This is a genomic window from Nonomuraea sp. C10 (assembly GCF_008017515.1).
Taxonomy (GTDB): Bacteria; Actinomycetota; Actinomycetes; order Streptosporangiales; family Streptosporangiaceae; genus Nonomuraea; species Nonomuraea ferruginea.
In genome coordinates this window covers 460,764-517,055 of record NZ_VPFF01000003.1, presented here as the reverse complement: position 1 = coordinate 517,055, position 56,292 = coordinate 460,764, and the positions used below count along the sequence as shown (strand labels likewise).

At 70.0% G+C, this 56,292-nt stretch carries 53 protein-coding genes (2 of these 53 running past the window's edge); 26 read left to right on the top strand and 27 right to left on the bottom strand.

The genetic code is table 11. From position 1 onward, the window contains the following. Positions 1-1,410: the 5' portion of a lipopolysaccharide assembly protein LapB gene (locus FR742_RS33930; RefSeq protein WP_148035387.1), read on the bottom strand. It extends 195 nt beyond the left edge of the window; 1,410 of the gene's 1,605 nt are visible here — the first part of the coding sequence; it begins with the start codon at positions 1,408-1,410; its stop codon lies beyond the left edge, outside the window. 581 nt (positions 1,411-1,991) lie between these two features. Between FR742_RS33930 and fxsT the strand changes: the two genes are divergently transcribed. Next, the gene (gene fxsT / locus FR742_RS33925; RefSeq protein WP_315970657.1) at positions 1,992-4,469 is read left to right on the top strand and encodes an FxSxx-COOH system tetratricopeptide repeat protein; all 2,478 of its coding nucleotides are present in this window, start codon (positions 1,992-1,994) and stop codon (positions 4,467-4,469) included. On the opposite strand, the gene FR742_RS33920 is transcribed toward fxsT, so the two are convergent. Both FR742_RS33920 and FR742_RS33915 read right to left on the bottom strand, forming a co-directional pair. Then, positions 4,466-5,623: an FxsB family cyclophane-forming radical SAM/SPASM peptide maturase gene (locus FR742_RS33920; RefSeq protein WP_315970656.1), complete on the bottom strand. Its 1,158-nt coding sequence runs from the start codon at positions 5,621-5,623 to the stop codon at positions 4,466-4,468. The genes fxsT and FR742_RS33920 overlap by 4 nt on opposite strands. A gap of 160 nt (positions 5,624-5,783) precedes the next feature. After that, positions 5,784-6,305: a GNAT family N-acetyltransferase gene (locus tag FR742_RS33915; protein WP_187281495.1), complete on the bottom strand. Its 522-nt coding sequence runs from the start codon at positions 6,303-6,305 to the stop codon at positions 5,784-5,786. A 437-nt stretch (positions 6,306-6,742) separates the two neighbouring features. Between FR742_RS33915 and FR742_RS33910 the strand changes: the two genes are divergently transcribed. Further along, positions 6,743-8,557 carry an ABC transporter ATP-binding protein gene (locus FR742_RS33910; RefSeq protein WP_315970655.1) on the top strand — a complete coding sequence of 605 codons (1,815 nt, stop codon included), beginning with the start codon at positions 6,743-6,745 and terminating at the stop codon, positions 8,555-8,557. Positions 8,558-8,571: 14 nt separating this feature from the next. After that, on the top strand, positions 8,572-9,333 hold the full coding sequence (locus FR742_RS33905) for a glycoside hydrolase family 16 protein (RefSeq protein WP_187281494.1): 762 nt from the start codon (positions 8,572-8,574) through the stop codon (positions 9,331-9,333). Between the two features lie 47 nt (positions 9,334-9,380). On the opposite strand, the gene FR742_RS33900 is transcribed toward FR742_RS33905, so the two are convergent. Beyond that, positions 9,381-11,330: a glycosyl hydrolase family 18 protein gene (locus FR742_RS33900; protein WP_148035383.1), complete on the bottom strand. Its 1,950-nt coding sequence runs from the start codon at positions 11,328-11,330 to the stop codon at positions 9,381-9,383. Positions 11,331-11,503: 173 nt separating this feature from the next. On the opposite strand from FR742_RS33900, the gene FR742_RS45420 reads away from it, so the two are divergent. Further along, the gene (locus tag FR742_RS45420; protein WP_222709227.1) at positions 11,504-13,207 is read left to right on the top strand and encodes a serine/threonine-protein kinase; all 1,704 of its coding nucleotides are present in this window, start codon (positions 11,504-11,506) and stop codon (positions 13,205-13,207) included. On the opposite strand, the gene FR742_RS33890 is transcribed toward FR742_RS45420, so the two are convergent. After that, a complete protein-coding gene (locus FR742_RS33890) occupies positions 13,204-13,557 on the bottom strand; it encodes a hypothetical protein (RefSeq protein WP_148035382.1) in 354 nt (117 codons plus the stop codon). The genes FR742_RS45420 and FR742_RS33890 overlap by 4 nt on opposite strands. 141 nt (positions 13,558-13,698) lie before the next feature. Between FR742_RS33890 and FR742_RS33885 the strand changes: the two genes are divergently transcribed. The 4 genes from FR742_RS33885 to FR742_RS33870 all read left to right on the top strand — a co-directional run bounded on the left by FR742_RS33885 (position 13,699) and on the right by FR742_RS33870 (position 17,311). Further along, entirely contained in the window at positions 13,699-15,132 is a 1,434-nt protein-coding gene (locus FR742_RS33885) for a nitronate monooxygenase (RefSeq protein ID WP_148035381.1), read from the top strand. A 10-nt stretch (positions 15,133-15,142) separates the two neighbouring features. Continuing rightward, positions 15,143-15,586: an Rrf2 family transcriptional regulator gene (locus FR742_RS33880; protein WP_148035380.1), complete on the top strand. Its 444-nt coding sequence runs from the start codon at positions 15,143-15,145 to the stop codon at positions 15,584-15,586. 62 nt (positions 15,587-15,648) lie between these two features. Next, complete coding sequence (locus FR742_RS33875) at positions 15,649-16,833, top strand: globin domain-containing protein (protein WP_148035379.1); 1,185 nt, start codon at positions 15,649-15,651, stop codon at positions 16,831-16,833. Between the two features lie 52 nt (positions 16,834-16,885). Then, entirely contained in the window at positions 16,886-17,311 is a 426-nt protein-coding gene (locus tag FR742_RS33870) for a hemerythrin domain-containing protein (protein WP_148035378.1), read from the top strand. A gap of 1 nt (position 17,312) precedes the next feature. Here the strand turns inward: FR742_RS33870 and FR742_RS33865 are convergent, their stop codons facing one another. The 6 genes from FR742_RS33865 to FR742_RS33840 form a co-directional block, all read right to left on the bottom strand. Continuing rightward, positions 17,313-18,032 (bottom strand): YqjF family protein, encoded by a 720-nt coding sequence (locus FR742_RS33865; protein WP_148035377.1) that lies wholly within the window; start codon positions 18,030-18,032, stop codon positions 17,313-17,315. 15 nt (positions 18,033-18,047) lie between these two features. Next, on the bottom strand, positions 18,048-18,434 hold the full coding sequence (locus tag FR742_RS33860) for a DUF2795 domain-containing protein (protein WP_148035376.1): 387 nt from the start codon (positions 18,432-18,434) through the stop codon (positions 18,048-18,050). A 26-nt stretch (positions 18,435-18,460) separates the two neighbouring features. Then, positions 18,461-18,895, bottom strand: a complete 435-nt coding sequence (locus FR742_RS33855) for a hypothetical protein (RefSeq protein WP_148035375.1) — start codon at positions 18,893-18,895, stop codon at positions 18,461-18,463. A 9-nt stretch (positions 18,896-18,904) separates the two neighbouring features. Beyond that, positions 18,905-19,426 (bottom strand): DUF5709 domain-containing protein, encoded by a 522-nt coding sequence (locus FR742_RS33850; protein ID WP_148035374.1) that lies wholly within the window; start codon positions 19,424-19,426, stop codon positions 18,905-18,907. Positions 19,427-19,501: 75 nt separating this feature from the next. After that, positions 19,502-21,280, bottom strand: a complete 1,779-nt coding sequence (locus FR742_RS33845) for an NAD(P)/FAD-dependent oxidoreductase (protein ID WP_148035373.1) — start codon at positions 21,278-21,280, stop codon at positions 19,502-19,504. A gap of 63 nt (positions 21,281-21,343) precedes the next feature. After that, positions 21,344-21,802 carry an Lrp/AsnC family transcriptional regulator gene (locus FR742_RS33840; RefSeq protein WP_148035372.1) on the bottom strand — a complete coding sequence of 153 codons (459 nt, stop codon included), beginning with the start codon at positions 21,800-21,802 and terminating at the stop codon, positions 21,344-21,346. A gap of 152 nt (positions 21,803-21,954) precedes the next feature. Here FR742_RS33840 and FR742_RS33835 point away from each other — a divergent pair, with 152 nt between their 5' ends. From FR742_RS33835 to FR742_RS33825, 3 genes are all read left to right on the top strand, one after another. Next, complete coding sequence (locus FR742_RS33835; RefSeq protein ID WP_148035371.1) at positions 21,955-25,353, top strand: indolepyruvate ferredoxin oxidoreductase family protein; 3,399 nt, start codon at positions 21,955-21,957, stop codon at positions 25,351-25,353. Continuing rightward, positions 25,350-26,489: an acyl-CoA dehydrogenase family protein gene (locus FR742_RS33830; protein ID WP_148035370.1), complete on the top strand. Its 1,140-nt coding sequence runs from the start codon at positions 25,350-25,352 to the stop codon at positions 26,487-26,489. Before FR742_RS33835 ends, FR742_RS33830 begins: the two co-directional genes overlap by 4 nt. A gap of 123 nt (positions 26,490-26,612) precedes the next feature. After that, the gene (locus FR742_RS33825) at positions 26,613-27,065 is read left to right on the top strand and encodes a DUF6196 family protein (protein WP_148035369.1); all 453 of its coding nucleotides are present in this window, start codon (positions 26,613-26,615) and stop codon (positions 27,063-27,065) included. Positions 27,066-27,126: 61 nt separating this feature from the next. Here FR742_RS33825 and FR742_RS33820 read toward each other — a convergent pair whose 3' ends face one another. Next, on the bottom strand, positions 27,127-27,615 hold the full coding sequence (locus FR742_RS33820) for a helix-turn-helix domain-containing protein (protein WP_148035368.1): 489 nt from the start codon (positions 27,613-27,615) through the stop codon (positions 27,127-27,129). Between the two features lie 34 nt (positions 27,616-27,649). On the opposite strand from FR742_RS33820, the gene FR742_RS33815 reads away from it, so the two are divergent. Together FR742_RS33815 and FR742_RS33810 are read left to right on the top strand one after the other, a co-directional pair. Further along, the gene (locus FR742_RS33815; RefSeq protein ID WP_148035367.1) at positions 27,650-28,402 is read left to right on the top strand and encodes an SDR family oxidoreductase; all 753 of its coding nucleotides are present in this window, start codon (positions 27,650-27,652) and stop codon (positions 28,400-28,402) included. Positions 28,403-28,438: 36 nt separating this feature from the next. After that, complete coding sequence (locus tag FR742_RS33810; RefSeq protein WP_148035366.1) at positions 28,439-28,864, top strand: tautomerase family protein; 426 nt, start codon at positions 28,439-28,441, stop codon at positions 28,862-28,864. Positions 28,865-29,095: 231 nt separating this feature from the next. Here FR742_RS33810 and FR742_RS33805 read toward each other — a convergent pair whose 3' ends face one another. Then, positions 29,096-29,710: a YdcF family protein gene (locus tag FR742_RS33805; RefSeq protein ID WP_148035365.1), complete on the bottom strand. Its 615-nt coding sequence runs from the start codon at positions 29,708-29,710 to the stop codon at positions 29,096-29,098. A gap of 1,585 nt (positions 29,711-31,295) precedes the next feature. On the opposite strand from FR742_RS33805, the gene FR742_RS33800 reads away from it, so the two are divergent. The 3 genes from FR742_RS33800 to FR742_RS33785 all read left to right on the top strand — a co-directional run bounded on the left by FR742_RS33800 (position 31,296) and on the right by FR742_RS33785 (position 37,569). After that, complete coding sequence (locus tag FR742_RS33800) at positions 31,296-35,099, top strand: NB-ARC domain-containing protein (protein ID WP_148035364.1); 3,804 nt, start codon at positions 31,296-31,298, stop codon at positions 35,097-35,099. 568 nt (positions 35,100-35,667) lie between these two features. Beyond that, positions 35,668-36,081 (top strand): hypothetical protein, encoded by a 414-nt coding sequence (locus FR742_RS33790; RefSeq protein WP_148035362.1) that lies wholly within the window; start codon positions 35,668-35,670, stop codon positions 36,079-36,081. Between the two features lie 1,005 nt (positions 36,082-37,086). Then, entirely contained in the window at positions 37,087-37,569 is a 483-nt protein-coding gene (locus tag FR742_RS33785; RefSeq protein ID WP_148035361.1) for a cupin domain-containing protein, read from the top strand. A gap of 49 nt (positions 37,570-37,618) precedes the next feature. Here the strand turns inward: FR742_RS33785 and FR742_RS33780 are convergent, their stop codons facing one another. Beyond that, on the bottom strand, positions 37,619-38,479 hold the full coding sequence (locus FR742_RS33780; protein WP_148035360.1) for a hypothetical protein: 861 nt from the start codon (positions 38,477-38,479) through the stop codon (positions 37,619-37,621). A gap of 200 nt (positions 38,480-38,679) precedes the next feature. Between FR742_RS33780 and FR742_RS33775 the strand changes: the two genes are divergently transcribed. Beyond that, a complete protein-coding gene (locus FR742_RS33775; protein ID WP_148035359.1) occupies positions 38,680-39,117 on the top strand; it encodes a hypothetical protein in 438 nt (145 codons plus the stop codon). A gap of 1 nt (position 39,118) precedes the next feature. On the opposite strand, the gene FR742_RS33770 is transcribed toward FR742_RS33775, so the two are convergent. Next, a complete protein-coding gene (locus tag FR742_RS33770) occupies positions 39,119-39,586 on the bottom strand; it encodes a MarR family winged helix-turn-helix transcriptional regulator (RefSeq protein WP_148035358.1) in 468 nt (155 codons plus the stop codon). A 130-nt stretch (positions 39,587-39,716) separates the two neighbouring features. Here FR742_RS33770 and FR742_RS33765 point away from each other — a divergent pair, with 130 nt between their 5' ends. Then, complete coding sequence (locus tag FR742_RS33765; protein ID WP_148035357.1) at positions 39,717-41,837, top strand: MMPL family transporter; 2,121 nt, start codon at positions 39,717-39,719, stop codon at positions 41,835-41,837. Here the strand turns inward: FR742_RS33765 and FR742_RS33760 are convergent. The 3 genes from FR742_RS33760 to FR742_RS33750 form a co-directional block, all read right to left on the bottom strand. Beyond that, positions 41,834-43,024, bottom strand: coding sequence for a lipopolysaccharide assembly protein LapB (locus FR742_RS33760; RefSeq protein WP_148035356.1), 1,191 nt, complete (start codon positions 43,022-43,024; stop codon positions 41,834-41,836). The genes FR742_RS33765 and FR742_RS33760 overlap by 4 nt on opposite strands. Continuing rightward, positions 43,018-44,385: an ATP-binding protein gene (locus FR742_RS33755; protein WP_148035355.1), complete on the bottom strand. Its 1,368-nt coding sequence runs from the start codon at positions 44,383-44,385 to the stop codon at positions 43,018-43,020. Before FR742_RS33755 ends, FR742_RS33760 begins: the two co-directional genes overlap by 7 nt. Positions 44,386-44,455: 70 nt before the next feature. Continuing rightward, positions 44,456-44,758, bottom strand: a complete 303-nt coding sequence (locus tag FR742_RS33750) for a 4a-hydroxytetrahydrobiopterin dehydratase (protein WP_148035354.1) — start codon at positions 44,756-44,758, stop codon at positions 44,456-44,458. Between the two features lie 82 nt (positions 44,759-44,840). Between FR742_RS33750 and FR742_RS33745 the strand changes: the two genes are divergently transcribed. Next, entirely contained in the window at positions 44,841-45,755 is a 915-nt protein-coding gene (locus FR742_RS33745) for a transglycosylase SLT domain-containing protein (RefSeq protein WP_148035353.1), read from the top strand. Here FR742_RS33745 and FR742_RS33740 read toward each other — a convergent pair. After that, on the bottom strand, positions 45,744-46,100 hold the full coding sequence (locus FR742_RS33740) for an ArsC/Spx/MgsR family protein (protein WP_222709225.1): 357 nt from the start codon (positions 46,098-46,100) through the stop codon (positions 45,744-45,746). The genes FR742_RS33745 and FR742_RS33740 overlap by 12 nt on opposite strands. Continuing rightward, complete coding sequence (gene folE / locus FR742_RS33735) at positions 46,097-46,648, bottom strand: GTP cyclohydrolase I FolE (protein WP_148035352.1); 552 nt, start codon at positions 46,646-46,648, stop codon at positions 46,097-46,099. The genes FR742_RS33740 and folE overlap by 4 nt, the downstream gene beginning before the upstream one ends. A gap of 109 nt (positions 46,649-46,757) precedes the next feature. On the opposite strand from folE, the gene FR742_RS33730 reads away from it, so the two are divergent. Together FR742_RS33730 and FR742_RS33725 are read left to right on the top strand one after the other, a co-directional pair. After that, positions 46,758-47,444 carry a metalloregulator ArsR/SmtB family transcription factor gene (locus FR742_RS33730; RefSeq protein WP_148037124.1) on the top strand — a complete coding sequence of 229 codons (687 nt, stop codon included), beginning with the start codon at positions 46,758-46,760 and terminating at the stop codon, positions 47,442-47,444. A gap of 3 nt (positions 47,445-47,447) precedes the next feature. Next, positions 47,448-48,632 (top strand): NAD(P)/FAD-dependent oxidoreductase, encoded by a 1,185-nt coding sequence (locus FR742_RS33725; protein WP_148035351.1) that lies wholly within the window; start codon positions 47,448-47,450, stop codon positions 48,630-48,632. Between the two features lie 48 nt (positions 48,633-48,680). Here FR742_RS33725 and FR742_RS33720 read toward each other — a convergent pair whose 3' ends face one another. Genes FR742_RS33720 through FR742_RS33710 form a run of 3 tightly spaced genes read right to left on the bottom strand, consistent with a single transcriptional unit; the run spans position 48,681 to position 50,892 of the window. Further along, entirely contained in the window at positions 48,681-49,649 is a 969-nt protein-coding gene (locus tag FR742_RS33720) for an NAD(P)-dependent alcohol dehydrogenase (RefSeq protein ID WP_148035350.1), read from the bottom strand. After that, positions 49,646-50,560, bottom strand: a complete 915-nt coding sequence (locus FR742_RS33715) for an HAAS signaling domain-containing protein (protein WP_148035349.1) — start codon at positions 50,558-50,560, stop codon at positions 49,646-49,648. Before FR742_RS33715 ends, FR742_RS33720 begins: the two co-directional genes overlap by 4 nt. Then, positions 50,557-50,892, bottom strand: coding sequence for a PadR family transcriptional regulator (locus FR742_RS33710; RefSeq protein ID WP_148035348.1), 336 nt, complete (start codon positions 50,890-50,892; stop codon positions 50,557-50,559). Before FR742_RS33710 ends, FR742_RS33715 begins: the two co-directional genes overlap by 4 nt. A gap of 76 nt (positions 50,893-50,968) precedes the next feature. Between FR742_RS33710 and FR742_RS33705 the strand changes: the two genes are divergently transcribed. Both FR742_RS33705 and FR742_RS44845 read left to right on the top strand, forming a co-directional pair. Then, positions 50,969-51,427, top strand: coding sequence for a pyridoxamine 5'-phosphate oxidase family protein (locus FR742_RS33705; RefSeq protein ID WP_148035347.1), 459 nt, complete (start codon positions 50,969-50,971; stop codon positions 51,425-51,427). Positions 51,428-51,528: 101 nt separating this feature from the next. Next, positions 51,529-51,855, top strand: coding sequence for a hypothetical protein (locus FR742_RS44845; RefSeq protein WP_187281493.1), 327 nt, complete (start codon positions 51,529-51,531; stop codon positions 51,853-51,855). A gap of 95 nt (positions 51,856-51,950) precedes the next feature. Here FR742_RS44845 and FR742_RS33695 read toward each other — a convergent pair whose 3' ends face one another. From FR742_RS33695 to FR742_RS33680, 4 genes are read right to left on the bottom strand one after another with little or no spacing between them, the layout of a single operon-like run. Beyond that, positions 51,951-52,934, bottom strand: a complete 984-nt coding sequence (locus tag FR742_RS33695) for an endonuclease/exonuclease/phosphatase family protein (RefSeq protein ID WP_261808941.1) — start codon at positions 52,932-52,934, stop codon at positions 51,951-51,953. Between the two features lie 41 nt (positions 52,935-52,975). Then, positions 52,976-53,743, bottom strand: coding sequence for a MauE/DoxX family redox-associated membrane protein (locus tag FR742_RS33690; protein WP_148035346.1), 768 nt, complete (start codon positions 53,741-53,743; stop codon positions 52,976-52,978). A gap of 11 nt (positions 53,744-53,754) precedes the next feature. After that, positions 53,755-54,351, bottom strand: coding sequence for a cell wall protein (locus tag FR742_RS33685; protein WP_148035345.1), 597 nt, complete (start codon positions 54,349-54,351; stop codon positions 53,755-53,757). Positions 54,352-54,361: 10 nt separating this feature from the next. After that, positions 54,362-54,811, bottom strand: coding sequence for a hypothetical protein (locus FR742_RS33680; protein WP_148035344.1), 450 nt, complete (start codon positions 54,809-54,811; stop codon positions 54,362-54,364). 246 nt (positions 54,812-55,057) lie between these two features. Between FR742_RS33680 and FR742_RS44840 the strand changes: the two genes are divergently transcribed. The 3 genes in view from FR742_RS44840 to FR742_RS33665 are tightly spaced (at most 56 nt apart) and all read left to right on the top strand, a layout consistent with a single transcriptional unit that may run on beyond the window. Next, positions 55,058-55,318 (top strand): hypothetical protein, encoded by a 261-nt coding sequence (locus FR742_RS44840; protein WP_187281492.1) that lies wholly within the window; start codon positions 55,058-55,060, stop codon positions 55,316-55,318. A 56-nt stretch (positions 55,319-55,374) separates the two neighbouring features. Next, positions 55,375-55,608: a hypothetical protein gene (locus tag FR742_RS33670; RefSeq protein ID WP_148035343.1), complete on the top strand. Its 234-nt coding sequence runs from the start codon at positions 55,375-55,377 to the stop codon at positions 55,606-55,608. Then, on the top strand, positions 55,596-56,292 hold the 5' portion of the coding sequence (locus FR742_RS33665) for a histidine kinase (RefSeq protein ID WP_148035342.1). The gene runs 1,439 nt beyond the window's last position; only the first 697 of its 2,136 coding nucleotides appear in the window; it begins with the start codon at positions 55,596-55,598; the stop codon falls past the right edge of the window. Before FR742_RS33670 ends, FR742_RS33665 begins: the two co-directional genes overlap by 13 nt.

The window sequence follows — 56,292 nt, the reverse complement described above, 5'->3', positions numbered from 1 at the left end:
GATGGCGCAGGCTCGCTTGCCCTGTCGCAGTGCGATGCGGCCGAGGGCCGCGAGCGACCAGCTGACGGCGCTGTTGTCGCGCAACACCTCATAGAGCCCTGCCGCGGTTTCGTAGTGGCGCTCCGCCTCCGGCAGGAGGTCCTGCGTGGCCGCGAGATTCCCCAGTAGGGACTCCATCTCCGCGCGAGTGCGCGTAGCTCCCGGCGGACACGTGCGTGCGACGTCCTGCAACAGCTTGCCCGCCCGGTCGAACTCGCCGGCGAACCCGGCTTCGACGGCGGCGGACAGCCGGTCGCGGGGGTTCCTGGAGACAGCGGGCCAGAGCGAGAGGTCGAGTCGCCGCATCGGGGCGAGGAGCCGGGCGTGGACGCGTGCGCCCTCCCTGACCAGGTAGCGGTCTTCGAGCGCGTGGACCACCGGCGCGTGCAGGGCCGGCCCGCTGATCTCACCTGTCGCCGGGTCGGCGCCCCGCATCCAGGTGTCGAGCGTACGAGGGAGGATCCCGAGATCGGCCGCGACCTCGGCCAGTGTGCTCGCGCAGAACTCCAGCAAGGCCGCGTCGACGTCACCCGCGGTGGGAACCGGGGCGGGGTCGCCCCAGAAGTGCGAGCCGACGACCTGGAGAAGGGCGGGATCCACGGTGGGCAACCTGTTGCGGATCAGGTCGCCTTCGTCCCGGATCGTTCTGAGCTCGTCCAGAACGCTGACGATGTGGTGCTGGTCAGGCCGGTGCCCCCGGGTGACCACCAACTGCCCCACCAGGTCGGCGGCGGTCTCGGGAGAGAAGGGCCGCAGCTCGAACTCCGCCGGTTCGGCGATTCCCGAAGCCTTCACCAGGCGCGACAACTCGTCCAGATGCTCCGTACGGACGGACAGGAGCAGATGGAGGCGGGGCAGTTCTTCGACGGTCTCGAAGAGTTCCTCCATGAAGCGTCGCGCATGCTGCTCGTGCCGGGTGGGAGGCCGCAGGAAGGTTTCCGCCTGATCGATGGTGACCAGGGTGGGGACGCCGTGGCCGTCCCTGATCTCCCGCCGCCGTAAGTAGTCGAGGAGCGACAGCCCTGTCAGCCGTGCGGGCATCTCGCCCGGCTCCCAGGAGGACAGCAAGCCGACCAGGTAAGGATTGTGCTGGGGGAGGGCGGCTGTGGGCCAGACGCGGGTAGACGGGGTCCGGCCCACGGGGAGCGGTCGCTTGTCGTGTTTTCGCAGCTCCGGGATGACGCCCGCTCGTAACAACGACGTCTTGCCGGCACCGGACGCCGAATGCAGGATCGTCAGACGATTGTCTTTCCACAAGCTCGCGAGATCGCGAATCTCGGCATTCCGCCCAAGGAAAAGACTGTTCTCGCCGGTGTCATAGGGCCGGGCCCCGATGAAGGGGTTGTCTTGTGGTGCGGAAATCGCTGTCATGGCAGACCTTGCATGCCGAGGACTCGTGAGGCGCGACTATTCGTCGGACGGCGTGCCTCTCCATACCTTCAAAAGCAGGGTAGCCTAGCGAAGCCATCGGCGCTCCGCCCACCACGATTAAAGGACGGCACAACCGGCTTTTACGGCCGGATCAATAGACGGTGGGGACGACGTTGTCGAATCCGGCATACACCTCCTCCTTGGACGCGTCAGAGGAGAGGAGCTCGCGTATCTCTTCGTTGAGCGTAGCCAGGTCCACCACATCGTCCTGTCGTCCTGCGGCAGGGCATCGCATCGGCACGCTCCTCCAGGGGGTCAGTGGCGCGGGGGTGCTCATCATGGACCTATCACACATTCGACATCCTGCCTACTCCACGCGAAATCGGATCTCCATAATTGTGGCCGATGTATCCGTCCGGACCTGGTCGATCCCTGTTGCAGCGGCTATCGTCTTTGTTTCACACTCCATGTCCGCGGCAGGTTCCGCCGTGGGCGAGGCAAGCGGATGGAAGGCGGAGGGAATGCCCGACGTACCGCGGCCCACTGCGCGGCGAGCGATCGATTCTCCGGCAGTATGGAAAGTGCCACCCAGGAACAAGAATTTCACCGGCCGCGACGGCCTGCTGACCCGGTTGCGCAACGGCATCGTCGATCAGGACACCGCCGCGGTCGTGCCCCACGCGCTGCACGGGCTCGGCGGTGTGGGGAAAACCCAGATGGCCATCGAATACGCCCATCGCTTCCGGGAGAACTACGACCTCGTCTGGTGGATTCCCGCCGACCAACCCGGGCTCGTCCGGGCGACCCTGGCGCAACTCGCCCCGAGACTCGGCGTCCCCGGCCCCACCACCACCGGCATCGAGGACTCGTCCAACGCGGTGCTCGAAGCCCTGCGCCGCGGCGACCCGTACTCCCGATGGCTGCTCATCTTCGACAACGCGGACGAGCCGGCAGACCTCCAGGAGGTGATGCCGCAAGGCCCGGGGCACGTGCTCATCACCTCCCGCAACCACACCTGGGAGAGCGTCGTGGACACGGTCGCCGTGGACGTGTTCCCGCGCGCGGAGAGCATGGAGTTCTTCAAGAAGCGCATGCGCCGGGCCATCAGCGACGAGGACGCCGACCGGCTGTCGGAGGCGCTGGGCGACCTTCCGCTGGCCCTGGAGCAGGCCGCCGCCCTCCAGACCGAGACCGGCATGCTGGCCCGCGAATACCTGCGCCTCCTCGAAGAGCGCACCAGCCGCCTGCTGAGCGAGGGCAGGCCCACCGAGTACCCGCATTCGATGACGGCGGCATGGGAGCTCTCGGTCGCCAAGCTCAAGGAATATCTGCCCGAAGCGATGGAGCTGCTGCGGACCTGCGCGTTCTTCGGACCCGAGCCCATTCCTCGTGCCGTCTTCTACCCGGTCAAGGGCCCGATCCGGCAAGGGACGACGACGCTGCTGGCCGATCCCATCCGGTTGGGCAAGGCGATCGGGCGCCTCGGCAAGTACGCGCTCGTACGGATCGAGGCGGAGGCCAACGAGCATCGGACCCTGCAGGTGCACAGACTCATCCAGGCCCTGCTCCGGGAGGAACTCGATCCCGCTGTCCAGGAGGAGATCCGCGAAGAGGTGCACTCCCTGCTGATCGGGGCCGCGCCGCAGGACCCGGCGGACACGGCGAACTGGCCGCGGTACGAAGCGCTTCTTCCCCACATCCGGCCGGCGAAGGTGGAGGAGAGCACCCGATCCGACGTCCGCGACTTCGCGCTCAACGTGCTGACGTACTTGAGCGCCTCCGGAAACCATCAAGCGCTCGATCAACATCTGGAGATCTTCCTGGAGCGGTGGACCGCCGACTCGGGAGAGCGGGACCTGCACGTGCTGCGCGCGCAGCGCATCAGAGGAAATCTGCTGCGCGAGCTCGGCCAGTTCCAGGCTGCCTTCGATGTGGACAAAGGGACGCTCGCGACCATGCGCGACGAGCTCGGCGAGGCACATCCCGACGTCCTGATCCTGCTCAACGGCATCGGCGCGGACCTGCGCGCCCAGGGCGAGTTCGGGGAGGCGCGGGAGCACGACGAGGACTCCGTGCGCCTCCACCGTCAGGTGCTGGGCGAGCAGGACCTGCTCACTTTCCGTGCGATCAACAACCTGGCTCTCGACCTCGCCCTCATGAGCGAATACCAAAGGTCGCGTGACCTGCTGAAGGAAGCGCTCACCAGAGCACAGGCCGAGGGCCAGGCCCTGAACAGGGTGACGTTGCTCAACCTGTGGACGGGCCTCGGCCGGGCGGTGCGCCAGTGCGGCGACTACCAGGAAGCCTGCGACGTCGGCACCGAGGCGCTGGGCTACGGGCGGGAGTACTTCGACGCCGATCACCCCCGGATCCTGCTGGCGCAGAAAGAACTGGCCATCGCGCTCATGCGGGCCGGCGACCGGGAGGAGGCCCTCGAACTCGCCGAGGACACGCACGCCAGATACATGCGCGTGTACGGTCTCGACTCGCCCTGGACGCTGGCCGCCGCCACCTGCCTGGCCAACGCGCTGCGTGCCAACGGGCAGCCGGAGAAGGCCTTCGATCTGGCCCGCGACACGGCACGGCGGTATCCCGGCGTCTACGGGCCCGATCACCCGTACAACCACGGGTGCGCCAGCAACGTCGCACTCCTGTACCGCGTGCTGGGGCAGCCCAAGGAAGCGCGCGAGCTGAACGAGAAGGCGCTCAAGGGCGTGGAGAGCAAGCTGTCCCGCGGTCACCACTATGCCCTGTCCATCGCCGTGAACCTGGCCAGTGACTATGCCGCTCTCGACGATCTGGACCAGGCGTGCGCCCTGGGCCTGGACACGTACCGGAGACTCACCGAGTTGCTCGGCGAGAATCACCCCACCACGCTCGCCGCGGCGGCGAACCTCTCGGTGGATCTGATCAGAGCGGGTGAGACCGAGGAAGGGCAGCGCCTGTCCAGCGCCACCATGGAGCGGTACCACCGAACGCTGGGAGAGGAACATCCGGACACCATCGTGGCCGGTGAAGGCCGCCATCTCGACTGGGACTTCGACCCGCCGCCGGTCTAGGGAAGGCTGCCGGCGGTGCTGACGACTCTGCCGCGGATGTGCGTGACCAGCCGATACAGGTCCCCGCAGTAGACGGACCTGTTGCGGAACCCGGTGCCCGTACGGTAGCGGTGCGGGTAAAGTCCGCCGCCGCAGGTCCGGACGATCTCGCAGGAGAGGCACTCGTTTGACAGCGCCTGTTCGCCGATCTGGCGGGCCGCGATCGCGGGGAGGAGAAGCGCCGTGTCGAACGAGTCGCGCAGGACGTGCAGCAGCGTTCCCGCCGCGCCGTCGTAGGCCGACTTGAGCGTGTCCACCTGTTCGATGGCCCCGTTCGTCTCCACGACCACCACCGCCACGGGGGACAGGCCGATGGTCTCACTGCGCGAATGCCGGCCGCACAACAGCCGGATGATCTCGCTGAACAGCCTGATCCGGGTCCTCCGCGGAGAGGTGGCGCACCAGCGGTCGAAGATGGTGATGAGCCAGTCACCGTAGGGGGTGCGGGAGTCTGACCAGTTCGGCGGTGGTTCGTCCCAGTTGCCGTGTGGGAGGAGGAAGTCCACCACCGGCGGTTGGAACTCCAGCAACGACTCGTAGGTGCTGAGAGGGTCGTTCTCCAGGTCCACCGTACATAGCAGGCCGCTGAAAAGATGCCGGTACTCGTCGGCGGTGAGGAGCCGCAACCCGCGCCGGACCTCCGCGTAGGTGCCTCTGCCGTTCCCCCGTCGCCGGTGCCGATCGTGTGCCTGCTCGTCGCCGTCGACGCTGACTCCTACGCGGACGTCCAGCTTGCGGAACAGGTCGAGGAACGCCTCGTTGAGGAGCACGCCGTTCGTCTGCACATGGACGATCAGATCGACCTCGGGCGGCAGGGCGGACCGCAGGGCGGTCACCGCGTAGTCGATGTGGTCCACGCCGGCCAGCAACGGCTCGCCGCCGTGGAGGATGACCTCGACGCGGGCGAGCCCGTGAGCGGCGGCGTGGTGCGCGATCCGTACGGCTGTCCGGTCGATGACGGCCTTGGACATGCGGCGCGGCATGCTCCGCCAGCTCTGATCGGCCATCTCGTACATGTAGCAGTAGTCGCATGCGAGATTGCAGCGGCTGTGGAGCTTGAGAATGAACTGGCGGAAAGGAGTGGGCCGCCATCCGGATTCCAGGAGTCCCGCCACATCGAGGCCTGACGGCCACGCGGATAGCGGTGACTCGATGTCCGGACCATGGGCTTCTCGCAAGCCGACCAGCTCCCCGGAAAGGCGAATTCAAGGTGTGCCCCGATTCGTCCCGCTGCGGCATGCCCGAGTTTAAGCACCGGCAAACGTGCACAAAAGGTCAGCTTTCGGTACGACTTTGGGCGTCAGCGTCGAAGAAAGCCTCCCGGCTGATGGACCACCGTTCGTGCAACCGCCAGGCTCCACCGACATGGATCTGGGTCGAGACGCCGGCGCGCAGGGTGAATCCGGCGGCCTTGAGCAGCCGGGCAGAGGCGATGTTGGACGGTTGCACGTCGGCTTCGACGCGGGGGAGCCGGAGGTCGGTGAACGCGAAGCGGAGCGCGAGCTCCAGCCCTTCTCGCATGTAGCCCTTCCCCATGGCGGGGGCGAAGGTGCCGAAGCCGATCATGGCTCCGTGCTCGCCGATCCCGTTGAGGTTGACGAAGCCGACCAGGGTGTCCGCGCGGGTGAGGCGCACCACGTGGCCGATGGATGTGACCCCGTCGAAGCGGCGCAGGTAGCGGTCGAAGGCGTCGGGAGTGGTCGGAGTGGTTATCCACAGTCGGTGGACGCTGGTGCTGATGTGCGCCAGGGAAACGAACTCGTTCCGGTCCTCATGCGCTACTCTGCGTAGTTTCACGCGGAGATGTCGCTCAACGGGCACGTGTCCAGCCTAGGGGGAAGCGTTCTCGGTCGGAGCGAGGGTGATCCTTGACCGGCGGCATGTTTGTCCACAGGCATGGCGTGCCTTGAAGGGCCTGAGAAGTGGTGTCCCGGAAATCGAGGTCGGGAATTTCCGGTCTTTCAAGATCGTATGTAGGCGAACTGGACGACTTTTGTGAAGGATTTGCCGGGAATAGAGCACGACTATTCCTGATGCCGGAGAGAAGTCAAAGTCTCTTTCGACAGATGTGTTTGGGGGGATTCCTGGGTATATCGGTGCTACCGTCCGAAAAAGACGGTTCGAATCCGATCGGGGGAGGCAGAAATGGCTCTGACGAGTGGATGCGGAAGGCGAGGCTGCTGCAGAAGGCGTAGGTGCTGCGGCGGCTGTCGCTGCAACCGATGCTGCCGTAGGTGGTGGTGTTGGTAGTGGGAAGTCGGGAGGGCCGGCGGGTTACCCGTCGGCTCTCCCTCCAATTCTCCGATCGGGGCGAGCGGGGGATGCTGGCGCCGACGGTGACGTTGCGCCGGACATTTCGTGAATTCTGGCCCGATACCCGTGGGCTGCGGTGGTTCTTCGCAGCCGGGGTGCTCTTCGCGGTGCTGGCCTCCCTCTGTGAGGTGGCCGCGATCCGGTTGTTCGGCTACATCACCGACGAGGTGCTCGCCACCCGCGAGATGACGTCGTTCTGGACGCCGGCGTTCGCCTGGCTGGGGCTGGCGGCCGTGGCGGCCGTGGCGTCGATCGGGGGCGCGTACGCGACGGCGGTGGGAGCCGAGAGGTTCCTGCTGCGGCTGCGTGACCGGGTGTTCGCGCACCTGCAGAAGCTGTCGCCGGACTTCGCCGAGAACCGCCGCCTGGGCGACCTGATGGCGCGGCTGACCGACGACATCGCGGCCATCCAGGAGCTGATGGGCTCGGGGCTGGTCAAGCTGCTGACGACGGTGACGAGTGCCATCTTCTTCGCGGGGGCGGCGTTCCTCATCCGCTGGGACCTGGCGCTGATCACGATCGCGCTGTTCCCGGCCTTCCTGATCGCCTCGAAGGTGTTCGCGTCCCGGTTCCGGACGGCCTCGGCCAGCGAGCGGGCCAGCAACGGCGACATGAACAGCGTCATCGAGGAGGGCCTGGCGAACCAGGCGCTGGTGCACGCGTACAACCGTGAGGAGACCGAGTCGCGGCGGCTGCACCGCGCGGGACGCCGCTGGCTGTACGCGAACCTGCGGCAGGCGTGGCTCTCGGGCGTGTACGGGCCGCTGATGCAGGTGCTGGAGACCGTCTGCCTGATCGTCATACTCGGCGTGGGCGCCTGGGAGATCACCACGGGCCGGCTCACGCTCGGCGGGCTGCTGGCCTTCGCCGCGTACCTGGCCATGCTCTACCCGGCGGTGCAGAACCTGGGGGAGATCGCGCTCACCGTGTCGGAGGCGGCCGCCGGTTCCGACCGGGTCATCGAGGTGCTCAAGGTGCGGCCCGCGGTGACCGACCGGGAGGACGCGAAGCCGCTGCCGGGCCGCAGCCGAGGCAGGATCGCGTTCGACGGCGTCACCTTCACCTATCCGGGTCGCAGGCGGCCCACGCTGGTGGACCTCTCGTTCGCCGTCGAGCCCGGCGAGCTGGTCGTGTTCACCGGGCCGAGCGGCGCGGGCAAGTCGACGCTGGCCAAGCTGCTGCTGCGGTTCTACGACCCGGAGTCGGGGCGCGTGCTGCTGGACGGTTCGGACATCCGGGATCTGACCACGGAGTCGCTGCGCGACAACATCACGATCCTGCACCAGGAGACGCTGCTGTTCTCGGGGTCGGTACGCGACAACATCGCCTACGGGCGGCCGGACGCCTCGACCGACGAGGTGATCAAGGCCGCCGTGCTGGCCGGGGTGCACGACTTCGTGCGAAGCCTGCCGCACGGCTACGACAGCGCGGTGGGCCAGCGCGGCAGGCTGCTGTCGGGCGGGCAGCGGCAGCGGCTGGCGATCGCCAGGGCGATCCTGCGCGACGCCCCGGTGCTGGTGCTGGACGAGCCCATGACCGGGCTGGACGAGGCCACGGTCGCCCGCGTGATGGAGCCGCTGCGCCGGCTGATGACGGGCCGCACCACCATCATGATCACCCACGACCTGCGGCACGTCCCTGAGGACGCCCGGGTGATCGACCTGGAGCCCGTGGCGCCGCGCAGCCCGATCAAGTTCAGGCGGTGGGCCTCCGGCACTGATATGTCGGTCCGCTGACGTACCGTGTGCTGGTGCGTGAGGACGGGTACGAGCTGGAGTTCGAAGACACCTTCGACGACGACGAGCTGGACGCGCGCAGGTGGGTGGCGCGCTACCTGCCGCAGTGGACCACCGGCGACCGCTCGCCGGCCCGTTACCGCACCGGCGGCGGGCGGCTGCGGCTGCTGATCGAGGAGGACCAGCCGCCGTGGAGCCCCGAGCTGGAGGGCGGCCTGCGCGTTTCGTCGCTGCAGACCGGCGTGTTCGCGGGCCCGGTCGGCAGCTCGGTCGGCCAGCACGGGCGCGGCGCCGCCGTGGTCCGCGAGGCCCAGGCGAACGTCCGCCTCTACACCCCTCATTACGGGCTGATCGAGATGCGGGCCAAGGTCACCGACGACCCGCGCGCCATGTGCGCGCTCTGGATGATCGGATACGAGGACGCTCCGGAGCGCTCGGCCGAGATCTGCGTCTGCGAGATCTTCGGCCGCGACGTCGGCCCGGACTCGACGGGCGTCGGCATGGGCGTGCACCCGTTCGGCGACCCCGCCATCACCGACGACTTCACCCGCGAGACGCTGCCCATCGACGCCCGCGACTTCCACACCTACGCGGCGGAGTGGACGCCTGACCGCGTGTCCTTCTTCGTGGACGGCGAGCACATCAGGACGGTCCGCCAGTCACCGGCCTATCCGATGCAGCTCATGCTCAACGTCTACGAGTTCCCCGGGCCCGAAAGCGGCCCGTACCCGAAGGAGTTCACCGTCGATCACGTGCGCGGTTACCGGCGGACGTGAAAGGGCCGGCCCCGGATCGCGGGGCCGGCCCTTCACCTGTCAGCGGGTCAGCGCAGGCCGTTCCGCATCGCGGTGATCAGTTCCCCGTTGGTCGTGTCACCGCTGAGCTCCCAGAAGAACGCGCCGCCGAGGCCCTGGTTCTTCGAGTAGCCCATCTTGCCGCCGATCGTGGCCGGCGTGTCGTAGCTCCACCACTGGTTGCCGCAGTGCGCGTACGCGGTGCCCGCGACGGTGCCGGTGGCGGGGCAGCGGGTCTTGAGCACCTTGTAGTCCTCGATGCCCGCCTCGTAGGTGCCCGGAGCCGCGCCGGAGGCGGTGCCGCCGGGGGCGGACTGGGAGACGCCGGTCCAGCCGCGGCCGTAGAAGCCGATGCCGAGCAGCAGCTTGCTCGACGGGATGCCCTTGCTCTTCAGCTTCTGGATCGCGGCGTCGGAGTAGAACCCGGCCGTCGGGATCCCGTTGTAGGAGGTGAGCGGCGAGTGCGGGGCGGTCGGGCCCTGCGCCGCGAAGGCGCCGAAGTAGTCGTAGGTCATGACGTTGTACCAGTCGACGTACTGGGCTGCGCCCGCGTAGTCGGCGGCGTCGATCTTGCCGCCGTTGGTGCCGTCGGCGGTGATGGCGGCGGTCACCAGGTTGCCGGAGCCGAACCGGGCGCGCAGCGCCTGCATCAGGTTCCGGAACGCGGCCGGGCCGCTGGTGTCGCAGGTGAGGCCGCAGGCGTTCGGGTACTCCCAGTCGATGTCGATGCCGTCGAAGACGTCCGCCCAGCGCGGGTCCTCGACCAGGCGGTAGCAGGACTCGGCGAACGCGGCGGGGTTCCGGGCCGCCTGGCCGAAGCCGCCGGACAGGGTCCAGCCGCCGACCGAGAGCAGCACCTTGATGTGCGGGTGCTTCTGCTTGAGCTTGCGCAGCTGGTTGAAGTTGCCGCGCAGGGCTCCGGTGTCCCAGGTGTCGGCGACGCCGTCCACGCTCTCGGCCGCGCTGTAGAAGCGGTCGTAGTCGGCGTAGGTGTCGGTCAGCGCGCAGCCGCCGTTCCGCGCGTCGGCGAAGGCGTAGTTGATGTGCGTGAGCTTGGCCGCCGAGCCGCTGGTGTCGATGTTCTTGACGTGGTAGTTCCGCTGGTAGACGCCCCAGTTGACGAAGTAGCCGAGGACCTTGTCCCCGCCTCCGCCGCCTCCGGTGGAGGTCCTGGCGGTGACGGCGGCGCTGGCGGCTGAGCGGTTGCCGGCGGCGTCGCGGGCGCGGACGGTGTAGGTGTAGCCGGTGTCGGCGTTCAGGCCGGTGTCGGTGTGGGTGGTGCCGGTGACGGTGGTGACGAGGGTGGAGCCTCGGTAGACCTCGTAGCCGGTGACGCCGACGTTGTCGGTGGAGGCGTTCCAGGCGAGGGAGATGCTGGCGCTGGTCACGCCGGTGGAGCGCAGGTTGCCCGGCACCGAGGGGGCCTGCGTGTCGTTGCCGCCTCCGGTGGAGGTCCTGGCGGTGACGGCGGCGCTGGCGGCTGAGCGGTTGCCGGCGGCGTCGCGGGCGCGGACGGTGTAGGTGTAGCCGGTGTCGGCGTTCAGGCCGGTGTCGGTGTGGGTGGTGCCGGTGACGGTGGTGACGAGGGTGGAGCCTCGGTAGACCTCGTAGCCGGTGACGCCGACGTTGTCGGTGGAGGCGTTCCAGGCGAGGGAGATGCTGGCGCTGGTCACGCCGGTGGAGCGCAGGTTGCCCGGCACCGACGGGGCCTGCGTGTCACCGCCTCCGCCGCCGGTCGGCAGCCACAGCGCCGGCACGTTCGGCGGCTCCCAGCCGGGCTGCGACGTGTGACTCTGACGGCACTCGTACTCGACGCCCTGATAGGTGATCCGGGTGCCCGTGGTGTACGAGGTCCACGGCGCCCACTCGGCGAGCGCGGACATGCCCGAGGAGGAGGCGGAGGCCGTCGCCGGGACGGCGACCAGCACGGTGAGCGGCATGAGTAACGCGGCAAGGATGGCCAGGACTCTGTGTTTCATGATGCTCCGACATCCGGTTGGAGGGGTGAACAGGGGGGTGGGATGGGAGTCGCGCGTCCAGGAAACTATTAGTAAAGTTTCCTTTATATTCGTTCCGAAGATAACCTCTGCCGGAGGCCGTCGTCAAGCAGCCTGCAAGCCGGACGATCGCCTCGTCCGGCACAATCGACGGCATGCCTTCGATCAGCGGCATCCGTCCCCTCCGCGCCAACGACCCCACCCAGATCGCCGGCTACGCGCTGCGGGGACGCCTCGGCGAGGGCGGGCAAGGGGTGGTGTTCCTCGGCGAGTCGGACTCCGGGCAGCAGGTGGCGGTCAAGCTCCTGCACGCCGACTTCGGCAACGACACCGACGCCCGGCGCTACTTCCACCGCGAGCTGGCCGCGCTCCAGCGGGTCGCGCCGTTCTGCACCGCGCGGGTGCTCGCCGCCGACCCCGAGTCCGACCCGCCGTACGTGATCAGCGAGTACGTGGAAGGCCCGTCCCTGCACGAGGCCGTGCGCGACCGCGGCGTGCTGACCGGCACCGACCTGGACCGGCTGGCCGTGGCCACCGCGACGGCCCTGGGCGCCATCCACGCGGCGGGCATCGTGCACCGCGACTTCAAGCCCGGCAACGTGCTGCTGGCCGCCGACGGCCCACGGGTGATCGACTTCGGCATCGCCCGGCCGTTCGAGGGCACCGCCGCTCCGGCCAGCGGGATCGTCGGCACTCCCGCGTACATGTCGCCCGAGCAGCTGGCGGGGCATCCGGCGGGGGCGCCGCTCGACATGTTCGCCTGGGCGTGCACGATCGCGTTCGCGGCCAACGGGCGCCCGCCGTTCGGGCAGGAGCCGATGCCCGCCGTGATCAACCGGATTCTCAACGGCGAGCCCGACCTGGGCCGGCTGTCGGGACGGCTGCGCGAGTACGTGGCCGCCTGCCTGGTCAAGGACCCGGCCCGGCGGCCGACGGCCCAGCAGACGCTGCTCGGCCTGATGGACAAGCGCCAGGAAGCCTTCCCGACGGCCAGGCCGGGCTCCCTCCCGCCGCCGAGCGGCCCGCCGGTGCCGCTACCCCCGCCCGGTTCCACACCCCCGCCCGGTTCCACACCCCCGCCCGGCTCCACGCCCCCGCCCGGGTACGTGAACACCCCGTGGGGGTCCGGGCCGACCGGATCGCCCACCACCGAGCCCGGCCGCAGGCGCGCCGGGATGGCCATCGGCGCGTCGCTCGTCGCCGCAGCCGTGACGGTGGCCACCGTGGCCGTGACGCTCGTGCTCAACCTGGACCGCCCGGCGACCCCCACCCCCACCCCGAGCCCCGGCGGGTCGGCGGCCTCCGGCAGCCCCTCACCGGTCGAGAACCAGATCGCCCGCTCGCCCCGCCTGGGCATCGAGGTGTGGCAGGGCGGCGCGGCGAGCACGATGGCGTTCACCGACGAGGACAAGGAGTTCAGCGACAAAGAGATCAGCACCGTCTCCATGAAGGCGGAGCCGTTCGAGCTGCGCCTGCCGAAGCTCCCGAAGGACACCGCCGCCCAGATCTGCGCCTGGACCGACGACTCGGTCTTCCGCATCGAGCGGGACACCAAGGTCGAGGACCACACCTGCTACAGCCCCGGCACCGGCATCGCCGACTACGAGCACGGGTCGGGCACGCTCTACCTGAACGAGGAGGCCCACAACTACCTGATCGGCGACCGGCTCGCCGAGCACTCGGACACCACGGACAAGGTCCTGTTCTCGACCATCCAGAAGGGGGACGCCACGACCCCGGCCGGCGAGTGGAAGGGTGACCTCCACTTGTCGATCTTCATCGACCGTGACGGCGACAAGCGGTTCGACCTGACCGGCCCGGCCGAGTACGAGTACCTGGTCCTCGACTTCCCGGACTAGGCGCGGGAGCGTTCGCGGCGGGCGCCCGTGGCGCCGATGCCGTGGCGGCCGTAGAAGTCGTCGACCGCCGCCAGCACGCCGTCGATCGTCGCGGGCGCGTACCCGCCGTCCCTGAGATGGCGGTGGTAGCCGTGCGCGGCGCGGATGGCGGCGGACATGTCGCCGAGCGGGTCGTGGCCCAGCACGCCGCGGGCCGAGGCGTCCGCGGTCCAGGTCAGGAAGGCGCGCACCCGGGTGAGGTAGCGGGACTTGCTGGATTCGGCGAGCCGGGCACCGGCCAGGGCGGTGGCGTAGGCCGTGTACATCCCGTCGTAGGGCGGCGGGAGCCCGGCCTTGATGCGTGCGGTCACGAGCGGTCACTCCTCCAACGGTGCGAGGGCCTGCCAGCATGACATCGGCCGGTGGCGGTCCCTCGGTAGGGGCGGGGGTCACCGGCGGGAAGGACTTTGGCCCCTACAGCACCACCCGGCCCGCGTGCTGCACTGGCCACCATGGGCAGGAGTGTGCACGACGCCCCGCCCGTCCTGATCCAGGGCGGCATGGGCGTGGGAGTGTCAGGATGGCGGCTGGCGCGGGCGGTGTCCCGCGCCGGGCAGCTGGGCGTGGTGTCGGGGACGGCCCTGGACCTCACCCTGGCCCGGCGGCTGCAGCGGGGCGATCCCGGCGGAGACCTGCGCCGGGCGCTGGCCGCCTTCCCGGTGCCCGAGGTGGCCGCGCGGGTGCTGCGGCGCTACTTCGTGCCCGGCGGCATCCCCGAGGGCACGCCGTACCGGCCCGTGCCCCGGCTGGGCCTGCGGCAGAGCCGCGCGCTGGACGAGCTGACCGTGGTGGCCAACTTCGCCGAGGTGTACCTGGCCAAGGAGGGGCACGACGGACTGGTCGGCGTCAACTACCTGGAGAAGATCCAGATGGCCACGCCCGCCGCCCTCTACGGCGCGATGCTGGCCGGGGTCGACTACGTGCTGGTCGGCGCCGGCATCCCGGCGGAGATCCCGCACCTGCTGGACGAGCTGGCCGCGCACCGCCGGGGCGAGGTGGCCGTCACCGTGGCGGACGGCGACCGGCGGCCGGTGGCGGTCGAGCCGAACCGGCTGTTCGGGCGGACGCTCCCGCCGCTGCCGCGGCCCCGGCTGCTCGCGATCGTGTCCTCGCACGTGCTGGCCGCCTACCTGGCCCGTACGCCGCGCACCAGGCCCGACGGGTTCGTGCTGGAGTCGCCGGTGGCGGGCGGCCACAGCGCGCCGCCGCGCGGCCGGATGACGCTCGACGAGGCGGGCGAGCCGGTGTACGGGCCGCGCGACGAGGTGGACGTCGCCAAGGTGGCCGCGATCGGGCTGCCGTTCTGGCTCGCCGGGGGCTACGGCACCGCCGACGGCTTGGCCGGTGCGCTGGCCGCGGGCGCGAACGGCATCCAGGTGGGCTCGGCCTTCGCGCTCTGCCGGGAGTCGGGCCTGGACCCGGCGCTGCGGGACCGCCTGCTGCGGGGCGCCGCCGACGGCACGCTCCGGGTGCGCAACGACCCGCTGGCCTCGCCGACCGGCTTCCCCTTCAAGGTCGCCGACGTGCCAGGCACGCTCGCCGACCCGGTGGTCTACGCCGATCGCCCGCGCCTGTGCGATCTCGGTTACCTGCGCACCCCGTACGAGAAGGCGGACGGCGCGATCGGCTACCGGTGCGCGGCCGAGCCGGTCGACGTCTACGTGCGCAAGGGCCGCCCGGCGGAGGAGGCCGAGGAGCGGCGCTGCCTGTGCAACGGGCTGCTCGCGGCCATCGGGCTCGGCCAGCACCGTCCCGACGGCTACGCCGAGCCGCCCCTGCTCACGCTGGGCCAGGACACCGGCTTCCTGGCCGAACTGCCGCGGGACCACTCGGCGGCCGACGTGATCGACCGGATACTGACGGGAGCGCGGGTGGGGACGGCCTAACCTGTGGGCCATGCGCCTGACCGCTTTCACCGACATCTCGCTGCGGATCGTGATGCGCCTGGCCGTGGAGCGGGGCGACGAGCTGATGACGACGCGGGCCATCTCCGACGTGCTCGCCGTCCCGTACACGCATGCCGCCAAGGCGGTGGCGCGGCTGAGCGAGATGGGGCTGGTGGAGGCCAGGCGCGGGCGCGGCGGCGGGCTGCAGCTCACGGCGCTGGGGCGCGGCGCGTCGGTGGGGTCCGTCGTGCGCGGCCTGGAGGGCGACGGCGAGGTGGTGGGCTGCGAGGACGCGCTGATGCCGTGCCCGCTGCGCGCCGCCTGCCGGCTGCGGGCCGCGCTCCGCGAGGCGCAGGAGGCCTTCTACGCCTCGCTCGACGAGATCACGATCGCCTCGCTGGTGGCGGCGCCCGCCGGGCCGGTGCTGCTGTCGCTGACCGCCCCGCCCGAATGAGGGACCGGGGGACCGCCCACTTAATATGCATCTCAGATTCCAATTATCTGGGAGGTTCCCCCATGCTTTCCGCGGAGAGCGCGGCCGTCGTCCGCGCCACGCTGCCCGTCGTCGGCGAGGCGCTGGACACGATCACCACCAGGTTCTACGAGACGATGTTCGCCGACCGTCCCGAACTGCTCGACGGCCTGTTCAACCGGGGCAACCAGCGCAGCGGCGAACAGCGCAGGGCGCTCGCCGGGTCCATCGCCGGCTTCGCCGCCGCGCTCCTGGAGCACCCGGACGAGCGCCCCGACGCCCTGCTGGCCCGCATCGCGCACAAGCACGCCGCCGTCGGCATCACCGAGGACCAGTACGTGATCGTCCACAAGTACCTCTTCGGCGCCATCGCCGAGGTGCTCGGCGACGCCGTCACGCCCTGGGTCGCCGCCGCCTGGGACGAGGTCTACTGGCTGATGGCCGGCGCGCTGATCGCCATGGAGGCCCGCATCTACGCCGAGGCCGGCGCGCGCGACGGCCGCACCTGGCGCCCCTGGCGGGTCGCCGACCGGCGGGAGGAGACGGCCGACGTCATGTCGCTCGTGCTGGCTCCCGTGGGCGACGAGCCCGTCCAGCCGGCCCTGCCGGGGCAGTACGTCAGCGTCCGGGTGCGCATGCCCGACGGGGTCCGGCAGCTCCGGCAGTACACGATCTCCGGCTTCGGCGAGGGCGGGCAGCGCCGCATCACCGTCAAGCGGGTGCGCGGCGAGGGCGCACCCGACGGCGAGGTGTCGAACCTGCTGCACGCCACCGCCAGGCCCGGCGACGAGCTGACCCTGTCGGCGCCGTTCGGCGACGTCGCGCTCGGCGACGGCGACCGGCCGCTGGTGCTCGCCTCCGCCGGGATCGGCTGCACCCCCATCACCGCGATGCTCCAGCACCTGGCGCTCACCGCCGACCGGCGCCGCGTCCTGCTGCTGCACGCCGACCGCTCGGCCGCGCACCACGCGCTCCGCCGCGACATGGAGGAGCTGGCGGACGCGCTGCCCGGCGCCGACCGGGTCTTCTGGTACGAGCACGGCCCCGGCGGCCGGGCCGGCCGGATCGACCTGACCGGGGTGGACGTCCCGGAGAACGCGGTCGCCTACCTGTGCGGACCGCTCGAGTTCATGCGGGACGCGCGGGAGCGGCTGATCGGCGCCGGGGTGGCGCCGCGTGACCTCCACTACGAGGTCTTCGGCCCCGACCTGTGGCTTCCGGCCGCCTGACCAGGGACCAAGGTCCCTGCCCGGCCCGGCGCCCGGCGGTGAGACTGGTGGCATGTGCAACTACTGCGGATGCCGCGACTTCCCGCTGATCGGACGGCTCTCGGCGGAGCACGTGGAGATCGGGGAGGTCGCCCGCACGCTGCGCATGGCCGTCGACCGGGCCGCCTACGCCGAGGCGCGCGACCTGCTCGACGACCTGCTCGCCCTGCTCCTGCCGCACACCGCGGAGGAGGAGCGGGGCCTGTTCGCCGAGCTGCGCGAGGAGGGCACCCTGACCGGGGAGGTCGACCGGCTGTGCGGGGAGCACGCGGAGATCCACGGCGTGCTCGCCGCCGTCGACCGGGCGGACCCCGACTGGGACCGGGTGCTCGGCGCGGTGAAGCGGCTGCACGAGCACATCGACAAGGAGGAGCACGGCCTGTTCCCCGCCTCCGTGATCGTCCTGCCGATCCCGGCCTGGGACCGGATCACGGCCTGACTCAGAGCGGCTTCCACATGCCGATGCGGACCGGCACGCCGGGGGAGGCGTGCACGAGGGGCTCGTCATCGGTGTCGGGCAGGCCCGCCGCGCGCCGCAGCGTCTCGTCCAGGTCCAGCAGTCCCGCGCGGTGGAGCGGCCAGGGCGGGTGCTCCACCTCGGCGGTGACGGGCCGGCCCGCGACCTGCGAGAACAGCCTGAACCTGGCCGTCAGGAAGTGCGCCGTCTCGTCCCGCTCGCGCTCCGACAGCACCAGGCCGACCTTGGACTCGGCGTGGCAGCGGGCGCCCCGCGGCCCCGGCCAGATCCTGCGGCACCGGTAACGCCATCGACCGGCGTCGACCCGTACCGACATGTCAGACCAGTGGTACGGCAGCCAGTAGCCGGCCCGGCCCCCCAGCACGGCGGGCAGCCGCCCGGCGTCGAGCGACAGGAACCAGATCCCGCCGCGCCCGTGCTCGTCACGCACGTAGGTGCGCAGGTTGGTCTCCGGGAACCGCGACACCCACGGCAGCCTGGGCAGGCCCGGCGCCCGCACGTCCTCCATCAGGAACGGCGTCATCCCCACCCAGGCGCTGCCGTCGAACGTCTCGACCGTGAGATGGCCGGGCACCAGCGGCCGGACCGTCTCGGCCGGGTAGCGCCAGTGCAGGAAGGTCATGCGGGACCAGCGGTGGTACAGCACCGGACGCGCGACGCGGGGCGAGGGCGGAGCCTTCATGGTCGGTGCCTGCCGTCAGTCGAACCGGCCCCGCCCGGCGATGCCGAGCTGCTCGGCCACCTCGTTCATGTTCTCGTAGCTGCGGTCCGGCAGCGACCGCAGCGCGGACAGCACCGCGTCCGGCGCGAACTGCTCCTGGGCCCGCTCCACCAGCTCCTTCTTGTCCGCCGGGAAGGCGTGCACGCCGCTGACCCAGCGGGCCAGGTTGCTGCGGCTGTCCACCTCCTCGGCGGTCATGCCCTCCGGAGAGCCGGGCTCCTGCGCGCGCGGCGCGGAGAGCCTCTCCTCGCCCGGCGCGTCGCCCGTCGGCTCGGGCCGCTGGTGCTCCTCCGACCGGCTGTCGTGCTTCTGCTCCTCGTCCATGCGGGGGCTGTGCTTGTCGCTGCCTCGCTGCTGCTCCATGCCACCGTTCCCTCGTTCGGTACGTGTCAGTAAGGCCGGCCGGTGCCCTCGCCCGGCAGGTAGTCGCCGTCATCCGCGTCGGTGCGGCCGGAGCCGGCGTCCGGGTCCTCGGCGAGGTCGGAGTCGACCCATTCGGTGTCGCCGCTCAGGTGGCCCCCGGCCGGGACGCGCTCGGCGAGGTTCTCGCCGTCGTCCTCGACCTCGCCCTCCCTGGCCTCGTCCACCGGACCTCGCACGCGGAAGCCCGGATCGCCGCCGTGGCCCTGGTCGCCACGCGCGCCGGGCGGCATCGGGTGCGGGCTGGGACCGGCGACGACCTCCTCGTGGCCCTCGATCTCGTCGGTGCGGGCGGCCACGGCCTTCTCGTCGGAGCCTGCCGTGACGCTGTACTCGTCGTCGCGACCGGCCATGTAGCCGGCCTCCTCGGAGTAACCGCCCTTGTCCCCTTCTTTTCTGGTCATGTGGTCTCCCTATTCCGGCTCGACCCGCATGGCGGACTCCTCGGCGGAGTAACCGCCGGCGTCCGGGCCGACGTCGCGGGCCACCTCGTCCGGTTCGGTGTCGGGGTGCGCGCCCTCGTCGGCGGCCACCAGGCGGCCGGCGCGGTCCGGGTAGTCCCCCTCGTCCACCCCGCTGTCCTCCTGGAAGTCGGTGTCGAGGTCGGAACCGACGCCCAGTCCGCCTCCGTCGGTGAGCGGTTGCTCGTCGGGGTCGGGGGACGGGGCCCGCTGCACGGTCACCGGCGTGTCCGTGCCGAACGACGCCTCCTCCTCCGGCACCTCGCGCTCCAGCCGGCCCTCCAAGGGCTCGCCCCGGATCTGCTCGTCGACGGTGGTGCCGAAGTCGTCGACGGCGGTGGGATGGTCCGCCGGGAGCGGAGCCTCCTGCGGGTCCTCGGCCCACTGCTGCTCCGGCGTGCCGTCCTGAAGATCCGGGATCCCCTCGTCCTCGAACCGCGAGCGCGGATCGTGTTCAGGTATGTGCTCAGTCACAGCGTCCCCTCCAGGTTTTCAGGCCGTCCATCGCCCGCTACCCCGGACGGCCGGAACCTCACAGGAGACGCGACCTCAGCGGAAGGCGAGCCCTTCGAACGTGCCGGACGCGCGCCACCGGTCGATGTAGTCGAAGAACGCGGTCGCGCCGTGCGGGTAGCCGACGAAGAGGCGGCCGAGCAGCCCGGCGTCCCGGCCCTCGTTGTTGTAGTAGCCGGGAGTGCAGTCGGCCCCGCCGAGCAGCCCGCCCGTCCCCGTCAGCAGCAGCTCCACCCAGGCGTCCTCGGCCTCGGCGGTCACCTCGACCTCGCGGTGACCGTGGTCGAGTGCGTGCCGGACGATCGCCGCGATGGTCCTGCCGGATTCGGTGAGGTTGTGCGGGATGTTGGAGACGAGGTTGGCGCCCTGGGTGGGCTGCACGATGAAGACGTTGGGGAAGCCGTGCACGTGGATGCCGTGCAGCGTGCGCATGCCGTCGGCCCAGCGCTCCGAAAGCCTGACCCCGCCGCGCCCGACCAGGTCGTAGCCGGCCCGCCGGGTGAACTCGGTGCCCACCTCGAACCCGGAGGCGTAGATCAGGCAGTCGAGATCGTACTCCCGGCCCGCGGCCACGACGCCCTTCGCGGTGATCCGCTCCACGCCCTTGCCGTCGGTGTCGACCAGGTGGGTGTTCGGCCGGTTGAACGCCTGCAGATACTCGTCGTGGAAGCAGGGACGCTTGCAGAGCTGGCGGTACCACGCCTTCAGCCCGCGGGCCGTCTCCGGATCCTCGACCACGGCGTCCACCCGGTCCCTGATCTCCGCCATCTTCTCGAAGTCGGAGTCCTCGAACGCGGCCAGCATCCGCTCCAGGGTCCGCTCCTCCGGCGGCAGCTCGGCGATCCTGCTGCGGACCCTGCGCGCGATGTCGGTCCAGCCGTCCATCACCAGGTCCTCGTCGGCGAGCACGCCGGTCTGCATGGCGGTGAAGTTGTCCAGCCAGCGCCGCTGCCAGCCGGGGGTGGCGATCGAGGCGAACCACTCGGGGTCGGTCGGCCGGTTGTCGCGCACGTCCACCGACGACGGCGTGCGCTGGAACACGTGGAGCTCGCCGCAGGCCCGCGCCAGGTGGGGCACGCACTGCACGGCCGTGGCCCCGGTGCCGATGACGCCCACCCGCTTGTCGCCGAGCCGGTCCAGGGGCGCGCCGGACGGGTCGCCGCCGGTGTAGTCGTAGTCCCACCGGCTGGTGTGGAAGGAGTGGCCGCGGAAGTCCTCGATGCCGGGGATGCCGGGCAACTTAGGCACGTGCAGCGGCCCGATGCCCATGGCCAGGAAGCGCGCCGTGAACGCGTCGCCCCGGTCAGTCGTGACGATCCAGCGGGACCGGGACCCGTCCCATTCGAGGCCGGTGACCTCGGTGTGGAACAGCGCGTCGTCGTACAGGCCGAAGTGCTTGCCGATGCGCCGGCAGTGTTCGAGGATCTCCGGCGCGTGCGCGTACTTCTCCGTGGGCATGTGGCCGGTCTCTTCGAGCAGCGGCATGTACACGTACGAGGCGGTGTCGCACTGCGCGCCCGGGTAGCGGTTCCAGTACCACGTGCCGCCGAAGTCGCCGCCCTTCTCGACGATGCGCACGTCCTCGACGCCGGCCTCCTTGAGCCGGGCCCCGGTGAGCAGGCCGGCGAAGCCGCCGCCGATGAACGCGACCGTCACGTCGTCGGTCTTCGGCTCCCGCTCGGTCCTCGGCGTGTACGGGTCGTCGAGGTAGCGGGCGAACCGGCCGGTGAGCCGGACGTACTGGTCGTTGCCGTCGGGACGCAACCGCTTGTCGCGCTCTTCCCGATATTTCAGGCGAATGGCCTCTTTGTCCACGACGCGCGCTCCGAAGGACGGGATTCCAGAATGGCATTCCGAAATAATGCCGACAAGAGCCCTTCAGGACGTCCGCGGCGTCAGCGTGTCGCGCGTCCAGGAACCCAGCACCAGCAATGTCTTGGTGCCCGTCACGTCGCCCGCCCTGCGCAGCCGGTCGACGACCTGCTGCAGGTGGCCCAGGTCGCGCACCCGGACGTGGATGAGCGCGTCGGGGTCGCCGGCGATCGTGAACACCTCCTGCACCTCCGGCACGGTCGCCGCGGTGCGGACGATCTCGGCGACCGGGGTCGTGCCCGGATAGCTCAGCTCGGTGAACGCCTCGATGCCCCACCCCAGCTTCGCATAGTCGATCTGGACGGTGAAGCCGGTGATCACGCCGAGCTCCCTGAGCCGGTCGACGCGCCGCTTGACCGCCGCCACCGACAGGCCGATCCGCTCGGCCATCTCCGAGAACGTGCGGCGGCCGTCCTCCCGGAGCAGGCGCAGCAGCCGGTGGTCGATCTCGTCGACGTCTGACATGGGAAAGCCTCCTCACCGGCGCAAAGAAAGCAGCCGAATCCCCCAACAGTCTCAAACTTTTTGCGTCTTTCAACACCCTCCCCGCTTGACTCTTGCGCGTCCATGGGCCTCGTTGCTGTGCTGGGGGTTCCCCCCGCACGAAGGAGGTTCGCGTGAGCGTGACTCCCGCTGAGGTGTCGATCGACGACAAGTACGCGGCCGAGAGCGGCCGGGTGCTGATCTCCGGCATCCAGGCCCTGGTCCGGCTGACCCTGGAGCAGCGCAGGCTCGACCGCGAGCGCGGCCTGGACACCCGGGTCTTCGTCTCCGGCTACCAGGGCTCCCCGCTGGGCGGCGTCGACCTGGAGATGGGGCGGGCGGCGCGCTTCCTGGAGCCCGCCGGCGTGGTGTTCAGGCCCGGACTGAACGAGGAACTGGCCGCCACCGCCGTGGCCGGCACCCAGCTCCTCGACGCGCTGCCCGGCCGCCGCCACGAGGGGGTCACCGGCTTCTGGTACGGCAAGAACCCCGGCCTGGACCGGGCCGCCGACGCCATCCGCCACGGCAACCTGGCCGGCACCGCGCCGCTCGGCGGGGCCGTGGCCTGGATCGGCGACGACCCCGGCAGCAAGTCCTCCACCGTGCCCAGCTCGTGCGAGCCGATGTGCCAGAGCCTGTCGATGCCGCTGCTCGCGCCCGGCTCGGTCGCCGAGATCATCGAGTACGGGCTGCACGCGGTGGCGCTGTCCCGCGCCAGCGGCCTGTGGACCGGCCTGAAGATCGTCGCAGACGTCGCGGACGCCGCCGCCACCGTCGAGATCGGCGGCCACCACGGCGTCCCGGAGCCCGGGCGGCCCGGCCCGCGCAAGCCGCCGGTGCTGGTCGGCCCGGCCTCGCTGGACGCCGAGCACGACATGCTCACCCGCCGCCTCGACGTGGCCCGCGCCTACGGCCACGCGCACGGGCTGAACCGCGTCGTGTTCGACGCCCCGCACGCCGAACTGGGCATCCTCGCCTCCGGCACCGGATTCGCCGTGGTCCGGCGCGCGCTGGCCGACCTCGGCCTGGACGAGAGCGCCATGACGGACCTCGGGATCCGGCTGATCAAGATCGGCATGCCGTTCCCGCTCGACCACGCCGCGCTGGCCGCCCAGACCGCCGGGCTGGAGCGGGTGCTCGTCGTCGAGGACAAGGTGCCGTTCCTGGAAGGGCAGCTCAAGCAGGCGCTCTACGGCGGCCAGCACACCCCGGCCGTGCACGGCCGCGACCTGCTCACCGCCCGCGGCACGCTCGGCGCCGACGAGGTGGCCGAAGCCGTCGCCCGCTGCGTCGGCCCGGACCGGCTCCCCAGGAAACCGGCCGCGCCCAGGCCCGCGCGCCGCATGCTGCCGCTGGTCGCCGCCCGCACCCCGTACTTCTGCTCGGGCTGCCCGCACAACACCTCCACCCGCACCGCCGACGACACGCTCGTCGGCGTCGGCATCGGCTGCCACGCCATGATCGCGCTGGACGGCGACGGGCGCGGCACCCAGGTCGGGCTCACCCAGATGGGCGGCGAGGGCGCCCAGTGGATCGGGCTCGCCCCGTTCACCGGCGACCGCCACTTCGTGCAGAACCTCGGCGACGGCACCTTCCACCACTCCGGCTCCCTCGCCGTCCGCGCCGCCGTCGCCGCCGGCGTGACGATGACGTACAAGCTCCTCTACAACGACGCCGTCGCCATGACCGGAGGCCAGCGCGCCGAGGGCCGCCTGGACGTGCCCGCCCTCGCCCACGAACTCGCGCTCGAAGGGGTACGGGAGATCGTCGTCACCACCCCGGAGCCGGAGACGTACCGGGGCGTCCGGCTGCCGGGCATCGCCCGCGTCCGCCACCGCGACGAGCTCCAGCAGGCCGAGAAGGAACTGGCGGCGGTCGACGGCGTCACCGTGCTCATCCACGACGACCGGTGCGCCGCCGAGGAGCGGCGGCTGCGCAAGCGCGGCAAGTTGCCCGTCCCGGCCGCCAAGGTCGTGGTGAACGAGCGCGTCTGCGAAGGCTGCGGCGACTGCGCGGACGTCTCCACCTGCCTGTCGGTGCAGCCGGTGCAGACCGAGTTCGGCCGCAAGACCCGCATCCACCAGCCGTCCTGCAACACCGACCTGAGCTGCCTCAAGGGCGACTGCCCGTCGTTCCTGCTGGTCGAGCCGGGCACCAGAAGCGCGCACCGGGTGCCGGACCTGCCCGTCGAACCCGGCGAACCGGACCGCAAGGTCGGCGACACCGTGCTCATCAGGATGCCCGGCATCGGCGGCACCGGCGTCGTCACCGTCTCCCAGATCCTGCAGATGGCCGCCCACCTCGACGGCCTGCACGCCGCCGGGCTGGAGCAGACCGGGCTCGCGCAGAAGGGCGGCCCGGTCGTCAGCGACGTCCGCATCTCCGCCCGGCCGCTCACCGGCTCGGTGCGGGCCACCCGCGGCGCCGCCGACGTGCTCATCGGGTTCGACCTGCTCGGCGCCGCCGCCGACGGCAACCTCTCCGTCGCAGCCCCTGACCGGACCATCGCCGTCGTCGACACCTCGGTCGTGCCCACCGCCGCCATGGTGACCGGCCGCGCCGCCGTGCCCGGCTCGCCCGCCGACGCGCTGGCCCGCATCGAGTCCGCCACCCGTTCGGGCCTCTACGTGGACGCGCACGGGCTCGCCGAGGCGCTCTTCGACGACCACATGCCGGCCAACATGCTCCTGGTCGGCGCCGCCTACCAGCACGGCTGCCTGCCCGTCTCCGCCACCGCTCTCGAGCGTGCCATCGCGCTCAACGGGGCCGCCGTGGACAAGAACGTGGCCGCCTTCCGCTGGGGCCGCGCCCTGGCTCACGACCGCGACGCCGTGCTCAAGGCCGCCGGGCTCGTCGTCCCGGAGCCCACCGGCCTGGAGGAGGCGCTCGCCATCCGCGTCGCCGACCTCACCGGCTACCAGAACGCCACGTACGCTCGCACGTACGCGGAAGACGTGCGGCGCGTCACCGCGCTCGCCGTCGAACGGGCCGGTCAGGAGGCCGGCACCCGCGTCGCGCTCGCCTACGCCAGGAGCCTGCACCACCTCATGGCCTACAAGGACGAGTACGAGGTCGCCCGCCTGCACCTCGACCCTGCCGAGCAGGCACGGCGGGACCGCGAGTTCGGGCCCGACGCCAAGGTGTCCGTGCTGCTGCACCCGCCCGTGTTCCGCGCGCTCGGCATGAAGCGCAAGATCAAGCTGCGCCGCTCGGCCGGGATGCTCTTCCGCGGCCTGCGCGCCGCCCGCGTGCTGCGCGGCACCGCGCTCGACGTGTTCGGCCGCGCGGAGGTACGCCGGGTCGAGCGCGGGCTCGTGGGGGAATACCGTGATCTCATGAACGACGCCCTCGACCGCCTCACCCCCTCGACCGCCGACGCGGTGGCCGAGCTGGCGGCGCTGCCGGAGGGCATCCGCGGATACGAGGACATCAAGCTGGCCCGCGTCGCGGAATACCGTGAGCGCGCCGCCGCGGCCCTCGCGGCCCTCACCCAGGACGACCGGCTCCGGACCACCGCTCGGGAGAGATCATGACCGTCGACCGCCTGCTCCCCAGCCAGGACGCCCGGGACCTCATCGAGCTGACCCGCGAGATCGCCGACAAGGAGCTCGCCCGCCGGGCCGACCGGCACGAGCGCGAGGAGACCTACCCTGCGGGCCTGTTCCCGCTGCTGGGCGAGGCGGGGCTGCTCGGGCTCGCGTACCCGGAGGAGTACGGCGGCGGCGGCCAGCCGTACGAGGTGTACCTCCAGGTGATCGAGGAACTGGCGGCCCGCTGGGCGTCGGTCGCCGTCGCCGTGAGCGTCCACACCCTCGCCTGCTTCCCGGTCTTCACCTACGGCACTGACGAGCAGAAGTCGCGCTGGCTGCCCGACATGCTGGCCGGCCGGCTCATCGGCGGCTACAGCCTCTCCGAACCCCAGGCCGGCTCCGACGCCGCCGCCCTAACCTGCCAGGCGGTCAAGACCGACGACGGCTACCGGATCACCGGCAACAAGGCGTGGATCACCCACGGCGGCATCGCCGACTTCTACGCCCTGTTCGCCCGCACCGGCTCCGGGAGCCGCGGCATCTCCTGCTTCCTGGCTCCGGGCACGGCCGACGGGCTGACCTTCGGGCGTCCGGAGGAGAAGATGGGCCTGCACGCCGTCCCCACCACCACCGCCCACTACGACGGCGTCCTGCTGGACTCCTCCCGGCTCCTGGGCGCGGAGGGCGAGGGTCTGCAGATCGCGTTCAGCGCCCTCGACTCCGGCCGCCTCGGCATCGCCGCCTGCGCCGTCGGCCTGGCCCAGGCGGCTCTGGACGAGGCGGTGACGTACGCCAAGGAGCGGCAGACGTTCGGCAGGCGCATCATCGACCACCAGGGGCTGGGGTTCCTGCTGGCGGACATGGCGGCGGCGGTGGACTCGGCGCGGGCCACCTACCTGGACGCGGCGCGACGCCGGGACGCGGGGCTGGCGTACTCGCGGCAGGCTTCGGTGGCGAAGCTGGTGGCCACGGACGCGGCGATGAAGGTGACCACGGACGCGGTGCAGGTGTTCGGGGGGTACGGGTACACGCGGGAGTTCCGGGTGGAGCGGTACATGCGCGAGGCGAAGATCATGCAGATCTTCGAGGGGACTAATCAGATCCAGCGGTTGGTGATCAGCCGGCACTTGGCCAAGTAGTGCCCGACACGGGGAAACCCTGCCTGCTGGGTGTCGGAGCCACATTTCGCTAGTGACATAGTGCAGACATGCATCTTCGGGCGATGTCGACGCCCCGAGCAGACTCGGCAGGAGAAAGCAGCGATGGTTTCTGTCAGCAGGGAGAGGCCGGAACAGACGGAAGAGCGTCTGCAGCGGGTGATCGCCCAGGCCGATGTCCTCGTGCATGATGGTGTCTGGTGTTTTGAGGAGTTCCCCATCGACCAGCCGCCGGTGCTCACCGGCGACGAACTGGCCGTGGTCCGTGACGACCAGAGCTGGAGCCGCCTGGTCCCCTACAGCCAGGAACACGAACACGTCGAACGTTTTGGGATCTTCTCCTTTCACTTTCCCTCTGAGCTCGACAACAGCGGCTTCGTCGGTTGGCTCGCCAGTCACCTGAAGGTGAGGCTGGGGACGGGGGTGTTCGTCATCTGCGGGAGCAACCGTGCCCGTGGTGGCATCTATGACTATTGGGGGTGCCCGGTCGACCTGCTGGACGAGGCCGTCGCAGTCGTCAAGGCGCTACGCGCGGCCTTCCCCGACATGGACAGTTGATGGATGGGGGCCCCGCGTTCCAGCCGGGCCAGATCATCCCGGGCGTGATCGAGAAACGGGGCTAGCCGCGTCGCCAGGCGGGGTTCAGCCGGATCTCGATGTCGTCGCACATCGTCTCCGGCGCTGCGTCGGCGGTTACGCGGACCCGTATCGGACGGCCGGTGTCGGTCTCGACGAACGACAGAGGCGGGCGGCCTTCCTGTAGGTACGTGTCGCCCCATTGCATCAGCGACAGAAACACCGGCAGCAGGTCCTGGCCCGCCTCGGTCAGCCGGTACTCGTCGCGGGCCCGGCTCCCCGGCTCCCGATAGAGAACGGGCGCGACAATACCCGCGGCCTTCAGCTGTTTGAGTGCCCGAGACACCGCAGGGGCCGAGGTCCCGATCCGCGCCACGAAGTCGTCAAACCTGGTCGTGCCGTAGAAGCATTCGCGGACCACCAGGAACACCGTCTTGGTGCTGAGCAGGTCCAGCACCCGCCCCGCCGAGCATCCATCGCCGATCGACCACGCATCTCGGTCGCGCAGCCGTTCCTCGAACTTCATCGCCATCCCACCATTGTAACTAACGTTTGCGTTATCCAGCATGGCGTGCTTACATCTCACTAACGACATCGTTACCCAGAAGGAGAATGCAGTGGTTGCAGTAGCGGGCAGAGTGGTTGTGGTGACCGGGGGCCGACGTGGGCTCGGCGCGGCGCTGGTCGATGAGGTGCTGGCGCGCGGGGCGCGAAAGGTGTACTCGACTGCGCGTTCGGCGTACATCGACGACCGTCCAGAGGTGGTTACCGCCGAGCTGGAAGTCCGCTCGGAGGCGTCGGTCGCCGCCCTCGCGAAGGTCGCCGCCGACGTCGAGATCGTGTTCAACAACGCTGGCATCCTGTTGCCGGCTCCGCTGCTGACGGGTGACTTCGAGCGCGCCACCGTGACGTTCGACGTCAACGTCTTCGGACCCCTGCGGATGGCACGGGCGTTCGCGCCGATCCTGGCCGCGAACGGTGGGGGCGCACTGGTGAACATGCACTCCGTGCTGTCCTGGCTGGCCGGCGCCGGCGCCTACGGGGCGTCCAAGGCGGCGGCGTGGTCCATCACGAACTCGCTCCGACTCGAACTAGCGCGCCAGAACACCCAGGTCATCGGCGTTCACGCAGGGTTCATCGACACCGAAATGGTCTCCGCCATCGACCTGCCGAAGGCGACGCCGGCCGAGGTGGCCGCGCGGATCGTGGACGGCCTGGAGGCCCAGGCTACGGAGGTGCTCGCCGACGACGTCACCATCGCCACCAAGTCGGCGCTGTCCGGCCCCGTGGAGCGCCTGACCCTCTCGGTCGCCCGTTGACATCGCGTCCCAACACTTAAGGAGTAGTGACCCGCAATGCCACTGTGGACTGTTCATCACACGCCCGGAATCTTCACCGACAAGGAGAAGCACCAACTCGCCTCCCAGATCGCCGACCACTACGAACAGGTGGGGCTGCCCCGGTTCTACGTGATCACGCTGTTCCACCAGACCCTGCCCGAGGATTTCTACGTCGGTGGGGAGCCGGCCCCGGTCGGGGTCCGCATTGTGATCGACCACATCGCCCGCCGCAACGCCGATCGAGAGAGCCGGCGCCGGACCGCCCAGTGGGTCAAGGGCATGCTGCAGCCCCACCTCGAACGGAACGCAGGGCTGCACTGGGAGTTCCACATCGACGAGACCAGCGACGACCTCTGGATGATCAACGGGATCGCGCCGCCCCCGGCAGGCTCCGACGCCGAGAAGCTCTGGGCTGAGAGCAACTCGGCGTCCCCCTACTGACAACACCGCCGGTACCGTCCCCGGAAGGGACGAGCCGCACCTGCCATGAGGTCGCTGGTGTGCGCCCTCATCCAGATGTCCTGTCTCATCCGATCTTGCCTCCGGGAGGCGTCCTGACATGCGGAGATGCAAGGTCGGATGAGACGCCGAAGTTCCGTCGTCTCACTTGACGTTGCCTGGCGCGCGAAGGCACCAAAAACGATCCCTCCGGCGGAAGCTCGAGAACCTTCGTCAGTGGAGCCGACGCGACCGTGGCCGTCTACGCGAGATCTTCCGTTCGCCGGCCTTGAGACCGCGCAGTGTCCACAGTCCGTACAGAGCCAGCAGCGGTTTGACGACCGTCCATTCGCCGGGGCGGTAGTCTTCCGCGCGCACAAGCCTCTCGGCGAGATCGGGGCGCTGCCGCCGCAGGTACGCGCGGGCCTTGAGGGCGTGAGCCGGCTGGGAGACGATCTTGATACGGTCGACGTCCTCAAGCAGGGGGATCACGTTCGTGATGTTCTCCCATGTCGTCGCGCTCTGGTCTTCGAGGAGCACCGCGCCGTCGAACCCGAGCACCGACTTCGCGTAGTCGGCCATCAACCGCGCCTCCGCGGCGCCACTGCCGATCGCACCGCCGCTGAAGATGACGCGGGTGTCAGCGGCGACGGAGCGAATTCCAGCACGGACTCGCCAGCGGTTGATGAAGTTCGCCGTGGGCTGGGAGTTCCGGTAACCCAACACGACCACGGCTTCGGCGGAGCCTTCACCGTTCGCCACGAGAGCGCGAGACCAGCGCCAGTTCACCCACTCGCCCCAGCCCAGGACCACAGCCCCGGCTATCAGCATTCCTGTCCTTCGCCGCATGCCGGCGACTCTAAAGTGCCTCGGTATCGGACCGCGAAGGCGCGCACCGTACCGCCAGCACGAGGAGGACGACGGGAAGGCGCGTCAACAGCGCCCATGTGAGCGTGATCCGATCGGCCGGGGACCGAGTGCATCCGAGCACGGGCATCCAGGTCATCATCAGGTCGCCGGCCAGCAGGGGCACCAGCGTTAGCCAGCCCACCGCCCTGCCCAACAGCCGGTGGCTATGGACGCCGCGATGAAGGTGACCACGGACGTGATGCAGGTGTTCGGGGGGTACGGGTACACGCGGGAGTAAAGCGGGTGCCGCAGGTTCGAATCCTGCCGGGGGCACTCACCTAGATCGGCACTTTAGGCCCTGGCTTGCGGTTTCTCAACCGCAAGTCTTTTGTTTGATAGGCCTCGATAGGCAGCCGACAGTGCCTGTACGCCACTGTACGGCCATGATCAGCGGACATATGAGAGATGATCTAGGCTCGCCGACGACAGCGGACAGCAGCTCTATCGATCACACTCGCGTTCTGATCAACACGCATCAGGGCTGTCGTCGGGGTCGTTCCCGCGACGGCCCGCTGCTTCCCGAAAAGAGAGAATCTGCTGTATCTGAACTTGCGGACCGTCGTGGCGCGCTACGAAGAGGTGCTCCGGGCGGACTCCGGATGGCTGCGAAGCAGAAGTTCATCTCCTGGGCGATGTCAGAGGAACCGACGAAACCTACTCCCTCCTGTCTGGGCCGGTCCCAGTGATCCGCGGGGATGTTTTGCCAGTTGCCCCCGTTGACATAGACCGGTTTGCTGACTTCGCCGAGCTGTGTGTCGTAGGACAGGTAGAAGACTCGTCCGCCCGGCTGCGGGAGCGCGTCGAGGGCCCACCATATGGACGATCCAGACAAGGTGAAGACCTTGACGCAGCCAGGGCTCTGGTCGGCCACCCACACGGCGTCCTCCCGTGATAAGGGACGATGCCATCGCCGCGCCTGGTCCAAGTCGCGGGAGAGCGTCTTCTCATCTGCTCGCAGGGCCGTGACCACCGCGCAGTGGTCGGGCGCCTCGACCCACGAGCACTCAAACGTGCGCGCCAGACCACGCTCGTCGAAATACGGCCACTGGTCGAATTTGTCATGGTTTGTCATGACGCTCGCATGCGATGTACCGGACGGCCGAAGGGCCCACCGAGCTCACCGGGCCGAAGAGTAGCGGTACAGACCCATCTGGCAGCAACTCTATCGCCAAGATCGGCCCTCCCAACCGTGCACACGTCCTCCTTCACAAATCCGGAAACACGCGAAACATCGAGCCGAAAGGTGAAAGAATCACCACATCGGGACAGACGTGCATAAGCGTGAAGAAGATTCATGATACACAATGAAGAAACTGGGACATACCGCACATAAGAGACAGCATCAGAGATGAGTTTATATATCTATAATGTCTCCAACGGCACCAGCCGCTTGACAAATGAAGCGCCAGCGCTTTCACCAAAGTATCAAAATGTCCAGCTTTCACCATAAATTTTCGATTCCTCCCGTTGAAGGTCCTTGCCTCCTAGGGTTACACCCTCTTTGATCTGAAGCTCAGGAGCGGCTATGTCGAACCCACATTTCCAGCAGCCTGGAAACCTACCTCCCGAACATACTGACTTCGTCGGGCGGACCCGATTGCTCGCCAACCTCGAAAGGCGCCTCGGCGAGTCGCGGCTGGTGACCGTGACCGGTATTGGCGGGGTAGGCAAGTCGCGGACCGTGTTGCGGCTGGCGAGCATGGTGCGCTCTCAGTACCGAGACGGGGTGTGGTGGGTCGACCTGGGCCAGCTAAAGGAGGCGGGCATGATCAAGCATGCCATTGCTACGGCACTGGGCCTCGCCGAGCAGGCTTCACAGTTCGAGTCGAAGATTCTTTCGGAGTGGCTGCGCGAGCGCGACATGCTGCTCATCATCGACACGTGCGAGCACCTGGTGCAGGGCTGCGCCGAAGTGGTTCACGAGCTGCTGAAGGCTTCGCCTAACCTCAGGGTTCTGGCCACCTCTCGGCAGCGGCTGCACCTGCCCTACGAGCACGTCGTGCCTGTGCCGCCGCTGGGAGTCCCAGGCGACGACGCGACGGAGAGCTTGTTGCGCAACGAATCCATGCGGCTCATCATGGCCCGGGCCAGCGTCAGCGTGCCTGATTTGGTACTCGACCAGGGCAAGGTCGTCAAGGCCCTGGCACAGCTATGTCGTCGACTTGACGGCATCCCGCTGGCGATCGAGCTGGCGGCGGTTCAGCTGCGAGGGCTGTCGATAGAGCAGATGCTGGCCGATCGATTCGACCTGCTGGACAGTACCGGCAATGGCAAGCTGCCGCGTCACCGGACACTGCGCGCCCTGATCGGCTGGAGCCACAAACTGTGCGATCCCGCCGAGCAACTGCTGTGGGCTCGGCTGTCGGTGTTCGCCCGCGACTTCGACCTCGACGCGGTCAGAATCGTCTGCTCCGACGAAGGGTTGCCGGCGGACACTATTGCCGGTCTGCTGAGCAGGCTGGTCGAGAAGTCAATCGTGCTCTTCAAGAACGATCAGGGAAGCGGACGCTATGAGCTGATCAACACCCTGGCCGCATATGGCGTGGAGCGGCTCGACAAGCTCGGCCAGGCCGAGCAGATCCGCCAGCGGCACCTGGAGTACTACCTGAACCTGACGCAGCGCAGCGAGGACGCCTGGTCAGGGTCGCGCCAAATCTACTGGCACGTGCGCCTACGCCAGGAGTACGAAAACGTGCAAGAGGCCCTCGAATATGCGCTGAAGTCGAGCGGCAAGGGAGCACTGGCGCTACGACTGCTGTCCTCGCTGTGGTTCATGTGGGTGTGCTGCGGATTCGCCCACGACGGACAGCGGTATCTCGAACGGGCGCTGGAGGCCAACCTCATGCCGAGCAAGGAACGGTGCAAGGCATTGTGGGTCCTGTCCTACGTCCTCAGTGCCCAGGGTGACAGCATGGGCGCGCAGGCGATGGCCGAGGCCTGCCTCGATGAGGCGGCCAAGGTCGGTGACTCGCGAGCAGCCATGCTCGCCTCCAAGATGCAGGGAACTGCGGCGCTGCTACAGGGAGACTTGAACAAGGCCGGCGCGCTGCTGGGCATGGCGCTCGAGTTGAGCCCCGACAGCATGGAGCTCAATCCCGGCTTGCTACCCGCCGTCATCGAGTCGGCGCTGCTGCTGACGGCGCAGGGTGCAACCTCCGACGCCGAGGCGCTGCTACAGGACTGCCTGCAGATGTGCAAGGAGCGCGGCGAGCAGTGGGTCAGCTCTCACGCGTACTGGGCGTTAGCGGGCAGCATGCTCACAACCGGCCGCATCGACGAGGCTCTGCTGAACGTCAGAGAAAGCCTGCGCATCAAACGGCGCTTCCACGACACGCTCGGGACCCTGCTGGCTCTGGAGACGGCCATGCGGATCTTCGTGAAGCTCGGACAGTTGCCACTGGCCGCCCGACTCCTAGGGACGTTGCAGCACAACTGGCACATGGCAGGGGAACCCCAGATGGGCGCGCCATGGATGACGGAGCACCACAAGGAATGCCTGCGGGATTGCCGGCGACAGTTGGACGATCCGGCGTACAAGAGCGCCTTCGAGGAGGGTGCGCGGCTCGACCTCGACGAGGCCTCCGCCCTCGCGCTCGGCGAGTGGGACGTCCCCGCGTCCACCGCGCTGGAAATCAGAGTCACGGACGACGACGACGATGCCTTCGCCAAAGTAGAGGACGCTGTCGTACAGGTCGCGGGGGCCTTCGGGTTCGAAGTACCCACCGCGCAGGGATCCCGCCACGAGCGCTATGTCATGAGATTCCGAGAGGCCGCTTCCGACGGAACGGCCGAGGAGCAACTCGAGGAGATGGATCGAGCCCTGCGTGACGAGACTCCGCGTGGCGAAACGGCCCAGTCCAACGCGGTGGACTCCCTTATCACAGCACTGGAGGATGTGAACCGCGCAGTCGTGCTGGTCGAGCAGACGCTTCTCGTCAAGATGAACGGCCGAATCGTAACCAGGCGACTGTCCACAGCCGAACAGGCGTACCTGGATAATCATCGCCGCCTCTTCAACAAGCCAGCCGATCTGCTGCATGAGCTCGACCAGCTGGAGGTGGATAGCACACCGGACTCCTCCCACCGAGTCAAGCGCGATGATCGCGGGATCATCGTCGAACATCTAGGGGAGCCTGCTGCACAGGCTCTGTACGCGTGGGCCGATGCTGCAAACTATGAGATATCAGTCAATCTGCCAGTCTGGGTGAAAAGCGGGCACACAGAGAGCTGCCTGCTGGCCTTGATCGTTAAAACACCTCGCGATAGCGGCCAGCGCACGAGCAAAGTCGTCGCCAAAATGTGTCCTCCTGGCCCGTCATCACGTGAACCCTCACAGCATCAACGGGCGTGGGATGCGAGCCCAAGACAATTCCGCAGAGAGCACCTGGTCGCGGTCAAGCCGCATTCACCAGCCATCAGCGGTGCAGGAGGCTATGTACTCCTGCAAGAGATCGCCGGAGGCAGTTTCGCCGACATGTGCCAGATGGCAGAACTGGAGTCCCCGTCGGAGATCATCGCCGCTTTCACCGCGGTGTTGGACGGGTTGATCTGTAAGTGGAACAGTGGGCGGCCTGATCCCTTTTCTCACATAGACTCAGGCGAGTATCTACGCGGTGAGTTGCGCCAGAAATTCGAGCCGAGTGGCAAGCTGTATACCTGGGCACAAGAGAACGGACTCCTCTCTCCGGACCGTCGCTGGATCATGTTCGCGGACGAGAGCAACGCCCGGCTTCTACCGAATCCCCTGGCCATGGCCGCGGGAACCATCGTCGGCCGGTATAACGTTCAGCACCTGCGCGGGCTGACACACGGCGACCTGCATACAGGCAATGTCCTCCTGCAGCGTATGCAGCAAGGGGAGCTCCTGCCGCAGCGGTTCAGGTTCGTCGACCTGACTACCTTCGACATCAGCGCGCCACTGACCCGAGACCCGGCTATGCTCCTGCTCTCCACCGTCGCCGGACGCATACCCCTGGACGCACGCGCTCAGGAGGAATTGTTTGACCAAATCGTACGAGGTGAGGGACGCCACGAACTCTTCGCGCCGCTGATGCGTTCAATCCGCGACATCGACGGCAAACTTATCAGCGACGACTTCCGTGAGGACTGGATCAATCAGCTGCCTTTGTCACTGCTGGCCACCGCGCTCCTGTACTGCACGTTCAGTAACCTGGACGAGCGTACACGCTGGTGGTTCTTCCGTCTGGCTGCGCGATGTGCGGCGGAATACCTTCAAGTCACAGGTTCATGGCCGACCTCCAATGAAAGGCCCTTCATCCTTGGACTGGAGGACATGGGAGGGTTCCTCATGTCACCGGCTCGCCCGTGACTGTACAGACGAGTTCACCTTGACGTGACTGCGGGTAAGGCGGACGCACGTCACGGCCTCGATAGAACGACCGTCCGGGCCGCCACGCAGTTCGTGTTTGAAGGCGTTGCGGCTGCCGGCCAAGCGGGCGGTGAACACCATGCCGTTGTCAGTCAGCGTGGAGGCCGCGACGCCGAAGGCCGCGGAGAGCACGAGGGTACGCCCTCAAGGGAAGAGATCATCGCTCGACAGTGGGACTCCTGGACGCGTAGACCAAGGAGCACCCCCGCTGTTGGGGCGACGGCCGGTGAGCGGAGAGGATATTCGAGAACGGCATGACCGCCCGCAATCCTGAGATGGGGCCTCGAAGAACACATGACCGGCGGAAATGGTTTGATTGCATCTTCCGAAAGAAAGAAAGTGGCGCGAGGGTTCGCGATCGAACATAAGGACGGTGTCAAGTATCAGTTTCCTGAGCAGGAAGTTGCGTTCAAGCGGATCGAGCCTGGCCAGATCAGGAGAGCTTGGCGGTTAGGCCGATTCGATCAACCGGACACATGGATACCCCGAACTATGAACCGAGGTGAGCATGTACCGGCTTGAAGCAGTGAATCTCGCAGATGAGTCACGCGTGCCATGCGTCGTGACCCTCCGGGGCATCGAAGACGACGATATTTGCGGACTCCGCTTCGACCGGCAGAACGCTGCGCCCTTGGTGTTCCGCTCGCCAGTGGACTTTGAGGACACGCTGATGGAATTGAGGCACGAACTGGAGCGCCAATGCCTGCTCTTGCTGTGCAACAGATTCCGCCGGAACGCGTTCGTCTCCTCAATGGCCCGCCAGATGAGCACCGGCCTGTCCTGCTATCTCGTGAGCCCCGGCCAGCCTGTAGATCCTGAGAAGCTCGTCGACTCCCTCGGGCCGGCCCCCAAAGAGGCCGTGGTTCTCGCCGAGGAAGCGGCGAAGTACATCGAAGATTGGATCGCTGGCTTCGGTGAGTGATGGTGCTGACTATCGACCGTAGATCTGGTGGCATACCCGGTTGCGCAGGCGGAACGCTGGGCGGGAAGGCGGGAACAACTCGTCGCACCTCGCGATGATCAGAGGAACCTGAGTCTTCCGGATACCGCGATGTGCGCCCTTGCTCCCGGTCGCTCTACTGTGGCCCGCAGATGCGGAGGGCTTCCTACGCGGTTCGATCCGAACCACGTGCTGCCTACGGTTACGGATCATGCCCGATTCGTCTGCCTGTTCATGCTTCACGCTCTTCACTGGCGTAGGTTTCGTACTCGGCACGGCGGAAGCCAGCACGCGGTTCGTGGGCTCCGGCGACGGGGAAAGCGATACGACCGGCTTCTCTGCCGTACTCGGGTGGTGTATTGGCCCCGTAGTACCACTCGGCTCCTCAGAGGCTCCACCGGCGCCCAGGCGCTTGACCAGATGCCGAGAACGACGCAGCTCAGGAACCCTGTGGTGCGTGGGGGGACAGTTGGCAGGAGCCGTGGCAGACCACGCGGGCGACGGTGTTGCGGGTGGACGGTTCCGATCGCACCACCGTGCCGGGAGACGCGCTCATGCAGAGACCGCCGATTCGTGACCGGCTCGCCCTCCTCGAGGTTCCCCCGGTCGAAGGGGACGACTCGATTCCCAGGAGTTGGGGGCGTCGACACTCGGACACGTCGCCCAGGGTTTCGACCGCTGCACGGGCCGCGCCGCCCTCCTCGGGACCCACAGCTTGATGCATGAGGAGATGCCCTGGACGGAGATCAAGACCGGCGTATGGGCCCCGGACGGGCCACTTCTGTACTGGAGAACTGATGGGGATCAGTTCGTGGTCGCCGACTTGGGCGCCATCGCCTCCTCCCCGTGCCCGGCATGAGGCCGCCGGAGGACGACGCGCCGCGTCAACGATCAGCGATCAGCAGGTTTAGCGACGACCATCTTCGGTATCCGGCACCTGGAACTCACCCGCCCCTCAGGGGCAGTCAGCGCCGACGGGGAGAAACGATGCACATCAGCGACAACGGGCCCCGGCCGAACGCCTTCGATATCGAAGCGGCCACGCGGCAGAACGAGAACTACCGAACCACCGCATGGACCGGGAAGTATCTGCAGGTCACCCTGATGTCCATCCCGGTCGGTAAGTCGATCGGCCTCGAAGTCCACCCGGAGACCGACCAGTTCCTTCGTCTGGACGCGGGGCAGGGCACCTGTGTCATGGGCCAGGCCAAGGATCGGCTGGACTTCGAGCAACAGGTCTCCGACGGATGGTCGATCCAGGTCCCGGCCGGCACCTGGCACGACGTGATCAACACCGGTGATGAGCCACTGCGCCTCTACGCGATCTACGCCCCGGTCCACCACTCGCGCGGCATCGTCCAGCCTTCGAGCACCGACGCCGAGCGCGACGAATCGCTCGGCGTGGACGAACCTCCCGCCTGGACTGCGCAGCCCCAGGACCGCGTCCCCGACCAGCATGACACCCTCTGAAATTTGATCAGTAACTGAGAAGTGCTGCTGAATCAACACTTATCAGTAGTCATGCCACCCGGCGTACCCGTACCGCCAGCACGATGAGGACGACGGGAAGGAACGTGAACAGCGCCCATGTGAGCGTGATCGGATCGGCAGGGGACCGGGTGCATCCGAGCAAGGGCATCCAGGTCATCATCAGGTCGGCGGCCAGCAGGGGCGCCAGCGTCAACCAGCCCACAGCCCGGCCCAGAAGCCGGTGACCGGTGCGGGCCAGCAGCGCCCAGAGGGCGAAGCCCAGCGCGACCACCAGCGGCTGCGGGAGCAGGATCACCATGGCCATGGCAGGCCAGAGCAGGATTTCCTCCAGGGCGCCGAAGCAGGAGCCGTCCATGACGATCATCCCGTGCTCGGCCGTACCGGCGGCGAGGACCACCATCGTCTGAGGAACGCTCACCAGCAGCAGAGCCGCGCCCCACATGACCAGCGGCCACCGCCAGCGCAGCGGACGAAGCTCACGCCGTCCGTCCTGATGGACGGCGCGGCCGAGCATCAGCAGCAGTGCCGCCGTGGCGAGGCAGGCGACGGCGAGCAGCAGCAGATCGGTGTCGTCCCAGGGGAGGGACCCCAGCGCCCCGCCATGGAGGTCGACCGGTCTGCCGAGAGCGACCTGGACCGCGACGTAGCGCTGGATCTCCTCCGAGGTCGGCCTGCCGAGCCCGGAGACCGGCGGCACGGCGGCGGCCACGGCGAGCAGCGTCAGCAGCGCGGCGCCGGTGCGCGACGCCCAACGTTTACGGCGCAGCGCCACCACGGGAGCCACCAGCAGGACGGTGATGACCGCGCCGGCGACGACGTTCGCGGTCTTGGGCACGATGACCGCGGGGGCCAGCGGCATGAGGATCGCCAGGGCGGATAAGGCGGGCACGGAGGTTTTTGACGACACCACCGACGCGTTTATCGCTCGCGAGGGGATCATGTCAAACCGCCTCGAAGCCCCTCTCCGACCAGCACCTGTCAGGCTTTTCCCGACAAATCATCAATAACAGCATCATTGCATTGCAATTCCGGCATTGCCGGGAGGGGATTTGCGTCGCTACAACCCTCTTTGAGCAACTGGAGGGGTGTATGTCGGGGATGACTGGCCGGCGCGTGGTCCGGCTGATGGCGGCGGCTGCCGGGGGAGCGGTCGTGGCGGGGATCGTGGTCGGGGGTGCGGCGCGGCTGCTGATGAGCCTGATCGCGATCGCGGCGGCCGAGCAGAGCCAGTTCAGCCTGATGGGGACGGTGGGCGTCTTCATCGCGTTCACGGTGCTCGCCGTGCCGGCGGCGGTGACCGGTGCCGCGCCGAGGGTGGTGCGGGTGGCGGGGCGGTGGGTGACCGCGGCCGTGACCGGGTTCGGGGTGGCGTCCACCGGGTTCGCCGACGGCGCCGCGGTCATTCTCGCGCCCGACGGGCGCATGACGTACATCGCGATGGTGGTGGTCGGGTTCGGCGCCGTCGTGGTGGCTCATGGCCTGTTCGCCCAGTACGTCACGCGGCGCCTGGCCGGAGCTCCGTCCTAGGTCAACGGCGGGAGGCCAGCTCGTTCAGCGTCTGGGTGACGCGGTGCAGCCAGTCGGCGATGACCTCCAGTTCGGCCTCCGAGTAGCGCTCGTGCATCGCGAGCATGGCCTGGGCGATGCCGAGCTGGTCGCCGGTGGCGGGGCCGGGCTCGGGCTCGGTGGCGGGGCGGACGATCACCTTGCGCCGGTCGTCGGGGTGGCGGTCGCGGGCGACGAGGCCGCGGGCCTCCAGCCGGTCGATCAGCGCGGTGACCGACCCGGTGGCCAGCCTGAGCCACTGGGCGATCTCGCCGGGGGTCATGGGGCCCTGGATGCGGAGCAGCGCGTACGCCTGGAAGTCGGTGGGGTTGAGGTCGAGGCCCAGCGACATGGTGTGGAGCAGCCGGACGAGCCCGGTCGCGAGGCGCTGCCCGTCCTGCTGGATGTCGAGATAGAGGCGCTCGCGGGATCCGGAGCGCGAGGTGTCCATCTTTCTCCCTACCGGCCGGCGCGGTGTCGCCCGTCATTGTAGGGGCAGCTCAGGGGGGCGGTGTGGGGGCCCGTTCGCGCGTCATGTATCTTGATTTTCAAGTAGCTTGATTATCGAGGGAAGGCGCAGGATGTCCGTTCACGACACCCGCACGCGGACCGGTACGGAGCGTCGTCATGCCCGGCCGCGGCGGCACCGAGCCTGGTACGGCGCGGCCGTGCTGATCGCCGTGGTCTGGCTGTTCGGAGCCGGCCCGCTCGGCATGTTCATGGGCAAGCTGACCGAGGTGCAGACCAACGACCAGTCTGCCTTCCTGCCCATCGGCGCCGAGTCCACGCAGGTCCAGGAGGCGCGCGAGGCCTTCGAGGAGAGCGACGCGGTGCCCGCCTTCGTCGTCTACTCGGCCGACCAGCCGCTCTCCCGGGAACGGCTGGCCGAGATCGCCCAGGACGCGCAGCGGATCTCCGCCGAGCCCTGGATCCAGGGCAAGGTCACCGGGCCCATCCCGGGGACCGAGGACCCGAGCGTCGCCCAGCTCGTCGTGCCGATCAGCGACCAGGTCGAGGCCGACGTCGCCGTCGACGAGCTGCGCGCCCTGCTCGGTGACAGCGCGGCCCAGGGCACGACCGTGCAGGTCGCCGGGCCCGCCGCGCTGGGCGCCGACCTCGGCGCGGCGTTCGGCGGCATCGACGGCACGCTGTTGCTCGTGGCGCTCGGCGCGGTGCTGGTCATCCTCATCGCCGTCTACCGGTCGCCGCTGCTGCCGCTCGTGGTCATCGTCTCCGCCATGCTCGCGCTCGTGCTGGCCGCCTTCGTCGTCTACCTGATGGCCGACGCGGGCTGGATCGAGCTGAACGGGCAGAGCCAGGGCATCCTGTTCATCCTGGTCGTGGGCGCGTGCACGGACTACGCCCTGCTGCTGGTCGCGCGCTACCGGGAGGCGCTGTACGAGAAGGAACGGCCGATCGACGCCATCAGGGTGGCGGTGCGCGGCACCGTCGAGCCCATCGTCGCCTCCGGCGGCACCGTCATCCTCGGCGTGCTCTGCCTGCTGGCCAGCGACCTGGCCTCGAACCGCGGGCTGGGCCCGGTGGCCGCGCTCGGCATCGCCGCCGCCCTCGTCTCCGCGCTCACGTTCCTGCCCGCGGTGCTCCTGCTGCTCGGCCGGGCCGCGTTCTGGCCGCTGCTGCCGCGTACCGGCGACCAGGAGGCCGACGCCGACTCGACCGCCGCCGTCGTGCGCCGTCACCGGCTGTGGGGCCGCGTGGCCAGGTCCGTGGAACGGCGGCCGCGCGCGTACTGGGTCATCACGGTGGTGGCGCTGGCCGCGGCGGCGGCGTTCGTGCCGCAGTTCAAGGCCGAGGGCACCTCGCAGCTGGACGTGTTCCGCACCGAGGTCGAGTCCGTCGCCGGGCAGCGGACGCTGGAGCGCGGCTTCGGCTCCGCCGGCTCGGCCACGCCCGCCACCATCCTCACCTCGGCCGACCAGGCGGAGCAGGTCAAGGCCGCCGCGGAAGGGGTGGCGGGCGTCACCGAGGTAACCCGGGTGGACAAGGTCGTGGACGGGCGGACGCTGCTGCACGCCACGCTCGGCGAGCCCGCCGAGTCGACCGCCGCCGTCGAGGTCGTCCGCGACCTGCGGGCCGCCGTGCACGCGGTGCCGGGAGCGGACGCGCAGGTCGGCGGCACGGCGGCGGTAACCCTGGACACGCTCGACACCTCGGCGCGCGACCTGCGGGTGGTGATCCCGCTCGTGCTGCTCGTCGTGCTGCTGGTCCTGATCGCGCTGCTGCGCTCGCTGGTGGCCCCGCTGGTGCTCATCGCGACCACGGTGCTGTCCTTCGCCACCGCCCTGGGCGTCGGCGCGCTGATCTTCAACCACGTGCTCGACCTGCCGGGCGCCGATCCGGCGGTGCCGCTGTTCGCGTTCGTCTTCCTGGTGGCGCTGGGCATCGACTACAACATCTTCCTGATGACCCGGGCCAGGGAGGAGACGATCCGGCACGGCGAGCGCGAGGGCACCCTGCGCGCCCTCACGCTCACCGGTGGCGTCATCACCTCGGCCGGCGTGGTGCTGGCGGCGACGTTCGCGGCGCTCGCCGTGCTGCCGCTGCTGTTCCTGATCCAGCTCGCCTTCCTGGTGGCGTTCGGCGTCCTGCTGGACGCCCTGATCGTGCGCTCGCTGCTGGTGCCCGCGCTGTCGCTGGACATCGGCCGCCGCATGTGGTGGCCGAGCCGCCTGTCCCGCTAGACCGCCTGGCGGGGGCGGAAGATCTTCCGTACGCCGGCCGCGATCCAGATCGTGGCCAGGGCGGCGTACAGGGACAGGATGGCGGGGGCGAAGGCGGAGGTGGCGACCGCGACGGCGATCGTCACCGCGAGCGCCCCCGCCCAGACGGCCAGGATGCGCCGGCCGGCCGCCGAACCGGTGTGGACGGCCTCCTGGACCGGGGTGACCAGGGCCATGGTCGCCACGCCGGCGGTGCCGAGGACATCCAGGCCGAGCCCGATGCCCAGGCCGAGCATGACCGCGCCGGCCACCGGCAGGGCCAGGCACAGCAGGGACACCCGGCCCGCCGCCCCCTCGAACAGCAGGCGGGTGGCCTTGGCCCTGGCCAGGCGGAGCGTGGTCCAGGACTCGGCCACCCACGCCGCCCAGTGCAGCAGCGCGCTGATCACGAAGACCGCGATGACCGGCGGCAGCGCGGGCAGCAGGAACAGCAGCCGCCAGCCCACCCGGAACCGCAGCTTCGCCAGCAGGCGGTAGACGGGGTTGCGCTGCTTCAGCGCGTACACCAGCAGGTCCCTGGCCGCGTCGAAGCCCGGGTCCAGGCGGAGCACCTCGCGGAAGGACTCGGCGGCCGTCTTCGGGTCGCCGGCGGCCAGCGCGGCCCGGCCGTAGGCCCAGTGCGCCAGCGCGCTCTCCGGGTCGTTGCCGACCGCCTGGGCGGCGACGGCCCTGGCGCGCTCGTTCTGACCGAGCATGACCAGGGCGATGGCCAGCAGACTGGCCAGCTCGGCGTGCTGCGGGTCCAGCCCCAGGCCGCGGCCGGCGGTCTCGGCCATCTGGGGCCAGTCGTGCCTGGTCATATGGACGCGCGCCAGCAGCTCCCAGGACGGGGCGTGCTCGGGTGAGAGCGCCAGCCCGGCGACGACCGCGCGGACCGCCTCGTCGACCAGCCCCGCCTGGAAGTGCACCTGGCCGGAGAGGTAGTGCGGAACGTAGTGGTCGGGCGCGAGCCGCACCCCCTCGCGCGACTCCTCCAGCGCCTCGTCCGTACGGTCCTGCTGGACCAGCGCCAGGCCGAGCAGCGCGTGCGCGCCGGCGTGCTGGGGATCCTCGGTGAGGACGCCGCGCAGCTCCCGCTCGGCGTCCGCCGGGCGGCCCATCTGCAGTAACAGCCGTGCCCGCTCCAGCGAGTCGCGGACCGTCACCATTTGCGCTGGATGTACGGCATGAGGTCGTCCCAGGCGCCCGACTCGTTGGCGTGCATCACGTAGTTGCGCGCGGTCGCCATCCACTCCCGCACGGACGTGGGCCTGGCCGTCTTGGCCGCGGCCAGCAGGTCGCGGGTCGACAGCGGGACCGGCCGGCCCGCGCGGATCGACTCCTGCAGCTTGGCCTCGACCGCCCGGTCCACCACGCCCTTGAGGTCGGCGCCGACGAACTGGTCGGTGACCTTGGCCACCGCGCCGAAGTCGACCTCCGCCAGCGGCTTGTCGCGGCACAGGATGCGCAGGATCGCCGCGCGCGCGTCCGCGTCCGGCGGCGGTACGAAGACGAGCTGGTCGAACCGGCCCGGCCGGCGGAACGCCACGTCGATGTACCAGGGCGCGTTCGTGGCGGCCAGCACCAGCACGCCCTCGTTGGCGTTCTGGTCCACGCCGTCCAGCTCCGCCAGGAACTGGTTGACGAGCTGCCGGTTGTGCGTCTGGCGCATGTCGGAGCGGCGCGCCGCCAGCGCGTCCACCTCGTCGAAGAACAGCACGCACGGCCGGTGGCGGCGGGCCAGGTCGAACGTGGCGCGCAGGTTCCGCTCGCTGGAGCCGATGTACATGTCGAGGATGTCGGCCAGGCCGACGCTCACGAACGCCGCGCCGAGCTCCCCGGCGGCGGCCCTGGCCAGGTGCGTCTTGCCGGCTCCCGGCGGCCCGTACAGCAGGACACCGCCGCCGGCGCGCTTGCCGAACGCGGCGAACAGCTCCGGCTGCTGCATCGGCAGCAGCAGCTTGACCCGGAGCGCCTCCTTGACCTCGTCCATCCCGGCGACGTCGGCGAAGCTGAAGCCGGACCGCTCGACCTCCGCGGTCGAGCGCTCGTGGGTGACGGACGAGGGCGCCATGTACGCGGGCGGGTTTCCCACGGGCGGCCCGGCGGGTTCCGCGACCACCGGTGGCGGGGCCACCAGGCGGCCCGCAAGGTCGGCGTCCGCGACGGACGGGTCACGCGAGACCGCCTCGTGGTAGCGGTAGGCCGCCTTGTGCACGTCGCCCTCACCCAGCAGGGCGCGGGCCGCCAGCACGCCCACCTTCGGCGGGTACCCGCCCTCGGCCAGCAGCGGCTCCAGCGCCGACAGCGCCTCTCCGTACGAGCTCTGCCGGACGAACGCCTCGGCCAGCCCGGTCACGATGTCCGGGTCCTTGGGCGCGAGCACGAGCGCGGCACGGAACTCGGCCTCCGCGTCGGCGAGATATCCCTTGCCCAGCAGCTGCTCGGCCAGGTGCCGGCGCAGTGGGAGGTTGTCCGGGGAGAGGCGCGCGGCCTCGCTGAGCGCCCGCAAACCGGGGTCGTCGACCACGTGCCGGGTCCCTTCTGTCGCGATTCCGGTGGTTCAGAACTACGTAAGCTACCGAAATCGGGACAGGACCTCAGCCCTTGTCGCGCGTGGCGCCGCTCAGCACCTGGTCGATGCGGGCCGCCAGCTCCACGTCCTTGGGCGTGACGCCGCCCGCGCTGTGCGTCCAGAGGCGGAAGCGGACGCCGCTGTCGGTGCGGTCGATGTCCGGGTGGTGGTTCATCTCGTCCGCCTCGTTCAGCACCGCCTCGCTCAGCCAGCCGAAGCTGTCGGGCGTGATCGGGACGTCCTTGACCAGGGCGTTCCCCTCGCTGTGCCAGCCTTCCAGCGCGGCCAGCGCGGTGTCGATCTCGTCACGGTTGAGCAGCTCGGTCATGATGTGCTCCCTGCTGTAAGTGGCCGTCACCCTTGGCGTACCACCGGAACGGACCTTCACACACCGGGTAGATTGGCCGCCCATGCGAAGCTTCCGCGTCGTGACGGCGGCGGCGGTGCTCACGGCCGCCGCGGGCTGCGCCGCCCAGGAGAGCGCCGCCCCGCCGTCGGTCCCCGCGCCCACCACCGTCTCCGCCACCCCGGAGCACACCCCGACGCACACCCCGTCGCCGGAGCGCGACCTGCCCGATCCGGACGAACGCATCCCGAAGGATCCGGCGAAGCTGGCCGCGGCGCTGGAGAAGACCACCGAGGCCCTCGCCGAGGCCATCGACGGCTGGGACAAGAAGCGGGAGCCGCCCGAGGACGTCGAGCTCCTCGCCCTCCACCACCAGCGCATCCACCGGTTCGCCGCGCGCAACCCGGAGATCGCCGAGAAGGCGTTCGCCCGCCTGCCCGAGCGGCTGGCCGCCGGAGCCAGGGACGACACCCGGGCCATCCGCGAGCTGCTGGCCCTGGCCCACCCCGTCAAGAGCACGTCGGTCATCAGGACCCGCGACGCCCGCCCCGCCGCCGAGCTGCTCCGCTACTTCAAGCAGGCCGAGCGCCGCTTCGGCGTGGAGTGGGAGGTGCTGGCGGCGGTCATGTTCGCCGAGACGAAGTTCGGCCGGGTCAGGTCGGCCAGCCACGTCGGCGCGCAGGGGCCGATGCAGTTCATGCCCGCCACCTGGAAGGCGTACGGGATGGGCGGCGACGTCCAGGACCACCGCGACGCGGTCATGGCCGCCGCCAACTACCTGCGCGCCACCGGCGCGCCCCGCGACTACGGGCGTGCGCTGCACGCCTACAACCCCTCCCAGCGGTACGTGAACGCCATCCAGTCGCACGCCCGCCAGATCAAGCGGGATCCCCTGAACTACTACGTCTACTACAACTGGCAGGTGTACGTGATCACCACCAAGGGGGAGCGGCGCGTCACCGGCCCGTCAGAGGGCTGACCGGACCGCCTCCTCGGTGCGGGCGACCACGGCGGCGCCGTCGGCGGCGGTGATGATCGGGCGCTGGATCAGGATCGGGTGACCCGCCAGCGCGCCGATCCAGCGGTCGCGGCTCTCCGGGGTGCGCGGCCAGGTCTCCAGGCCCAGCTCGGCGGCGACCGGCTCGCCGTGGCGGGTGATGTCCCACGGCTCCAGCCCGAGCCTGGCCAGCACGTCGCGGAGCTCCTGCTCGGTCGGCGGGTCGTCCAGGTAGCGGCGGACGGTGTAGCCGGCCTGCTCGGCGTCCAGGATCGACAGGGCGGCGCGGCACTTCGAGCAGTCGGGGTTGATCCAGATCTCGATCATTTCGGCAGTCCCGTGAGAGCGAAGAACTCGGCCCGGGCGCGGGCGTCGTCACGCAGCGTACCGAGCAGCGTGGAGGTGAGGGTGCGCGATCCGGGAGCCTGCACGCCGCGCAGCGTCATGCACGTGTGGTCGGCCTCGATGACGACGCCGACCCCCTCGGGGTCGAGCTGGTCGTGCAGCCATCCGGCCACCTGGCGGGTCAGCCGTTCCTGCACCTGCGGGCGGCAGGCGAAGTGCTCCACGACCCTGGCCAGCTTCGACAGCCCCACGATGCGCTTGCCCGGCAGGTAGCCGACGTGCGCGAGCCCGGTGAACGGCAGCAGGTGGTGCTCGCAGATCGACCGCAGGGGGATGGACCGTACCAGGACGAGCTCGTCGTAGCCCTCGTCGTTGGGGAAGGTGGTCAGTTCGAACGGGCGCGGGCTCAGCATCTCGGCGTACGCGTGCGCCATCCGGCGCGGGGTCTCGCGCAGGCTCTCCTCGTCGGTGTCGACGCCCAGCGCCGCCAGGAACCGCTCGGCCGCGTGCTCGGCCTCGGCCAGGTCCATCAAGGGACCACCTCCTATTTTCACCAACAAGTGTTAGTCATATCCCCATATTTGGTCAATAGTGACCTGTTTCGCCAGCAGTCATGGGTGTTAACCTGACGGCGTGACGATGTCGGAGCAGGCCCGTGCGGCCGTCGCGGTGCTCAGCGACGACCTGCGGCGGCGCATGTACGACTTCATCAGGCGCGCCGACCGGCCCGTCACCCGAGACGAGGCCGCCGAGAGCGTCGGCATCTCGCGCAAGCTCGCCGCCTTCCACCTCGACAAGCTGGTCGCGGTCGGGCTGCTGTCCGCCGGATACGGACGTCCGGGGGAGCCGCGCCCGGTCGGCCGGGCGCCCAAGGTCTACCAGCCCACCGGCCTCGACGTGCGGGTCAGCATCCCGCCGCGCGAGCACGAGCTGCTGGCCGGCATCCTCCTGGAGGGCCTGCGCGTCCAGGGTCCGGAGGAGACGGGCCGCGAGGCCGCGCTCCGCGCCGCCGCCGCACGCGGGCGCGAGCTGGGCGCGGCCGAGCGCGACCGGGCCAAGCCGGGCAGGCTGGGCGCCGAGCGCGCGCTGACGTGCGCCGGGCAGGTGCTCGAACGTCACGGGTTCGAGCCCGTACGAGCGAGCCCGACCCTGCTGCGGCTGCTCAACTGCCCCTTCCACCCGCTGGCCGCCAAGGACCCCGATCTGGTGTGCGCGATCAACCACGCGTTCCTGGCCGGGTTCCTCGAAGGGCTGGACGCGTCCACCGCCGAGGCCGTGCTGGCCCCGCGGCCGGGCGCTTGCTGCGTCGAACTGAGAGGAGCCTGACCGATGACCTACGTGATCGCCGGCGGCGGCCTGGCCGCCGCCAAGGCCGCGGAGGCGCTGCGCGAGCAGGGCTACGACGGCCGCCTGGTCCTGGCGGGGGCGGAGCCGCACCTGCCGTACGAACGTCCCCCGCTGTCGAAGTCCTACCTCCAGGGCAAGTCCGAGCGCGACAAGATCTTCGTCCACGACGCGGCCTGGTACGCCGAACAGCAGGTGGAGGTGCTGACCGGCACCTCGGTCACCGCCGTCGACCGCGCCGCCCACCAGGTCACCCTGTCCGACGGCGCGCGGCTCGACTACGCCAAACTCCTGCTGGCCACCGGCGCCACCCCGCGCCGCCTCCCGGGCGACGCCCTCTACCTGCGGTCGGTCGACGACAGCGAGCGCATCCGCGACGTGCTGGCCCGCGCCTCCCGGGTGGTGATCATCGGTGCCGGCTGGATCGGCCTGGAGGTGGCCGCCGCCGCCCGCGCCGCCGGCGTGGAGGTGACCCTGCTGGAGTCCGACGGCGCGCCGCTGCTGCGCGTCCTCGGCCCGCGGCTCGGCGCCGCCTTCGCCGACCTCCACCGCGACCACGGCGTCGACCTGCGGCTCGGCGTCAAGGTGGAGGAGATCGCGGGAGGCGTCCGGCTGGCCGACGGCACCCGCGTCGAGGCCGACGCCGTCATCGCCGGCATCGGCGTCGAGCCCGACACCCGGCTCGCCGTCGCGGCCGGGCTCAAGGTCGACGACGGCGTGGTGGTCGACGCCTCGCTGCGCACCTCCGACCCCGACGTCTTCGCCGCCGGCGACGTGGCCCGCGCCTACCATCCGCTGCTCGGCACCCACATCCGGGTCGAACACTGGGCCAACGCGCTCAACCAGCCGGCCATCGCCGCCGCCGCGATGCTGGACAAGGAGGCGTCCTACGACCGGCTGCCCTACTTCTACACCGACCAGTACGACCTGGGCATGGAGTACACCGGCTACGTCCGCCCCGGCGAGGCCGACGACGTGGTGATCCGCGGTGACCTGGACTCCCGCGAGTACATCGCGTTCTGGCTGGCGGAGGGCAGGGTCGTGGCCGGCATGAACGTCAACGTCTGGGACGTCACCGACGACATCAAGACCCTGATCCGCGCCGCGGCCCCGGCCGACCGCGCCAAGCTGGCCGACCCGTCCGTCCCCCTCACCGAGACCCTGGCATGACGAGACGGCCGGGAAGCCCGGGCTACCCTGGCTTCCCGGCCGCCCGCGTCACACGGTGATGGCGATCTTCGACCGGGCGTGCCGTTCCTCGAAGTGACGCAGGGCGTCGGGGACCTCGCCCAGCGGGTACGCGCACTCGACGTGCGGGCGGACGGCGCCGGACTCGATGAGGTCCTTCAGCGTGGCCAGGTTGCCGGCGCTCCGGCCGGCGACGGACGACCGGAGCGTACGGTCGCCGAACGGCGACATCACGACGGCCCGGAGGATGCGGCCCATGGGGCCGAGCCACGTGCCGCCGCCTCCGGAGGAGAGCACGAGCACGCCGCCCGGGTTCAGCAGGCGCGTCAGCTCCCGCAGCGGCCGGTTGCCGACCAGGTCGAGGATCACGTCGAAGCGCCGCCCCGCCTGAGCGAAGTCGGCCCGGGTGTAGTCGATCACCTCGTCCGCACCGAGCGACCGGACCAGCTCGACGTTCCTCGTCCGGCACACCCCGGTGACCTCGGCGCCCAGCGCCTTGGCGACCTGCACCGAGAACGTGCCGACGCCCCCGGAGGCGCCGTTGACCAGGACCGACTGCCCGGCCCGCAGCCTGCCCGCGTCGCGCAGGCCCTTCAGCGCGGTGTTGCCCGCGACGGGGACCGCGGCCGCCTCCTCGAAGCTCAGCCCGCCGGGCATGGCCGCCAGGAACTTCTCCGGCACCCGCGCGTACTCGGCGTAGGCCCCGGCCACGACCTCGCCGTACACCGCGTCACCCGGCCCGAACCGCGTCACGCCGGGCCCCACCGCCTCCACCACGCCGGCCAGGTCGTGGCCGGGCACCCGATGCCGGGGCCGGCGCGGGCCCAGCACCAGCCGGGCCGCGTACGGCACGCCCCTGGTGGTGACCAGGTCGCCGAAGTTGACCGACGAGGCGCGCACCCGTACCAGCACCTCGCCGTCACCGGGCACCGGCTGGTCCACCTCTCCGACTTCTAAGATCCCGGGCGGGCCGTACACCCGCTGCACGATCGCCTTCATGCCTTCCTCCTCCGTGCCCGGACGAACCCGTTGATCGAGTCGTTGACCGCCATGAGGACCACGACGATCACGACCACCCACGTCACCACGCCCTCGGGCCAGCCCATGGCCTCCAGGAACGCGTCGTTCAGCAGCGCCCCGCCCGCCGTCACCCACACGCCGAGCACGACGAACGCCAGTCCCATCACCGCGTGCGCCACCGCCTGGGGGACGCCCCAGCCCACGTAGTAGCCGACCAGGTCGAAGCCGATCCGTACGGCGGCGAAGACCACCGCCAGGTACAGCCAGCCGGACTCCCACAGCCCCGGCGAGATCACCGGGACCGGCCCGTAGAGCTGGACCAGCACCAGCAGGCAGATCAGCACCGTCGCGACCGAGGTGCCGCCGATCAGCGACGTGCGGTCGATCCGCCGCGCGGGCAGCTCGGGCAGCGTGGCCGGATCCCACCGGGCCGGCCGTCTGTCGCGCATCGACGGCGCCCGCTGGACGGCCGCGAACACCAGCGTCACCCAGAACGCGATGTGCATCGCCACCGTCAGCGCGATCCCGGTCGCCTCCCACAGCGCCCGCCCGGCGGGCCCGCCCTGCGCGAACCCCACCACGCTCGCCCCCAGGAACACCAGCGGGACGGCGGTCGTCAGCAGCGTCTTCAGCAGGCGCGTGTAGCTCAGGTAGAGCGCGGGCCCGATCAGGTGGAGCGGCCGGCCCGCGTACTCGGCGGCCAGCCGGGCCGGGTCGCCGAGCGCGGTGAGCGCCTCCACCTCGGCCCGCGACTCGTCCTCGCCCGTCCGGAGCCGCACCTCGACGGCGTCCGCGATCGAGGAGCGCAGCTCCAGCTCGATGTCGCGGCGCTGCCCTTCGGGGATGCCGCGCAGCGCCTCGGCGACGTAGCGGTCGGTGAGCGTGGTCATTCGTCGTCCCTGAGCTTGGTGAAGGCGGTGTGCAGCTCGTCCCAGTCGCGGGACAGGATGTCGGCCAGCTCGGCCCCGTCGGGGCTGGTCACGTAGTACTTGCGCGGGCGCGACTCGTCGGTGTTCCACTCGGCGGTCAGCAGTCCCTGCTTCTCCAGCCGGCGCAGCAGCGGGTAGAGCGTGTTGGCGTCGACCGCGAACCCGCAGCTCTCCAGCGTCTCCAGCAGCGCGTAGCCGTAGCCGGGGCGGCGCAGGATCAGCAGGCAGGCCAGCACGATGGTGCCCCGCCGGATCTCCTGGCGGTGCGTGGCCAGTACGTCATCCTCTATCACGTCTCACACGATACTGTGTGCCACACAGTACGGACAAGAGGGAAATTCCCGGCATGCCGCGGACGTTGATCAGGTCATGACCCAAGGACCGGCGCCTCGGCCCCTCTCTGACGAAGCCCTCTCCGACCTGCTCGGCAAGCAGCGGTTCGGCACGCTCGCCACCGTCAAGCGCAGTGGCCACCCCCATCTGACGACCATGCTGTACAGCTGGGACCCCGAGGCCCGCATCGTGCGGTTCTCGACGACGGCCGACCGGATCAAGGTCCGGCATCTGCGGCACAACCCGCGTGCGGCACTGCACGTGCAGGGCGGCGACGTGTGGTCGTTCGCCGCCGCCGACGGCGAGGCCGAGGTCTCCGAGATCACGACGGTTCCCGGCGACGCGGTGGGGCGGGAACTGCTCGCGATGATCCCGGAGGACGCGAAGCCCGAGGACGGGGACGCGTTTCTGGAGCAGTTGGTCGCCGAGCGCCGGATGGTCATCCGCTTGAAGGTGGACCGGTTGTACGGGACGGCGCTCGACATCGACGGCTAGGCCCTGTCGCGTCCGGCAGCGGCTCTCATTGATCCACAATCTGCTTCCAAGGCCGGCCGGAGATCCTTTCGTGTGTCTTACTCACGAAAGGAGATGACCGAATGAACAGAAAGCGCAAGGCCGTCATGGTCATGGCCATGTTCTTCTCGGTGGGCGCCGCGACCCTGATCAGCGCCGGTCCCGCCGCGGCCATGCCGCCGAACTGCGACTTCTATGTGTGCGAGGGGCAGGGCGGCGGAGGAGGCGGCGGCGGCACCCCCGGGGGTGGCGGCACCCCCGGTGGCGGTGGCGGCGGTGGTGGCGGCGGGACCCCCGACGGCGGTAGCGGAAGCCCCGACGGCGGGACCGGCGGCGGCGACCGATACCCCGATGGACCGCCCCCCTGGGACATCTGCGACATTGAGCGCAACGCCCCAGGATGTCGCTGAACGCCGACTGAGAGCACGTAACGCGTTCATCGTCGCGGCCTAGCGATACGCGGAGAGTGCGAACCCCTCCAGGGCGTCCGCACTCTCCGTCGCAGTCACCGTACGCGCAGGTCGGCGAAGAGCGCGCGGTGGTCGGAGCCCGGCACGTCGTGGACCCGCGTCGCCACCGCCGCGCCGCGGCCGTCGGTCAGCACGTGCGAGATGGCCACCAGCGGCGGCAGCACCCGATTCGGCCAGGTCGGCGCCAGCCCGTTCCCGGTGGCCGCCGCGGCGTCGGTGTAACCGGTGCCGAGCAGCCGCCGGAACACGACATGGTCCAGCGTCGCGTTGAAGTCGCCGGCCAGGACGCGCGGCGGACCCCCGGCCTGGGCGGGCGGCAGGTTCGAGAGCCCCGCCTCCCACTCGTCCACGGTCCACGGCACCGGCGCCACCGGGTGCACGACCACTACTTCCACGGCCGGGCCGCCGGGCAGTGCCACCTGCGCCACCGGCATGTGGTGCCCCACCCGCCGGAACAGCCCCGAACGCTCGCGCAGCGGGTGACGCGCGTAGATGCCGCTGCCTTCCGGCCCGCGCGGCATCGGCTGGGTGACCTCGTACGGCAGCAGCTTCTTCAGCCCCGCCGCCGTCAGGCGCTCCCGCGCGGCCCAGGTCAGCTCCTGCACGCTGAACACGTCCACGTCGAGCTTCCGTACGAGGTCGACGATCACCTGGGCGTCACCCCGGCCGCCGTTGAGGTTCGCGGTCAGCAGCCGCAGCGGCCGTCCCCCGGCGGGCGCCTCTCCCGCGACGGCGCGCGGCACCACCAGCCAGGCCAGGCAGACGCAGACCGCCAGCAGGACCGCCACGGCCGCCCGGCTCCTGGCCCACAGCGCGCACGCCAGCGCCACGAGCGCCGCCACCCCGAAGTACGGAGTGAACGACACCAGCGGCACCAGGAGGAACCCGGTCTCCAGACCGCCCAGCCGCATCGCCGTCCCGGCCGCGAACACCACCGCCACCACGACGGTCAGCCGCGCCGTCCGAGCCCGCCGCGGCCGGGCCCGCACCGGCCCCTCCACAACCTCTTGCTTGAGCACGGCCACGAATCTAGGCGGCCATTCTTAAACTCCCATGAGCGTCAGGCGGGTGCGGGCTCCTCGACCAGCGCGACGCGGACGGCCGACGGGTCGTCCCCGGTGAGCGGCACCGCGAACACCGCCGTCCGGGCGCCCGCGCTGTAGACCACGAACCGGGTCCCGTCCTCGTCCCACGTCTCCCGGATGTCCGAGGAGAGCCGCGAGGACGCCGAGCAGTACGCGGGGCTGAGGTAGAGCAGCCGCAGCGAGGTCTCCAGCGGCACGTCGCCCGGCGGCGGCACGGAGAGCGGCCCGCGCATCCGTACGAGGAAGCGCCGCGACGGCGTGAGCCAGTAGCGGTCCAGCTCCGCCGAGAGCGCCAGCAGGATCACGACCTCCACCACCACGAGCGCCGCGACCGGCGGGTGCGGCCCCGCTGTCATCGACAGGAGGCCCGCGGCGAGAAGGAGCCCCGCCCTGCCGAATCCGCGCCGGTCGGCAGGGCGGGAGTGGGCGCCGAGGCAGCCGCACGACGAGGTGGGCGCGGCGACGTGGGCGTAGCCGAGATACGCCAGGAACCCGGCGGCGAGCACGGCGGCGGCCGCGCCCTCGGCGGCGGAGTACGGCGGCAGCACCAGCGCCGCGGCCACCGCCACCTCCACCAGCCCCACGGCGACGAGCGCCGGGACCGCGCGCGCCGCGCCGACGAGCCGGGCCAGTGCGGTCTGCCCGGCCTGGGCCCGCGTCCGGCGGCTGAACAGCTTCACCAGGCCCGCCCAGCCGAGGAAGAAGGCCAGGACGTACGGCTGCGACGCGGCGATCCCGTGCATGCGGTGCCTCCTTAGTGGGGGGAGAAGACGGTGGCGATGTCGACCTCGTTCGTGTCGGGCCGCCAGGCGCCGAGGATCTGCACGTGCTGGCTCACCTTGAGCATCGACAGGTCGGCGGTCGGCGGCGCCTGCGCCTGGATCGCGACGGACTTGCCGGGCACGACGTGGCACAGCACTTCTTTGCCGTGGTGGTCCAGGTGGAGCTTGCCGTCGGTGATGTTCTTGATGTGGCCCTTGATGTTCACGATGTTGAGCCAGACCGACTCGGCGGCGAGCATCCCGTCGGGCATCCGCACCCCGCGGGCGTAGAGGCCGTCACCCGGCTTCGCCGCCTCGAACGGGACCGGGCCGAGCTTCCACAGGCTGGTCCCGTTCACGATCCGGATGGTGTGGAACACCATGTTCGAGCCCAGGACGAGCAGCGTGTCGTCCTTGATCGTACGGATCCTGCCCTCGGCGAAATCGGGGTCGGGGGCGCCGGGTTCGGCGTCGTACGCGGTCTCCGCGAAGGCCGCCTCCGGCCCGAGCGAGCCGAGCGCGGTCGCGGCCACGACGGTGGCGCCGCCGCCGAGCACGGCGGACTTGAGCAGGTCTCTTCTGCTGGTCATCGCCGCCTCCTCAGCCGGTCGCGATCTCGCACGGCCGCAGGCCGGCGGAGAGGCTGGCGATGCGGCTGAAGGCCGCCGGGGTGAGGTCGATCAGCCGGTTGTCGGCGCAGGTGGCGCCGCAGCAGCTGCGCTCGCCGCAGAACAGGTCGGTCTGCGGCCCGCAGTCGGCGATCGTGGTGACGACGCTGGCGCCGCCGCACAACGCCGTGGTGCGGTGGCGGAAGCCGCAGGTCCGGCGCGACAGCCCGACGCCGCACCGGTCGGGCCGGGTGATCGACCAGCAGGCGTCGGAGGTGTTGGGCCAGGCGTGCTGGAGGCTGCCGGAGTTGCAGGTGCCGCACGCTCCCTTGCCGGTGCTGCTGCACGGCCCCCACGCGGTGCCGCAGCAGAACCAGGAGACTTCGCCTGTGACGGGGCCGAGTAAGTCGGCGGGCGGGTCGGGGGACTTGCTTCGAGCCATGCGAGTTCCTCTCTACGGGTGCGCTCGCTGCTGAAGGTCTCTGACTTGATCCATGAATAACATGTAAGAATTTTTCGTCAATGCCCCGTTCCTGAAAACCCAACGCGCCCGGGGTCGCCACCCGGGCGCGTGATCGACGGCGTGTCAGTAGCTGAACGTCGTCGCCCCGTCCCCGATCCAGCGCCACATCGGCACCGTGCCCCCCAGCTCGGCGGACTCGATGAGCCGCGCCGGCGCTGGTGGCTCGTGCTGTCCCGGTCGCGCGGCGTCGACGTGTGCGACAGCGACCCCGGCTTCCCCATCGGCGTCTGGCTGGAGACCGAGGTGCCGGTGCTCACCCGGGTCTGGCTGGGGGAGACGACGTGGGCGGCGGCGCTGCGGGCCGAGGCGCTCCGGCTGACCGGCGACAGCGCGTCCTGCCGGGCGCTGCCCGCCTGGCTGGACGTCAGTCCGTTCGCCGCCGTCGAGCGCGCGTCCGAGCCGCTGTCGCGCTGGCCGCGCGGGTGAGGCGACCGTTACACTAAGTGTGCGATCCATCTCTTTCAGTGACCTCGGGAGTTCGCATGCGTAGGTCCCCTCGCTCGCTCGCCGTTCTCCTGACGGCCCTCTGCGTCGCCGTCACCCCGGTGACGCCCGCCGCGGCCGACCTTCTCGGCAAGCGCTACATCGCCTCCTACCACTCCGAGGCGGGCTGCCTCAAAGCGGGGCAGGAGGGCGTGCGCAAGCGGCAGTGGACCAAGCCCCAGTGCATCAGGTCCTTCTACGCGCTGGGCACCTGGGACCTTTGGGTGGGCTAGCGCCCGCCGTCCGGTGGCAGGCGCGCGGCCCCCACCTCGCCGGGATGGCCGCCGCGCTGCTGCTGGCGGTGCTGGTGACCAGGGCCGCGGTGACGCTGCCGGAATGGGGGCGGCTCTCCTCCGGCGCGGCGCTGATGACGGCCGAGGTGACCCGGCTGGTGGTGGGCCTGCCGGTGTGCGTCGTCGGGGTGCTGCTCCTGGCCGACCGCTACGCCCGCCGCAGGGGCGCGCTCGTGCTGGCCGCCGGAGTCGTGTGGATCGTTCCGCCCGCGATGTCCGACGTGCTCGCCGCCGTGGAGCGGCCGGGGCCGCCCGTCGCCGCCGCCGCGATCCTGCTCGCCGCGGCCGGCACCGCCTGCCAGCCGCTGACGGTGCTGCTCTTCCCGCTGTGCCTGCTGCCCCGCCCGGCCGTGCGGTGGCCGAGGACTGCCGTGATCGTGACCGCCGCCGCCGCGAGCATCCAGTACGCGGTCGTCTGGGGGCTGGGCACCCCCGGCTCGGCCCGGTTCGCCAGCCCGTGGGCCGGCACCGCGCCCGCCACGTGGGCCGCCGGCCTGCTGCACGACAGCCAGGTCGCGCTCGACTGGCTGGCGCCGGTCGTGACGGCGGCGGTGACCGCCGAGCTGGCCCGCGCGGCGTCGAAGGCCGGGCGGGGGAGCGCGGCCCGGTGGGTGATCGCCGCGG

Bases quoted from the DNA above. Each gene is read 5' to 3' on its own strand.
- FR742_RS33900 (WP_148035383.1), bottom strand. From the start codon at position 11,330: ATGAAACACAGAGTCCTGGCCATCCTTGCCGCGTTACTCATGCCGCTC.
- FR742_RS45420 (WP_222709227.1), top strand. From the start codon at position 11,504: ATGCCTTCGATCAGCGGCATCCGTCCCCTCCGCGCCAACGACCCCACC.
- FR742_RS33885 (WP_148035381.1), top strand. From the start codon at position 13,699: ATGGGCAGGAGTGTGCACGACGCCCCGCCCGTCCTGATCCAGGGCGGC.
- FR742_RS33880 (WP_148035380.1), top strand. From the start codon at position 15,143: ATGCGCCTGACCGCTTTCACCGACATCTCGCTGCGGATCGTGATGCGC.
- FR742_RS33875 (WP_148035379.1), top strand. From the start codon at position 15,649: ATGCTTTCCGCGGAGAGCGCGGCCGTCGTCCGCGCCACGCTGCCCGTC.
- FR742_RS33870 (WP_148035378.1), top strand. From the start codon at position 16,886: ATGTGCAACTACTGCGGATGCCGCGACTTCCCGCTGATCGGACGGCTC.
- FR742_RS33865 (WP_148035377.1), bottom strand. From the start codon at position 18,032: ATGAAGGCTCCGCCCTCGCCCCGCGTCGCGCGTCCGGTGCTGTACCAC.
- FR742_RS33860 (WP_148035376.1), bottom strand. From the start codon at position 18,434: ATGGAGCAGCAGCGAGGCAGCGACAAGCACAGCCCCCGCATGGACGAG.
- FR742_RS33855 (WP_148035375.1), bottom strand. From the start codon at position 18,895: ATGACCAGAAAAGAAGGGGACAAGGGCGGTTACTCCGAGGAGGCCGGC.
- FR742_RS33840 (WP_148035372.1), bottom strand. From the start codon at position 21,802: ATGTCAGACGTCGACGAGATCGACCACCGGCTGCTGCGCCTGCTCCGG.
- FR742_RS33830 (WP_148035370.1), top strand. From the start codon at position 25,350: ATGACCGTCGACCGCCTGCTCCCCAGCCAGGACGCCCGGGACCTCATC.
- FR742_RS33825 (WP_148035369.1), top strand. From the start codon at position 26,613: ATGGTTTCTGTCAGCAGGGAGAGGCCGGAACAGACGGAAGAGCGTCTG.
- FR742_RS33820 (WP_148035368.1), bottom strand. From the start codon at position 27,615: ATGGCGATGAAGTTCGAGGAACGGCTGCGCGACCGAGATGCGTGGTCG.
- FR742_RS33815 (WP_148035367.1), top strand. From the start codon at position 27,650: ATGGCGTGCTTACATCTCACTAACGACATCGTTACCCAGAAGGAGAAT.
- FR742_RS33810 (WP_148035366.1), top strand. From the start codon at position 28,439: ATGCCACTGTGGACTGTTCATCACACGCCCGGAATCTTCACCGACAAG.
- FR742_RS33805 (WP_148035365.1), bottom strand. From the start codon at position 29,710: ATGCGGCGAAGGACAGGAATGCTGATAGCCGGGGCTGTGGTCCTGGGC.
- FR742_RS33800 (WP_148035364.1), top strand. From the start codon at position 31,296: ATGTCGAACCCACATTTCCAGCAGCCTGGAAACCTACCTCCCGAACAT.
- FR742_RS33790 (WP_148035362.1), top strand. From the start codon at position 35,668: ATGTACCGGCTTGAAGCAGTGAATCTCGCAGATGAGTCACGCGTGCCA.
- FR742_RS33785 (WP_148035361.1), top strand. From the start codon at position 37,087: ATGCACATCAGCGACAACGGGCCCCGGCCGAACGCCTTCGATATCGAA.
- FR742_RS33775 (WP_148035359.1), top strand. From the start codon at position 38,680: ATGTCGGGGATGACTGGCCGGCGCGTGGTCCGGCTGATGGCGGCGGCT.
- FR742_RS33770 (WP_148035358.1), bottom strand. From the start codon at position 39,586: ATGGACACCTCGCGCTCCGGATCCCGCGAGCGCCTCTATCTCGACATC.
- FR742_RS33765 (WP_148035357.1), top strand. From the start codon at position 39,717: ATGTCCGTTCACGACACCCGCACGCGGACCGGTACGGAGCGTCGTCAT.
- FR742_RS33760 (WP_148035356.1), bottom strand. From the start codon at position 43,024: ATGGTGACGGTCCGCGACTCGCTGGAGCGGGCACGGCTGTTACTGCAG.
- FR742_RS33750 (WP_148035354.1), bottom strand. From the start codon at position 44,758: ATGACCGAGCTGCTCAACCGTGACGAGATCGACACCGCGCTGGCCGCG.
- FR742_RS33745 (WP_148035353.1), top strand. From the start codon at position 44,841: ATGCGAAGCTTCCGCGTCGTGACGGCGGCGGCGGTGCTCACGGCCGCC.
- FR742_RS33740 (WP_222709225.1), bottom strand. From the start codon at position 46,100: ATGATCGAGATCTGGATCAACCCCGACTGCTCGAAGTGCCGCGCCGCC.
- folE (WP_148035352.1), bottom strand. From the start codon at position 46,648: ATGGACCTGGCCGAGGCCGAGCACGCGGCCGAGCGGTTCCTGGCGGCG.
- FR742_RS33730 (WP_148037124.1), top strand. From the start codon at position 46,758: ATGTCGGAGCAGGCCCGTGCGGCCGTCGCGGTGCTCAGCGACGACCTG.
- FR742_RS33725 (WP_148035351.1), top strand. From the start codon at position 47,448: ATGACCTACGTGATCGCCGGCGGCGGCCTGGCCGCCGCCAAGGCCGCG.
- FR742_RS33720 (WP_148035350.1), bottom strand. From the start codon at position 49,649: ATGAAGGCGATCGTGCAGCGGGTGTACGGCCCGCCCGGGATCTTAGAA.
- FR742_RS33715 (WP_148035349.1), bottom strand. From the start codon at position 50,560: ATGACCACGCTCACCGACCGCTACGTCGCCGAGGCGCTGCGCGGCATC.
- FR742_RS33705 (WP_148035347.1), top strand. From the start codon at position 50,969: ATGACCCAAGGACCGGCGCCTCGGCCCCTCTCTGACGAAGCCCTCTCC.
- FR742_RS44845 (WP_187281493.1), top strand. From the start codon at position 51,529: ATGAACAGAAAGCGCAAGGCCGTCATGGTCATGGCCATGTTCTTCTCG.
- FR742_RS33690 (WP_148035346.1), bottom strand. From the start codon at position 53,743: ATGCACGGGATCGCCGCGTCGCAGCCGTACGTCCTGGCCTTCTTCCTC.
- FR742_RS33685 (WP_148035345.1), bottom strand. From the start codon at position 54,351: ATGACCAGCAGAAGAGACCTGCTCAAGTCCGCCGTGCTCGGCGGCGGC.
- FR742_RS33680 (WP_148035344.1), bottom strand. From the start codon at position 54,811: ATGGCTCGAAGCAAGTCCCCCGACCCGCCCGCCGACTTACTCGGCCCC.
- FR742_RS33670 (WP_148035343.1), top strand. From the start codon at position 55,375: ATGCGTAGGTCCCCTCGCTCGCTCGCCGTTCTCCTGACGGCCCTCTGC.